Below are 57671 nucleotides of genomic sequence, written 5' to 3'. Positions count from 1 at the left end.
CATTATTTTTTCAGTTGTAAAGTCTAAAATTAAAAAAACTTCTTCAACGATTAATAATCAAACTGAGAATAGGTTGGTAAAACACCTGCTGTATCAGCAATTAATATCTAAAATGATTTCTCAAAAAAGGTGATTCTAATTTTATGAGATAACCAATCCAACTGTTCTAGAAATAAATATGTTTTATATTACAAAAGATAATATACATTTTATTATATATTTAATATAATGTGTTACATATTTTAGTAAGTAGGCGTATACTACATTTAGTTGTTATGCTAGATAAAATGAAGTTAAATGTGCAAGGTAGTTCTGGGTCCTTGCAAACACGTTTCCCGTTCAAGGGCATAAAAAGTTTTGTCTGCAATAACACATGGGATAAGTTTTGAAGTTCAATCCTTTCTAGTAAAAAGACGATGCCTTACTGGGTTTAGACATCGTCTTTTTTGATGCTTTCGATCGGCGAGTAGAATAGCAGATCGATCAATTTTACCATGTCGTTCTCATCCAGAGAATTTTTCGAGAACAGCCAGACACCAGTCAAATGCTCCAAGCCTCGAAAGTAAAATGTTATCAGCCAAGGGGCGATCGAAGTAGCTTTTTCAGGTGAATAGTGGATCGATTCGATCAAGTAATTTTCGAATGCTTTGGCTCTGCGTTTGATGGCCAAGTCAACATAGGGACTGTCGTTGGTCTTCAGCACCGAGATCAATTCACGATTTTCTTTAGCAAAATCCAAAAAATCAATGATGGCTTGGTGACTTTTTTTGTTGTTGCAATTCAGTGGGGGAACGAAAACTTCCTCGAACCTAGATACGACGTTGTTTCGTAGGCAAGAGACCAAGTCGTTGACGTCGGAATAACGATCGTAAAAGGTCTTTCGACTGATCTGAGCAGTCTTAGCCAAGGCCGTTACGGTGATTTTTTCAAGCGGCATCGACTGCGCTAAAAAGACCAAGGCATCTTGGATCGCATCATTTGTTTTGGCTACACGTTTATCCAGTCCCATAACTTATCCCCCCTAATCAAATATAATTTTAGCATAAAAAGCAAAAAAATCACTGGAAAAATGATAATTTTTCTCAGTGATTTTTCTTTTTATTCAGTAACTTGTTTAGCTTGTTTCAATGCATTATTAACGGCTTCTTTGATAGCTTTGCTGGATGCTGAAGCACCAGAAATAGTATCAACGTCAGTCGAATTCTTAGCCACGATCTCATCGGGCAATTCTTTGACTGCTTTGAGTCCGTAGTCGTCTGATTCGCTTTGTTTCAAGACTTCAATATCTTTGATATTTTGATCTTCATCAACGGTCACCCGGACGACGATCTCGTTTCCCATTCCGGCAGTCGAAGTTCCGATGAATTGATTAGGGCCAGTCTTGAAGTCTTCTTCGCCAACGTCGGAACCGATTCCTTGAGTATTTTGACTAGTATTTTCGTTGGATTTTACTTGTGGCTCTTGAACTTGAGCCTTGATCTTAGCAGCTTCTTGACCAGCAATTTGACCAAAGATCAAATTCTCAGCCAGATTGCTACCGCCATTGTACTTACGTCCCATCAAACTGCCTAGTTCACCGACAGCATAAAGATGAGGGATGACGTTGCCGTCAGGATCGAGCACTTCAGTCTTCTGGTTGTGGACCGGACCGCCTTGCGTATTCAACAATCCTTGAACCATTGCCAAAGCATAGTAAGGACCGTCTTCGTTGAAGGCCGTCAAAGTTTTGCCGTCACGATTGAAGGCAAAGTCGCGACCCTTTTTAGCGAAACGATTGAAGACCTTGATCGTATCTTTAAGGACTTTGACGTCAACGTCCATGATCTTGGCCAAATCTTTTACGGTGTCGGCTTTGACAACTTGCTTCATGATTTCAGGGTATGGAGCATCGGAGTCATTGACCAGTGCCTCATATTTCTTTTGATCGAAAATAACGTAAGGGTGGAGCTGTGCGTTAGGAATTCTCCATTCGCCGTGGTTTTGGATATGTCCGTGACGATGCATCTCGTTTTCGTCGAAGTAACGAGTTCCGTCATCGCCGACGACCATCAAGCTTCCTTGATGGAAAGCAGGCCAATCGAAGGGTAGAAATTGCGAACGCTCGCCTTCAGCAGGTTTAGGTGTTAAACCATGGAAGATACCATATGATTCGTAATTAGCCATGTTGTACAATTTTGCGCCAACATCTTCAGCCATTTTGACTCCGGCACCTTTATTGTAGAGAGAACCGATTGGATTCAGACTCGTTTCGCCGAGATAGTTTTCGACCATCTCAGGGTTGTTTTCAAAGCCTCCAGTTGCCATGACGACACCATTGTTGGCTTTGACGTCGAGCAGCTTGCCATCGCGCTTGATCTGCACGCCGATAACTGACTTGATGTATGGATCTTGATAGATATGCTCTGCGGGAGTTTCGTACAAGACGTCGATCTTATCGGAGCGGTCGAGAACTTGTTGACGCAAGTTCTTCCAAAGGGCAGAATCGGCTACTCCTTCGTGAACGGCTACCAAATCGTGCGTTTCTTGACCGCGCAATTCAGGGTATTCGTGGCGCATGAAGAAGAGCGCTTTTGAAACTGGTGAATCGGGATGATCAGCCATGATGAATGGCTTTTCTACGCCGAGATATTTCTTTAAAAAGTTAGGCATGTCGTACAAGCCTTGAACGTAAGTTTCCATAAGATCTTTATCGTAATTCAAGGGCTTGGCCAAATCGTCGTAGTAGTCCCGCAAGTCGTTAAGGCTTGAACCTGTGGAAATAACTTGGCCGGCATAGCGAGTGTTTCCGCCTTCGTGGCCTTCAGGAGCTGAGTCGACGACTAGTACCTTGGCACCATTGTCGGCCGCAAAACGGGCAGCCGTGGCACCGGCACCGCCGAAACCTAGGACGACAACGTCATAAGTTGCGTCCCAATTTGATGTAGTAGATTTAAACATAATTTTCTCTCCTTTTTAACCTCAATGATTAATATAACTCACAAAAAGATGGCTGTGAATGATTATGTGTGAATGTTTGAACAAAAAATTACCTGAAAACTGCTCGTGAATATGTTACCTTATCTATGAAATATATAAAAAAGTATATAGGATGAAAGCCATGGGAATGATAAATAAAAAGTATTACGCACTCGGCACTTTGATCAATCTGTCGGTCGCTGAACCGGCCACGGTCGACGACCTTGATGGAGCCTATGATCTGATCAAGCATTATGAAGACAAGTTGACCGTCAATCGACCAGAATCAGAGATCATGGCGGTCAATCATAACGCTGGTATCAAGCCAGTAGCGGTCCCCAAAGACGACTACGATTTGATCAAAACGGCTGTCGAAGTCAGCCAACGTGATCTCGGCTTCAACGTTGCTATTGGACCTTTGGTCAAGCTGTGGAAGATTGGCTTTAAGGGAGCTAACAAACCGACAGATAGCCAGATTCAGCAACGCTTAGAGCAGATCGATGCTAATAGCATTGAACTAGAGGACGATAAACGAACGGTCTTCTTGAAAAAGTCAGGCATGGAGATCGATCTTGGCGGTATCGCTAAGGGCTGGATCGCTGATCGGATCAAAGAGTTTTGGGAGAAGACTGGTGTCGAGTCGGGCATCATCGACCTCGGGGGAAATATTTTGTTGGTCGGCCGCAGCCTTCGTCCAGACAGTCTTTGGCGCATCGGCATCCAAAACCCAATCAAATCGCGTAACGTTCCCATTGGCATCTTAAAAACACCGGAGAAATCGATCGGTACCTCTGGCATCTATGAGAGGAAGCTGGTAGTCGACGGTCACGAGTATCACCACATGTTCGATTCAAAGACCGGCTATCCGATCGCTAATAATTTGGCCAGCGTAACGATAGTTTCTGACCGTTCTGTTGACGGCGAGATCTGGTCAACGATTGGGTTTTACCAAGGTATCGATCAGGGGATGAAGCTGATCGAACGAGAACCGGGTATCGAAGCAATTTTTATCACCAGAGATTTAGAGATCAGCGTTACGAGTGGTCTAAAAGATGCATTTAATAAAAAATAATTTTTAAATTATGTAAGCGTTAAACATTTTTGGAAACTTTGATTGATTTTTCACATAAATATAACTAAAATATATATTATGGAATAACCCGAAAGGATGGATAGCTAATATGAAGAAGTTTGTCGCTATAGTTGGTTCCAACTCAAAAAGTTCAACAAATCGCAAATTATTACAATATATGCAGAATCATTTTAAAAAAGAAGCTCAAATCGAATTGATCGAGATCAAGGATCTGCCAATTTTTAAGAAGAGCAAGGAAAAGACCGTGCCCGAACGTGCTAAGGAAATGGCTAAAAAAGTCGAAAAGGCTGATGGCGTGATCATCGGAACTCCTGAATACGACCATTCAGTTCCAGCCGTCTTATTGAGCGCCTTAGCTTGGCTCTCATATGGACAGCATCCATTTGTCGACAAGCCAGTGATGATCACTGGTGCTTCATATGGATCATTAGGTTCAAGTCGTGCTCAAGCACAATTGCGTCAGGTCTTGGATTCACCCGAGATCAAGGCTCGTATCATGCCAAGTTCAGAGTTCTTGCTGGCTCACTCGTTGCAAGCCTTCGACGACAATGGCAATTTGAACGACAAAGAAGCGGCTAAACAGCTCGATGGCTTGTTCCAAGACTTCTTAAAGTTCGTTGAGATTTCAGGAAAACTAAATAATGCTACAGCCGCTAATAAGCAAAAAGCCGCTGATTTTAATTGGGAAGACAATAAATAAGGAGGAATAATTATGAAACTAGTTGGTATAGCAGGATCGATTGCTGATGAATCATACAATCGCAAGCTGCTCAAATTCATTGCTACACATTTCAGAAGTCAGGTCGATATCGAATTACTAGACATCAACGATATTCCGATGTTCAACGAAGACGACGACCAATCAGATGGTGACGCCATCCAATATATCGCTCAGAAGATCGAAGCAGCCGATGGTGTCATTATCGCCACGCCAGAGCACAATCATACCGTGCCAGCAGCTTTGAAGAGCTTGATCGAATGGCTGTCTTTCAGCATTCATCCATTAGATGGCAAGCCAGTGATGATCGTTGGAGCTTCATACTATTCACAAGGTTCAAGCCGGGCTCAATTGCACTTGCGTCAGATCCTTGAAGCACCTGGTGTCGGCGCTATTACCTTTCCCGGCAACGAAGTCCTTTTAGGTAATGTTAAAGAGGCCTTTGATGAAAAAGGTAATTTGAAGGATCAAGGTACGATCGACTTCATCCATACGACTTTGAACAAATTCATCAAATTCGTCAAAGTCATCAACCATGTTGACGAAGAAGCTGACGACGCTTTTGAAGCCGAAGACCTCGATGCTACGCATCCAGTCGACACGACCGTAACTAACGTTGAGATGAAAGCTAAAGACTGGGTCGAGCAAGCAGCCGTTAAGACTAACGCCGTTGAAGGCAGCGCCTATGTTAAATTGGATCGCGGGCTTTTGACCGTTGATCAACTTAACTACTTCTTTAACACGATGCCAATGGAATTGACCTTCGTTGACGACAACAACCAATTCATCTATTACAATAAGACCATGGAAGGCAAGGATATGCTCGCTTCACGGACGCCTGATCAAGTTGGTGACCGGATGACTGATGTCCATCCACCACGCGCCATTCCTAACGTAAAACGGGTCATCCACTCATTGAGAACTGGCAAGACGGATCTAGTTTCAATGGCCGTACCTGGCAACAATGAAACTAAGCACATCATGCACTACTACCATGCAATGCACGATGCCGACGGCAACTACCGCGGAGTCAATGAATGGGTCTTGGATCTATATCCAATCGTTGCTTCTTATCTCAAGCAGACCGGTAAAAAACTTGTCGACGACCCTAACAATCAAGTCGACGCAAACGCCGGAGCATCACAAGGTTCAGCCAGCTCAAAAGACGATGCCGACAAGAAGCCAGATGTCGATGCCAATTCAGGAGCATCCGAACACTAATAGATTACGAAAAAAGCCGAGGAATTTTCCTCGACTTTTTGTTTACCGTAAAATATTTTGGATCTGTAGCAAGTCGTCGACTTCATAAGTTGGCTTTTGACTACCTTTGTTGACCGATTTGCTGGGATTGTACCAAACGCTGTCGATCCCCGCACGATTGGCGCCTTGAATGTCGGCAGACAAAGAATCGCCCACGACTAGCATATCTGAGAAATCATTATCGCCGATGACTTGCGACATCGACTGGAAAAATTTAGGATCCGGTTTCTTGTAGCCTAGGTATTCCGATAAAATAACTTTTCTAAAGTAAGAGCCGATGTTAGCGCCTTTTATCTGTTGCTGCTGCTTGAACTTGGTCCCATTAGAGATGACGTACAATTGATGGTCAGACAAGGAATCAAGCAGATCAACGGCATGGGGCATCAATTCATGCTCTTGGGCAAATAATTTTATGAATTGGTCCTGAAAGGGACTAGTGTCGACTTGGACGTCAAAATGCTGAAAGTAGCGCTTGAAACGTTGGTCGAACAATTGATCTTTGGTGATCTGATTGCTTTCGTATTGTTGCCATAAAGAATTGTTCAAGACATGCCAGTAGGCCAGTCGTTCGCTATTGAAAGAAAACTTCTGGGCGATCGGCATCTTTTGAAGAGCTTTTTCCGCATTTAAATTGGTATCCAATAGGGTGCTATCTAAATCGAATAAAATTAATGGATATTTCATAATAAAACCTCATTTGCTTTTGCTATCAAAGAATAGCTCTATGTTATCAAAAAAACGCTCCCACCATTTAAATAATTTTTCAAATGTCATATAATGAATGAAAATAATCATGCAAAATGTATATAAATTTTCATAAAGTAGTGAGGGAGCAACAAATGCAATACAAGAAATTGATCACCGGGGTATTTTTAGTCGCAGTCTTATTCTTAGTGGGTTTCACGGCCAACAATCAAGCCGTTAAGAGCAATGATCCAGATACGTCATTAGTCGCAAAAAACGGCCACCATTCCGTTAATCTAAAGAATGCCCAGCAAGCTAGAAGCTTTCTCGGCGACAGATACGGCAACGCCGGCTGGATGTCGACACGCAGCAGCCAGGACAAAAACAACCATCCATACTGGACTTTCGTCGCCAGTCACAATAGTGACAACGGCCTAGTCAAAGCTGGACAAACATTATATATCCACCAAGACGGTACAGTTGTTTTATAATTGAAAATAATGAAAGAAGACTGAGTTTTCAGTCTTCTTTTTTTGTGGGAAATTATAAATAAAATTAGAGTTTAGTTATTAAAAAACAACTGTAAGATTTTCTAGCTACCAGACTACCAATCGGGTATATTTGAAGTCTATTGAAAGTTTAAACTGGGAGAAAATATGTGAAGAAACTTGTCTTAATAGTAACGCTATTCGTAATAATAGTCGGTTCGATCACCTGGCTGACGGCACACCATCGCAGTAATAATTCAGCTGCCATCAGGCAGTCAAAGACACACAAGCAGCCACCGTTCAAGAAGGGTCTGCCAAAAATCATTCGGGGAACTTACTATCGAGAAGAATTATCGCATGAGCCCCTAGAAGACGATCTCTTTTATCGACTAGTCTTGACCGCCAAGGGGATGTCCCAAGTAGAATTCGCCGAAAAAGACCACTTCATGGACTACACCGAGTACTCCTACCAACAATTGCCCAATAACGCCTTTATCATCGAACAAAACGACACCTGGCTAGATTTCAAACGCTATTACAAGGTCGTTCATTTGAGAAATGGGGATCTCAAACTATCCAAAGATTTTTCCAGCGTCAAGCAAGCCAGTCGTGCTAAAAATTTCCAAAAGTTTTTCCACCATCAACCAGATCCAGGATTTGGTTTATCAGAAATCGACCTGACTGATTCAGATTTTCAATCAACTCAAGACTTCACTAGGTATTATCACTTCCGGTATCAAAAACAGGAAGACGGAGCATCCAGCTATGATCTCCACAAAATAGAAAGCGATGGATATTTAGTCGAACTCAAACACAGCTATAAAGCCATCGCTAAAAAAGACAAATATCTGATTATCGATGGACGCAAACCAAAAGAGTACGTCACCTTATTGAAAATAGATCAAGACACACTAAAAAACGAGCAAACAGGAGAAACGTTTACTCGTTATAAAGACAAGACATTACCAATTTTAAAACAAATCAGAAGAGAGCAAGGCTTTCCCGATGACTACACACCACCGAGCCATATGATAAGTTCACCAATGCCAGCAACGTCAACGAAACTCAAGCCAAAGTACAAGGATAAGTATCACGATCCAAGTTATGACCCAGATAGCGATGATGACTACTTGGATGACTATAATCAGGCAGAGTTTGAGGATGAATTTTAAAATTAATTGTATTCAATCATTTTAATTATCGAACAAATTAAGAATACTTCATGTATTAGATAATATTGTGATAAATACCAATCTAACAGTATTTATTTAACATTGTAACTAAATAATTGTATATCAAAAATATATACAAATAGAAAAACTACTATGGTTTAATCGTTTTATGGGAAACGTTAAATATGAATCAATTCAATCAGATTTGAAAAATAGTGGGATCAATTTTTATTTAGTATCACAAAATAAGACTTGGGAAATTGAGAGAGACAAAAAAATATTATGGTCTCCAAAATTAGCAAAAAACGGAACGAAGAATATTGGATATGAATCCATGAAAAAGGTAAGGCAAGGTGACCTTATTTTTAATGTACATCATCAAACAATTTATTCAGTAAGCCAAGCAGTTTCAAGAGCAAAATCTTGTAAAAAAATTGATAGTGATGGATTTGATGATAAAAATAATTGGAATTCTGATGGATGGGAAATTGCGCTCAATATGGTTGAAGTATCTTTTCCTTTAAAACCACATCTTGGTTTTTTTAAAAATCATTATAGTAAGGCTTTTAATAAAAATGGGAGATTAAATCAACGGTATTTATCACCTTTAGATAATCAAGAAGTTCAATATTTAATAAATCAAAGTACAGAAATTTTTGAAACCGTTCGATCATTCATAAGTAGATCGCAAAGAGTTACGGTTAATTATGATGGAAATCCTAAAGAATTTATTATTGATAAAAAGAATTTTAGCCAATTTAAAACTGAATTCGAAGAAGGGAAATCTTCTGCTGCCAATATTGCGTCACATAAAGACTATTATAAGATTTTTGAGAACAATCAAATTGTTGGTGAAATGGGAGAATTGATAATTTTTGAATATTTACATAATGAATATCCAGATGCCAAAATTATTGGAAGATCACAAAATCTTGATAAAGAAGACGGCAATGATAATTTAGGATATGACATCGAGATAATTTTTTCGAATGGTAAAAAGACATTGATAGATGTAAAGACTTCAACAGTTAAAACGGGAGATTTTTTTGTATCATCAAAGGAAAAAGAGGTAGCAAGACAAGTAGATAATGATCCTAATATATCTTATTTATTTTATTACTTGTCAGAACTTAAAACAGACTATGGCAAAGTATATTTATCAAAAATTAGTTTGACTGATTTAAAATTAGAACCCGCATCATATCGTGCAAGTCCAGTAACAAATATGAATAAAAAAATTATAAATAAATAAAGGATTATTGATTATGAAAGCTGATAGCACTTCACTGTTGGATTTAATTAGCATACCTAATACCATTTTTGACATTCCGGTATATCAAAGAAAATATGAATGGTCTCAAACCCAATGTGAACAATTATTTTCGGATCTTGAAAGTTTGATTGAAAAACAAAATAATACACACTTTTTGGGAACAATTGTATATATAGCAGAACAAAATATTGATGGCAGTTATACAAAACAAGTTATTGATGGTCAACAGAGATTAACAAGTTGTATTTTGCTTTTAAAAGCAATATCCAGTTTGAGTGATGATTTGAATTTGAAAAATAAAATTGAAGATCAATATTTAATGAATAAGTACGTTAGTGAAAATAATCATTATAAATTACATTCAGTAGAAAGTGACTATGATAATTATTTAAAGATAATGAATGGATCATTGAGTGAAGAGGAATTTCCCTCTAAAATGAATTTAAATTATCGATATTTTTTAACACGAATAGAAAATTCAAATATATCGACAAATGAATATTTGGATGCCTTATCAAGAATGAGCATGATTTTTATTGAACTTGAAAATAAGAATTCAGGTGAAAATCCTCAAGTTATTTTTGAAAGTATTAATTCCACGGGAATTTCATTGTTACCAGCAGATTTGATTAGAAATTTTTTACTAATGGGTGTTGATTCTTCGGAACAAATTGAATTGTATGAAGAATATTGGTCGAAAATTCAAACTAAATTTACAAATGATGTTATTACCGAGTTTATTCGACATTATTTGATTTGTAAAACTGGTAAATTAACTAATAAAAAGGATGTTTATGAAACTTATAAGTACTTTTTTAAATCGCAAAAATATAATTCTAGATTTGCTCTTAAAGAACTATACGAATTTTCTATTTTTTATAAGGACTTAAGAGATGTGAATTTTGAAAATAAAGTAGTTAGAAAATCAATTCATAATATAAATGCCATGGAAAGGAGGGCCATTTATCCATACTTGTTAAAATTACTTAAACTTAGAAATCAAGGTAAAATAGACGAATCGCAATTTGGGAGTATTTGTAATGTTCTTGATAGTTATCTATACAGAACACTTATATGTCGTGCAGGTAGCCCAATAAATGGAGTGGTAACAACTTTAATTAAGTCGGATTCAGACGAACAAGAATTGGCTACTGTTGAAAGAATACTTCTTAATAAAAACTTTCCTAAGAATACTGATTTTATAGATTCATTACAAAAGATAGATATTCATAAGAAAAGGAATAATTTGGCAAAAATAACTCTAAGTATGCTAGAAGGAAATTTGACGGGAAAGGAGATAGACATCGAAGAAATTCAGATAGAAAAAATATTGCCTGAAAGGCCAAATAATGAATGGAATATTTCTATCAAGGATGTAGACTTGGTTAACGAAAAGCTTGGAAATACACTTGGAAATCTGACTTTAACAATGGACAATATTGAACTGGAAGAATGTGACTATAAGAAGAAAAAAGCTGAATATTTAAAATCTGATTTCTTAATAACACGGATGATCTCTCATGGGTTTAGTGAATGGGATCGTGTGAGTATTGAAAAGCGTTCTAGAAATTTAAGCGAAGAAGCTGTAAAAGTATGGCGAATTCCTGATGCTAATAATTATGTTGTGAAACAAGATGTTAGTGGGGAGCATTATTTAGATGAAGAATTGATTGTTCGAGGACAGAAACCTACTAAATTAATTATTAATGAAAAAAGTTATAACGTTAGTTCGTGGAAAGCGTTACTTATTAAAATGCTTGATTACATTTGGGATTATAACAGTGAAGATTTTGAATTATTGAAGATGGATAATTCGATGAATGAGATGCTTTTTAAATCAGAAGATGCTATTAGGTCACCAGCAACGTTAAGTAATGGAGAAGTGATAGAAACTAATTTTAGCGCTCATACTATTCTAGCTTTGATAAGAAAGATTTCTGAAATTTTTGATTTGACTGATGCAATAAGTTACAAGTTACAATAAAAAAGAGTATCTAATTACCGTTCAAGACGGACATTAGATACTCTTATTTAGTTGGTGCATCATCAGTTAAACAAATGATATCAACAAGGAATTTTCTACGAGCTTCAATTAATTTTTCTAGTTGATCGATATCATCTAAAGTTGCTGATGCTTTGATAAATTTTTCAGCATCAACTAATTTTTCATTTTTTTGTTTTTCGGTCATTTTTAATAGTTCTCCAGTTTGTGTAATTTTGAGAGAGTACTTACATTATAGTATTAATGATTTCTAAGGGTTAATAAAATGCTTGAAAGTTATTTTTGATTAACATTGACACATTAAATTATAAATGCTTTAATAAACTCAATTACATAACGAAAGGAAATACATTATGACTATTTATTCGCCAGCTAAAACTCAAGCCTTTTTCGGCTTTGCAAACTTTAGGTAGCGTCCGCGTTGATCTTTGATGCGGACGTCTTACACGTTCGTGTCTAAGGTTAGCGAAGTCATTTTGTCTTGGCCGGCTAGACACGTGAAGTCTAGTTGGCGGAGTCCTTTGATTGCTGAACAAATCAAATAAGCCAGCTAGATTTCTAATCTAGCTGGCTTTTTGTTTTCCTTAATTTGATTGAGAGGCAGAGATTATGAAAATTCATACATTAGGACCAAATGCGACCGACAGCTATGCTGCCGCCGTTCAGTATAACCAGGAGGAATGCCTTGGCAAAGCTAAGATCATCGGACATTCCTCCTTCGAAAATATTTTGACCAACTTGAACGCCTATTCCAGAGACTATCTGCTGATCCCCGCAGCCTTCAAATCGCCAAAGCTGCAAGAAAGCTGGGGCGACATTCATTATGAGAAATTGGATCAGATGAAACTTCAAAATTGCTTCATGACCAACTTGGATCCGCTGGTAGTAGTTAAACGGTTAGACGTCTTTGACCACATTGGCTATACGCACGCGGCGACAAAGCAATTGCTCGAACAGTCAGTAATAGACGATATCAATGTGACGACCGCACCAAGCAAATACGATGCCTATCAGCGTTATTTAGCTAACGATGCCGAGTACGTTTTGACTAACGAAAAGAATATTACCCTCCATAAAAATGAACAAATCATTAAAAGACTGACGCCATCAATGGTCTGGTGCCTTTATCATATTTATTAATATTTATTATGACTATATATTTATATAGATACTCAATTTATTGTAATGAATGAATACTGTATCAAGTAAATAAATGCTGTGATAATCTGAATATATCTTTAATAAGAAAAATAAAAAATAGTGTTTAATTAGGTGGATTTTATGGAAAAGAGTATTAATATTGCTGAAATTGCACCAGGGTTATATTCAATAATAAAATCTGGCTCCACTGCTAAAAATAGGAAAGTAATTCGTGACAAAGGACAAAGCCTTTTAGAATTTCCAAGTGATTATACACTTATAGATATTGAAACAACTGGTCTTGATCCAAGGTATGACAGAATAATTGAAATGAGCGCATTGAAGGTACGACAAAATGAAGTTGTTGGCAAGTTTAATTACTTAGTTAAATATCCTGATGATAATTCAGTTCCTTTTGAGATAACCAACATTACAGGAATTTCTGAAGATATGATATTAAATGACGGTGTCATAATGGATGATATTCTAAAAAAATATGTTGATTTTATTGATAAAGATTTGATTGTGGGCTTTAATGTGAATTTTGACATCAACTTTATATACGATCTTTCAATTGAAAAAATAAATCATAAATTCAAAAATGACTTTGTCGATGTAATGAGAATTGCAAGAAAGTATTATCCTCAAGAAAGACATAATAGATTACGTGATTGCATTGAAAGAATTGGTATAAAAAGAGAACAAGCTCATCGTGGATTACGAGATTGTATAGATACAAAGGAAGTCTTGGATTATTTTAATGAAAATAGTTCATTAGATATATTTGAAAAATCTAAAGCAATTCAAAAACAGCATTCGATAAATTTATCCAAATTAAAGCCGGAATATGCACTTGTTGATTCCAGTAATCCATTTTTTCAAACATATGTATGTTTCACTGGTAAATTAGATTCGCTTGTCAGGCGGGAAGCAGCACAACTAGTGACAAATTTAGGGGCAATTGCTCAGAATGGAGTAACTAAAAAAACCAATTTTCTAATTCTAGGTGACACAGCATATAGTTTACATGGAAAAGGTACAACAACGACAAAATTGATTAAAGCAAAAAAAATTATTGCTGCAGGAGAGAATCTTCAGATTATAAGTGAGACAGTTTTTATCGATATGCTAAAAGATTGCATGAAAGAGAGAGATGTAGGGTGATTGAAACAATTCAAACAACAAATGGTAATACATTTGTCATAAATGATGCAGTAATAAATCAATCTATTGGAGCTATTATAGGGGATTTTGTAACGCTAAAAGCAATAAAAGTTATTCGTAAAAGTGATAGTAAAGGCCACTTAATTTCTTATGAATATCCTACGGAGTTTTTTTCTGGAAAAAAGGTTTGTAAAATTTCAAATATTCAATCAAGACGGAAGCCAATGGATTTTGAACGTGAGATATTCCTACGTATTTCAAAAAAAAGATTATTGACTCGTGATTTGAAATCAAAATTACGAGATAACTTTTTAATAGTAAATAAAATCGAATAATAGATAATATACATTCAAATGTATGTTGAAAAAGGAGTTCAATACTGCTAGTATTAAACTCCTTTTTTGAGCTTATTGCTTAAAAGAAAAGACCGCTATCGTAGTATTCCAAGAAACGTTTATTTCGTTCTTCTTCTTCAGCTTCGCGTTTGAGACGTTCCATTTCTTCGTCGTCATCGTCTTCTTCTGCAAACAATTCATCAAGCGCATATTCGTCAGCTTCAAATGAATCATCTAAATCTTCATCAATGTCATCTTCTAGCTCATCGTCTGAGTCCGAATCAAGCTCATCCAGTTCTTCATCGAATTCGTCATCTAATCCAGCATAGTTATCGTCTTCGATAAATTCGTATTTGGCTAATTGATCCAACGCGGATTGAAAGGCGAGATTGAGACTGGTGGTCAGTTCTTCTGGCGTTTGCTTAGATTTATCAGCTTTTTCGTGTTTGGTAGCCTGATATTTTTCTACCGCAGCATTTACTTCGTCTTCGACGTGGATCAAATAATTCAGATGCTCTAAGAAATCTTGTTGGTCGTCGTCTTTTGGGTAAGGCCAAGAACTCTGATTCAAAAAGTAGTCGGGGAGCTTTTGTCCCTGAGGCATTATTTGAACCACGGTTCTATCAAGACCCATGCAGATACCGAGTCGATAGTTCATTTTTTCATCCAGATGAGTAACGTCAGCTATCACGACTGTTGCCAGACTGATCTGATCTTGAGCGTCGAAGGTCTGGTTACCTTCATCGAATACTTCGATATTTACGTCTGGTACCGTCTGCAGGTATTCAATGATTTTTTGCTGGATATCAGTGAGGTGACTGGGATCGTTAGTTAACAGCAAGACAAATTTTTTCATAATTTACCCGTTTTTTGCTTTCATTTTACCAACTGGAATCTAAGATTCATAATTTACTTTTTTATAGAAATTATTTACTTGCTAATCATTTTGACCGTGCTGCGACCGTCGCCGAGTTTCTTGATATAGACTTGCTGGCCGATGTCGTTGGTAATCGATTCGATATGGCTGATGACGCCGACCATCCGGTTTTCGCCGATAGTTTCAAGAGCCGTCATCGCCTTGTTGAGCGTCTCGTGATCGAGCGAACCAAAGCCTTCGTCGACAAACAGGGCATCGATTTGGACGCCATTCGAGCTGGACTGAACGACTTCGCTCAGCGATAGAGCAATCGACAGGGCAGCAATGAACGTTTCGCCACCAGATAGAGTGTCGGACGAACGCGAATCGCCAGTCTCGTTGTCGAAAACGTTGATATCGAGCCCGTGGTCAGTCCGTCGGTCGCTAGCCTCGCTGGAAAGCTCGAAAGTATAGCGATTGTTGGACAATAAATTGATAAAATGTTCGTTCGCATAATTCAGCACGCGCTGGAGATAATTTTGAACGACGTAAGTTTCCAATTTAAGCTTGTTGTCGTTGCCATCTTTACCGGTAACGATATTATACAAGCTGGTGACCTCGCCGAGCTTTTTAGCAAATTGTCCCTGATTCTTGAGGATACTTTCAACTTGTTGCAAGCTTTCCTGAGCGTCATCCAGGACTTTTTTAGCGTAAGTCGTTTGACTGATGATAGTTTCTTTTTGCTGATCGAGTTGATCGAGCTTAGTTTGCAAAACTGATAATTCTGGCTTTTGAGCATCCTTTAGTTCAGTCTCCAGTTGTTCGATCTCTTTTTTCAAGCGAGCTTGTTCATGCTGGTAATTAGCAATGGCAACTTGAAGCTTGGACAATTTGTCGGTATTGATCTCACTGATCCAATTTTTCAGGACATCCATATCGTTAGTTTTAGCTTCTGAAGCTTGCAATGCTTGGCTTAGCTGTTCCTTTAAACTGTCGAGTTGAGTCTTTTGAGTTTGCAGACGCTGCTTGATATCGGTCAGTTTCGTTTGATTATTGGAGTAAGCCAGATTGCTGTCCTGCAAAGCTTTTTGAGCTGACTGGACAGTATTTTGATATTGCTCGACTTGTTGCTCTAAGTCGGTTCGTTCGCTAGACAAATCGTTGGAAGATTTTGTTAGATCGACGTCTTTAGATTTTTGGTCTAATTCCGTCTTATTGCTAGTAATGGCTGATTTTTGCGAAGTCAGTTGGAGATTGATCTGATTGACTTCGTTATTAGCTGTCTGCTGTTTAGTCTCTAAGTCCTTGATCTGGTTATTGACCAAATTAGCTTGTTCCAATTCATTATCGACTGAACTGATCTTTTGGTCGAAGACGGATTTCACTTCTGAGAGAGAAAAGTCAGTAGAGAAGGCTAACTTAGAATCGTTAGTTAGAGTCTGATATTTGTTAGTTAATGTTTGTTGAATGTCAGCTTGCTGACTTTGTTTGTTAGTCCATTCAGCTGTAGCAGTTTTTAGATCTTTTTGGATCGTTTCCACGCTGTTTTTGACTGAGGCTAGGTTGTTTTGCGATTTGTCGACTTGCTCCATGGCTTCTTTTAATTCAGATTCATCAGCTTCGATCGTATGCACCATGTTAGAGTGGTCGGTCGAACCGCAGACCACGCAAGGTTCGCCGTCGACTAGTTCTTTTTGCAATTGAGCGATCATTAAATCTTGACGACGGGATTTTTGATGGTCATATTCGGCTTGAGCATCCTTTAGTTGAGTTTCAGCCATCGTTAATTTGCTTTTCAAGTCGGAAACCTGGGTTTCTGATTGTTTGACTTCCTTATTGGCAGTAGTTAATTGATTGTCCAAAGGAGTTAAGCTATCGACGAAAGTTTCTTTCTGTTTGGTCAAGTCGTTGCGCTGTTGTTGTAAGTCGTCGACTGAAACTAGGTCCTTTTTCAAGGACTCGATTTGTTCAGCCAAAGATTTAACGGTTTGGTTCTTTTCATTATAGCTATCCTGCAAAGTCTGCAATTTTGGTTCAGAGTCAGCGATTTTCCGTTGCAATTCTTCAATTGCAGCTACTTGCGGGATCAAGCTGTTCAAAACCTTGATACGCTGGCTCTTGCTGTCGAAGTCGTCTTTTTTTGCAGTTAATTGAGCAACTTTTTCTTGATCAGCTTGGTACTTGGCTTTAGAGTCAGTCACGTTTTTAGTCAGCGTTGTTTGATTAGCTAAGTTTTGGTCGTACTCAACTTGCTTGTTCTGCTGGTCGCGGACGGGATCTTGCAAGGGTTTGGCCCATTGCAATTCAGCCAAATGCAATTTCTGTTGTGCAAATTCATCCGCTTGGTCGACGATCTCTTGTTGATAAGCAGTTTTGAATTTGTTCAAATCGGAGAACTTATTGTTTAGTTTTTGAGCAGCCTGGAAGTCTTGATTAGCAGCTTTGACTGCTTGATTTATCTTATTCTGCTCAGCTGTCGACTCAGCCAATTTAGTCTGACGTTGTTCGACGAATTGTTTCAGCAAGACTACTTTTCGTTCATCGACTTGTTCGCTTAGAGCTTGTTTTTCTTCGTCAGACCAGACCGATGATTCCAATTGCATGGATAGCTTAGTTTCGAAGTTTTCGCTGTGTTTTTTGGCTTCATCGTATTTTGTTTTCAGCTCAGAAGTAAAATCTGAGAACAATTGGGTGCCAAAAATTTTCTTGAGGATAGCTTCTTTTTGGTCGGTTTTCGACTTCAAGAATTCCGAGAAATCATTTTGTGGCAAGAGGATGATCTTTTTGAATTGGTCGGCCGACAGATTGAGGATCTCGTTGATCTCGTTACCGACGTCGAGCGGTTTGGAAGCAATGCTAGAAATTTCCATGCCGCCGACTTGGTCAACGATAGCCAGTTTAGCTTGGGCCAATTTACGTGCTAAACCTGTGCCGCGTTTTTTGGTCAAATACTGTTCAGGAGTCCTAACGATCCGGTAAAGTTGACTACCTTGTTCGAAGTAAAAGATTACTTCCGTTTTCTCATCGGCTGGTGCGAACTGGCTGCGCAATTCTTTAGGACTGCGGTCGCCGGTGGTGCTGCCGAAGAGGGCGAAGGTCATCGCATCGAAGATGGTCGACTTTCCGGCTCCAGTGTCGCCGCCGATCAGGAAAATCGGAGCTTCTTCAAGCTGACGGAAGTCGATGATGGAATCCTCGTGGGGACCGAAATATTTCATTTCTAAATAAACTGGTTTCAAAATTAATCCTCTTTTCCTAGGTCGACAAAGATGTTATCGACGAGTTCTTTTTGATCGTGTGACAAGTCTTTGCCGGTGATCGACTTGAAGAATTGGTCGACGATATTGTCTGGACTCAGTTCGCTCAAGTTGGCCGCGTTAGCTGGTGCATTGGCGACTTGGACCAAGTTTTCATAATCGAGCTCGACCACTGTCCCGTAGATTTCCTGCAATTTTGCCCGGACGTTGATGTGCTTGCTGCGGTCGAAGTCCTTGACCGTGATGGCGAACCAGTCCGAATGGGTCGGTTGGGTTTGATAAAAATTCGGGTCAGTCAAAGTTGCCCAGTCTTCCTCCAAAACAATCAGGTCAGTCTTAGGAGTTATCTCCTTGAATTCCGTCGTGATCTCATCGCCAGAAAAATCGACGATATCGACACCCTTGCCCTGATTTTTTAGACGGGCTTCCTTGACGTTGAATTTGACCGGGCTACCTGAGTAGCGAACATGTTCATTCGGCGAAGCAAAACGAGTGTGGATGTGGCCTAACATAACGTAGTCAAACTGACTGAATTGGTCGGCGGTTAAAGTTTGCAATCCACCAACTTTCGAAGTCGTCTCTGAGGTCAATTCAATTTCTTCGTCTGCACTAGGGGAAACCGCAAAATGACTGATCAGCAAGTGCTTCTTATTCGGGTCGAACAGTTGATAAATATCGTTTAGGACGAGCTCCATTGCTTGAGAAATGGTATGAATGTTTTTGACGTCGTCTTCATCCATGCCTTGTTGCTGATAGTAGACTCGGGCATCCATTGGATCGAAGAATGGCAGCATGAATATCTGCAGGTCTTCGGTCTCGATTGGCGTGAAGGCTTCTTGCAATAACGTGTTGAGATGAAAGTCGGTCTGTTTCATCCATTGGCGTCCAAAATTGAGGCGCTTGGCCCCGTCGTGATTTCCAGAGATGGCATAAATAGGTAATTTGTCGTCCAAATTTATTTCTTGGAGCATCTTGTCGAGAGTGGTAACGGCGTTGGTGCTAGGGATGGCGCGATCGTATATATCGCCAGCGATGACGATGCCATCGACCTGCTCGTCTTTAGCGATTTGCAATAATTGCTCAAAGGCTTGCTTTTGTTCGTCCAGTAAGGAATAGCCATTGAGAGTCCGACCGATATGCCAGTCGGCAGTGTGTAAGAGTTTCATGCGTGACCTCCGTCTCTTGATTTGAGTAGTTGAACCATGATTTAGAGTTTACACTCATCTGGGTTAAACGTTAAGAATGAAGCCATCAAAAAAGCTGAGGTCATTGAGATCTCAGCTCTTTTGATGCGATAGGATTTATTTATTGTCAGTGCTAGCTGTCTTCCATAGCCAATTGCCATTTTCGGCAATCTCGGCTTCAGCATAGTAGGTTGTTTTTGTGTCTGTTGTGATCATAATCATACCTCCCATTTCATTGAATATGATAACGGTCTAGCCAAGGGAATGAATCCCAGTTTCCGATAAGTTATCTGTTGAGAAGTGGTTTTTAAAGGATTTGCTAGCAAAAGACGAATAATCATGGCAGTAAATACAATTAAAATTTGTGAAGTTTATCTAAAGAAAGTTGCAAACAACATATATGAAGAGAAAAGACACGCCGGAATTATTGCAAATTAAAATAATCATAGCAGGCGGAATAATTGACTAAGTAAAATTTTATATCAGCTGTGTTGCCCAATCCGATAGGATTGGGCTTTTTTAATAAATTTCACTTAAATCAGCTATTAACCAGCGTTACGTAACGCAATGTTTTAATTTAAATGATTGGTCTATATCATTTATTTGGGGGCTGATTAAGTTAATAAAATAGCTATTTTCACTTATAAACAACTATATCAAACCCGAATGGACAGCGGCTGGGGTGAGCGGTTATTATTAGCAAATCATGTGAAACTCTAAACATTAGGGGCATGCAAAATATTATCTTATGTCGGAGGGATGACGTGAATCCGGAACAAACCATTAGTATGGTTCAAATCTTTTCCATACTACGTAAATATATCAAGGTGATTTTGGGGACGGCACTAGTTGTTGGTGCCTTAGCAACCGCGGTGACTTTTCTCTTTATGACTCCTAAATACAGTTCGACCACTGAAATTTTGGTTAATCGTAAACTGCCTTCACAGATGCAGGGAGCTCAGTTCCAACAGTCCCAAGCAGACGTGCAGATGATTAATACCTATAAAGATATCATCACTAGTCCAACTGTTTTGCGAGATGTTAATCGAGAGATTAAGCATTACCCTGCTTATCATGGATCGATGAAGAGTTTGAAAAAATCTATTTCTATTAATAGTTCGCAAAATTCTCAGGTCTTCTCGGTCTCTGCTAAGGCAGGCGACCCGAAAACGGCGGCAGCCACGGCTAATTTGACGGCTAAAGTTTTTAAAAAGAAAATTGGCAAGATCATTAGCATCAATAACGTCTCGATTGTGTCAAAAGCGACCGCTGAACCCGATCCAATCAGCCCACGCAAAAAGCTGAATATACTGGCAGGAGTCATTTTAGGCCTAATGCTAGGTGTAGCGATTGCCTTTATTCTCGAATTGACTGATCGGACCATTCGCGACGAACGTTTCATTACTGATGAGTTGAAACTGACTAGTCTTGGGATAATCAATAAAATCGATCAAAAAGTAATCGATAAAATGGCTATGCGAAAAAAAGAACTTGTCAAAAATAATAGATTATCCAGCGGAAAAGTCAGGAGGGTCTAATGATGCTGAAACTTTTTTCAAAGAAAAATAAGAAGAAACAAAAAGAAAGCTATTCGATGAATTATGGGGTCAGTTTATTAGCTCATGACGACCCGACAAATGTCATATCTGAACAGTTCAATACTATTAGGACCAACATTCAGTTTTCATCAGTCGATACCAAACTGCACTCGATCCTTTTCACTTCGGCAGCACCTTCAGAAGGTAAATCGACGGTCAGTGCAAATTTGGCCGTCAGCTGGGCCAAGCAAGACGAAAAAGTCATTTTGATCGATGCCGACCTGCGAAAGCCGACCATTCACAAGACTTTCAATCAGAGTAATCAATCAGGTTTATCCAACTATCTGCTCGGTAGCGCGAATTTGGACGAGATCGTTAAAGAGACCAAAGTGCCAAATCTCTACGTCATCACCAGTGGCCCGATTCCGCCCAATCCTTCGGAAATCCTGGCTAGCAAAAGGATTGGCAACTTGATGGAAGAATTACAAAATCGCTTTGACTTGCTGATGTTTGATGCTCCACCTGTAAATTCAGTCACGGATGCACAAGTTTTGGCTACTAAAATCGATGGAACTATTTTAGTTACTCCGCAAGGCGTTGCTGAAAAACATTCTGTGGCTCATGCCAAAAAGCTTTTAGATACGGTCCACGCTAATATTTTAGGCGCCATCGTCAATCAAGCAGAAATTGATAAGTCCTCGAATTACTATGGGGGCTACTACGGTATCGAGCAATGAATCTGATCGACTTGCACTGCCACATTTTGCCGGAAGTCGACGATGGCGCTAGCAGTTTAAAAGATGCTTTGCAATTAGGTCAGGCAGCGGTTGACCAAGATATCACGCACATCTTACTGACTCCGCATCATCTGGATAAATCATATGTGAACCACAAACAGGATATCGTCAATAAAACGCAGAAATTTCAAGAAAGCCTGCACGAAAAAGGCATACCACTGACTGTTTTTCCCGGCCAAGAGGTGCACCTAAATGGAGACTTGCTGCAGAAAATTGATGTAGACGATGTGATCTTTATGGATGAATCTCAGCGTTATTTATTGCTGGAACTGCCGCATAACGATTTTCCGGAATACACGGCGAAAGTGATTTTTGATTTGCAGTCGCGTGGCATCATGCCGGTGATTGCTCATCCTGAGCGCAATCGGGCGTTTCAAAAGGATCCGACCAAGCTATACAAGTTGGTCGAACAGGGTTGTTTGACGCAATTGACTGCTGGCAGCTATCTAGGAGTATTTGGGAAAGAAGTTGAGAAATTTACCGAGAAAATTATTGCCGCAAATTTAGGGACGATTTTTGCGTCCGACGCCCACAATTTTAAGGGGCGAAAATTTGCAATGAAAGAGGCCTTTGAAAAACTATCTGACAAAAATTCTGAGACGGCACAACGATTTAATCGAAATGCTAAAAATATTCTTAATGGAGATGAGGTTGAATTTGTGGAATATCATCCTTCACACGAATTTAAGACTAATAAGAAGAAGTTTTGGATATTTTAAATTAACAGAAAGTAGCCGTTGATATGGAAGTACATGAAGAACAGGTAACCTTTGTTCAAAGTAAGGTTTGTTATGAGAATAGTCGATATATGTACCGGGGAATGAAAAGGATTTTTGATATTGTATTCAGCTTGTTGGGATTAATTGCCTTGCTGCCAGTTTTTCTGGTCGTTGCTTCCGCAATTAAACTTGAATCTAAAGGGGGACCTATCTATTATTCTCAAATTAGATTGGGTAAGCGCCAGCAACCTTTTAAGATGCTAAAGTTTCGTTCGATGCAGATCGATGCTGATAAGAAACTAGCTAAATTGATGGATTCTAATGAAGTTTCAGGTGCGATGTTCAAAATGAAAAACGATCCTCGCGTTACTAAAGTGGGAGCTTTCATTCGGAAGCATAGTATTGATGAGCTGCCACAGTTAATTAATGTTTTTCTTGGTGATATGAGTTTAGTGGGTCCCAGACCACCTCTACCAAATGAAGTAGAACAATACAACGATTATGATCACCAAAGATTATTCGTTAAGCCAGGTTGTACAGGCTTATGGCAAATTAGTGGCCGAAATAGCGTTGGCTTTAAAGAAATGGTTGCGCTCGATCTTAAATATATCGAAAAATGCTCCCTCTGGTTTGATTGTTATCTGCTATATCGGACGATATTTGTTTTCATCAAGCCAAATGGAGCGTACTGATGATAGCAAGTGAATCGAAATATAATATGTATTTTTTTAAAAGAACGGGTAAAATAATTTCCCTATTTTGGGCAGTATTATTTTTTATTCAAAGCAATAGTATTTTATTTGTTTCATATGATACCAACATTAAAAGGTATATTTATTTGATATCTATCGTGTTAGCGTCGATATCATTAATAATGACAATGTCACTGTATTTTGTTAATCAACAGAATATTCTTCCAGAAATTGTCCTAATCTTTTTCTTGATTTGTTCTTGTGCTGCTATGTACATAGGAACTGTGCTAAATGGAGGCAAATTTGAATTTAATACTTTCTATACATACTTTGTATTATTGATTGTATTTATTCTCTGGAGTAAATATTTACAAAGTGTCGAAATGAATAATTATTTATTAGTCATTTTTAGAAAGCTTGTGACTGTTTACGCTGGAGTATCGCTGATTATGTGGTTAGTTTGTTCGGTGTTAAAGATCATTCAGCCAACTTCATCAATTTTTATAAGCTGGGGATCAATTCATCCAGTTCCAGTTTATTTACACTTATACGCTCAATCACAAGAGCCAATTACTTTTTTAGGATTTGAAGCTATTCGAAATACTGGGATGTTTGCAGAAGCGCCAATGTATTCGTTCGTTCTTTCCATCGCTTTGTTGGTACATTCATTTGTAGAAAAGAAGATGAATTGTTTTACGATTTTGTTGATGATAACCATTATAACAACTGCATCGACAACTGGAACTTTGGTTGTTTTACTAGTTCTCTTTATAAGATTAAGTGAATTAATGATTAGATCTAAATATCGAAATATGCTAGTGCCCATTACAGTGACTTTATTAGTATCAGGATTTATATTACTAGTTACAGTTGTAATTTTAAAAATATTGCAAAGCGATGGTTCAGTCTCCGTTAGAATGGATGACTTTAATGCAGGCTATATTACGTGGATGCAACATCCTTTGTTTGGTATTGGTCTGTTTAACGATGGACCATTGATATCCAATATGAATCCTGCAAGATGGCCTTATTTAGGCCATGTTGGGAATGTTGGTTTCAGTTCGGGATTTATGAAAATTTTGGCAGGTGGGGGTTTAATTTTCACAATTATATTTTTGATTTGTCCTGTTATGATAAATTTTCTTATATCTATTCGTAGAAAGAATATGTTCTGGGGTGTATCAGTCGGGTTGGTAATGATAATTTCCATATCGCTAGTTCAAAACTTGTATTTATTTATATTTTTAATTGGTTGGATGTGGAGTAATTTTATTAATCCAAAAAATGGGGGAAATTAATATGAAAAAGATTTTAATTATTAATACCAATATTTTCAATAGAAACGGAATGTCTACAGTAGTAATGAACTATTACCAATGCATGGATAGATCTAATAAGAAATTTGACTTTATATCTAATGAGTACATGGAGCCGGATTTTAAAAAATATATTGAAGATCATGAGGACAAAGTTTTTATGTTTAGTAATCGGAAAAAATTTCCGATAAAATATTTTTCTTCGATTCGAAAAATTATAAAAAAGAACCATTATGATGTAATTCATATTCACACCAATAGCAGCACTGTATCTATAGAATTGCTTGCTATTCAATTAAGTAGATCAAATGCAAAAGTAATTCTCCATGCTCATGGCGTCACAACTAATCATCCATATATTCATAAATTTTTTAAAAACTATGTTAATAGAAATATTGATATAGCCCTTGCATCAAGTGATAAAGCAGGTAAATTTCTTTTCACAGATCAAAAAAAATTTAAAGTGATTAAAAATGGAATTAATACAAAAAAATTTGAGTTCAACGAAGCTGATAGGAAATTAATTCGTAAGAAATTAAATATTTCCGATGATACAAAACTTTTAGTTCACGTTGCGGCGTTCAGTAAGAACAAAAATCATGATTTTCTTATTGAATTATGTAATGAAATGAAGACTAAATTACTCGATTTTAAGTTGATTTTGATTGGGACTGGCGAACTAGAAAAAGAAATACAGCAACTGGTAAATGATTATTCATTAATGGATAAGGTGATTTTTTTAGGATCGATCCAAGACATAGAAAAATATTATTCTGCATCTGATATATTCTTGCTGCCTTCTATTCATGAATCGTTTGGAATAGTTGCAATAGAAGCACAAGCTAACGGATTACCATGCTTGGTATCAACAGCGTTGCCTAGAACAGTGAAATTGACAGATAACATAGAATTTTTATCTATAGAAAGAATAAATTTTGAAATTTGGATAGAGAAAATAAAAAAATTGAAACGAAATTCAATAGACAGCGTTAATAATTGGACTACTAAAGAATATGAAATAACTTCGATAGTCGGAGAAATCAGTGAGTTATATGAAAAATAAAGTGTTAATTGTTGCCCCTAATTTAACAGGTAAAGGTGGTACAGAGACGGTTATCTCTCATATTTTAGATAGTAGTATGATTGGGGACAAATTTAAATTCGATCTTCTTTTGACAGGCAAAGTATCGAGTTCTGTATGGATTAAAAATAAAGATAATTTGAATGATGTTGAGTTGATTTGTGATGATTCATCGATTGTAAAATTAATTAAATCTATCAAATTTTATCGTCAAACTAAAGTAGAAAAAATTCTTTCAACTGGACCTGGTCAGACATTGATTGCATCAATAGTTAAAAAGATTTTTCGAAAAAAATATCAAGTTATTTCATGGATTCATTTTTCAATTTTTGAATCTAAAAATATTAAAAGTAATTATTTGAAATTTGCAGATATACACTTAGCAATAAATCAAGAAATGAAAAAGCAACTTATTTCACTAGGTGTAAATAAAGAACGTATTAAAGTAATTGGAAATCCAGTTACTAGGAGTAATAAATACAGTGGTAGATCGAGATCAACGGTAAAAAAATTTGTGTATGTTGGGCGTATTGAATTGGATAGCCACAAAAATTTACGTGAAATGTTAGATGCTCTTAGTAAATTAGAAATTAAATGGCATCTAGATATTTATGGACAAGGAGAAGTAAATGAGTTGATAGATTATGCGGAAAAATTAGGCATTAATGATTCAATTTTGCTGAAAGGCTGGGTTGAAGATCCATGGGCAAAAATGAATCAAGTTGACGCATTATTATTAACCTCAACAAGCGAGGGCTTTGGAATGGTACTGGCTGAGGCTATAGCCATGGTATCCCATGTTTATCTTCTGATTGTCCTAGTGGACCTAGTACGATTATTAAAAATGGACTGAATGGATATTTATATAAGAGCAATGACCAATGTGATTTGCTAGAAAAATTATCACTGATATCCAGTAATAGAGAATTTGTTAATCCAATAAGGATAAGCGCTACTCTTGAAGATTTTTATGATGAAAAATATGACCGTAAATTTAAAACTGCTATTTCAAAATAGTCAGTTAAGGAGTAAATAACATCGAAAATAAAATTGATTTTGTGATCCCCTGGGTGAATGGAAATGACAGCAAGTGGATAACGAAAAAAAATAAGTATGAAGATAACAAAACTACATTGTCAAATTATATAAGTGGTGAATCTAGATATAGAGATTATGGCACCTTAAATTATTTACTTTTATCAATCGAAAAATACGCTTCATGGGTGAATCGAATATTTATCATAACTGATAATCAAGTACCGGAAGGGATATCTGATAATCCCAAAATAGAATTAATCGATCATAGTGACTTTATCGATGATAAGTTTTTACCAACCTTTAATTCAAATGCAATTGAGCTAAATATCCACCACATAGAAAAATTGAGTGAACATTTTGTGTTGTTCAATGACGACATGATTTTAAATAATAAAGTTGAACCAGACGACTTTTTTAAATGTGGATTACCGGTTGATGCAGCAGTATTTAGTCCTATTTTTCCTGAATCGGAATTTGATCGGATTCGAATTAATAACGTGGCAGAAATCAATAAGCATTTTGATAAGCGAACGGTTCAAAAGAAGATATTCACAAAAATTTTTAATTTTAAGTATCACAAATTATTAATTAATAATATATTAGTTTCGCCTTATTCAAGATTTACAGGATTTCACGATTTTCATTTACCAATTTCCTATACTAAAGCAGAATTCAAAGAAGTTTGGAATTATGAATCGGAATTATTGAACGAAACAATTTCTCACAAATTTAGAAAAGATTCAGAAATTAGTCATTGGTTTATTCGTTATTGGAGATTAATGAAGGGTCAATTTGCGACACAGAAATTGCCATTTGGTAGATTTTTCTATTTATTTGAAGATGCTAGTTGGGAAGAAGAAATTATTAATGGGAAATCTAAAGTTATTTGTATTAATGATTGTGACGATCTTTCAAATATTGATAAATATATTCAAAAATTAACTAATGCCTTGGATACCAAATTAGCTCATTAGAAAAGAATAGTAGAGAATAAAAATGAAAAAATATGTATTAGAAGTTTTAGAAGGGCAATCCAATTCAGCTGGTAGTAAAGCTAAGGGAGATGTCAGTTATTTTCTAAATCAAGACGGGTTTCAATCCATTGCAATTAAAATCCCTAAAAATAAAATCAAGCGAATTGTTTTTGGAAAACTTTTAGTTTTCAAAGCATTAAAAAATATTAAAAATGGAATTTTTGTTTTTCAATATCCGATGTATAGTCGAGTTTTTTCGAATTATGTAATAGATTTTCTGAGAAAGCGAAAGAACATCAAATCTATTTTAGTTGTACATGACGTTGAGTCACTAAGATTGAATAAAGATGAGAAGAATGCAGTAAACAAAGAAATATCTTTTTTTAATAAATTCGATAAATTAGTTTCTCATAATAGAAATATGACTGACTGGTTAGTTGAGAATGGCCTTAAAATTCGAGTTGAAAACCTTGAAATTTTCGATTACCAAAATCCGATTGAACTATCTAAAGAATGCTTTGAAAGAAGTTTAACTTTTGCGGGTAATTTGGATAAATCAAAATTTTTGAAACAAATTAAAATCCAATCGGATATTTATTTGATGGGTCCAGTGACTGATAGGGAATTTCCAGAGAATGTTCATTATAAAGGTGTCTATACTCCGGAAGAAGTTCCCACTCAATTGAAAAAAGGTTTTGGATTAGTCTGGGATGGAAATTCTCTTGCAAATTGTGATGGTATCTATGGAGAATATATGCGTTTCAATAATCCTCATAAGGTGTCTTTGTATTTGAGCTCAGGTTTGCCAGTAATAATCTGGAATCAATCGGCTATGGCAGATTTTATTATTAAAAATAAATTAGGTTTAGCTATTGATTCATTGAATGATTTAGATGAGGCACTAGAACAAATAACAAAAGAAAAATATTCAGAATTCAAACGTAATGTTGATCAAATAGCAATCGGATTAAGAAGTGGTAAATATATTAAGAAAGCTGTTTCAAATTAACATAAAGGGAAAATATTATGAACAAAATAACAGCCATTTCACCTGTATATAATGTTGAAAAATATTTGAGAAAAGCTGTTGAAAGCTTAATTGAACAAACCGTTGAAAATTTAGAAATAATTTTAGTAGATGATGGTTCAACAGACAATTCAGGTGAAATTTGCGATGCTTTATCCTTGGAGTTTGCTGATATTCAGGTTATTCATCAACCTAATTCAGGGGCTGCAATTGCTCGAAACACAGGTATTAAAGCCTCAAACGGTAAATATCTTTATTTTATGGATCCTGATGATTGGATGGAGCCAACAATGTTAGAAAATATGTTCATTGAGGCAGAAATTAATTCAGCCGAACTGGTAATCACTGGGTTCACCAATGAATACTTTATCAATGATGAGCATTTTGAGATTAAAAATCTTTCTAAAAATTCCAAATATCTAAATCAAAACGAGTTTAGAGAAAATGCTTATAAATATTTCAATAACACTTATATGGCTGTTCCATGGAATAAATTGTATTTAAGTAAATATATTAAAGAACATAATTTAGAATTTCCAAATGTTGGATGGGATGATCTTCATTTTAATATGGAAGTAATTAAAGATATTTCCAGAGTTTGTATTACTGATGATACTGGTTATCATTTTTTAAGATCCAGGCCGGGATCTGAGACGACAAAAGTGTTTGATAATTCCTTGTTTCATAAAAGAAGGGAACAATTCATACATATACTAGGTATTTATAATTACTGGGGGAATGCTTGATTCAGAGTGTATGGGTCACTTGCATTATTACTATGCTAGTCGTTTAGTTCAAGTAGCTGAAAATATTAGCAATAGTAATTACAGTTATCGTCAAAAAATAAAACTCATTGATAAATTAGTTAATGATGGACTAAGTAAAACTTCTGTTTATAATGCAAAGCCGTTATCAAAAATAATAGGAACTTTGCTGACGCCTTTTAAAGTAAATTCCTCTCTAGGGGTTTATTACAGTACAAAAGTAATTTCTAAATTTCAAAAAAAATATGAAAAAACGTTTTTTCAATTAAAACGTAATATTACTAAAGTCTAAGGATTTTGGAGGACATAATCATTAATTATTTAATCGTAGGATCTGGTTTATTCGGTGCTGTTTTTGCCCATGAAGCTGCTAAGAGAGGGCATTCCGTCAAGGTACTTGAAAAGAAGGACCATATTGGCGGCAATATATATACCAAAGAAGTTGAAGGTATTCAGGTTCATCAGTATGGAGCTCATATTTTCCATACTAAGATGGACGACATTTGGGAATATGTTAATCAATTTGCTGAATTCAATAATTATGTCAATTGCCCGGTGGCCAACTATAATGGCGAAATCTACAGTTTGCCATTCAATATGAATACTTTCAACAAACTCTGGGGTGTTATCACTCCTGAGGAAGCTAAAGCTAAGATTGAGGAGCAGAAAAAAGCTCTCGACCTTGAAGGAAATCCCAAAAATCTTGAGGAACAAGCAATTTCCTTGATTGGTCCGGATGTCTATCAAAAATTAGTTAAGGGTTATACCGAGAAACAATGGGGAAAGTCAGCTAAGGACTTACCTTCTTTCATTATTCGTCGTTTGCCAGTCAGATTTACTTATGACAATAATTATTTTAACGACCCTTATCAAGGAATCCCGGTGGGCGGATATACACAAATCATTGAGAAATTGTTGGACCACGAGTTGATCGACGTTGAAGTAAACTGCGATTTCTTTGATAACCAAGCGCAATATTTACAGTCAGATGCCAAAATAATTTTTACAGGGATGATCGATCAATTTTTCAATTACGAATTGGGCGAATTAGAATATCGAAGTTTGCGGTTTGAAAATGAAGTCCTCGATCATGACAATTATCAAGGCAATGCTGTGGTCAATTATACTGATGCCGAGACACCATTTACACGGATAATTGAGCATAAACATTTTGAAATGGGTAAGGGCAATAAAAATAAGACTGTCATCACTCGTGAATATCCAAAGACCTTCAAACGTGGGGATGATCCTTACTATCCAATCAATGATACTCGTAACAAAAAGCTCTATTCAGATTACGTGAAACTAGCTCGCTCAAACTATCCCAATGTCATATTTGGCGGTCGTCTAGGACAATATCGTTATTACAATATGGACCAAACAATTATGGCAGCATTGCAAACAGTTAAGAAGGAATTCAGCGAGTAATAGACGATGAAAGTTATTAAAAATTATCTCTATAATGCTTTTTTTCAAGTTTTTATTCTGATAATTCCCTTGATAACAATACCTTATCTGGCACGAGTCCTAGGACCAGCTGGGGTAGGCATTAATTCATATACGAATTCAATCGTGCAGTATTTCGTACTATTCGGCAGTATTGGTGTAAATCTGTATGGTAATCGCCAAATTGCCTTTGTGCGCGACGATCCTGAGGAGCTTACTAAGACATTCTACGAAATATTTTTGATGCGGATGATGACGGTGATACTAGCCTGCACAGCGTATGGAATATTCTTAGCCTTCACCAATAAATATCAAATTTACTTTCTGGCCCAATTTTTAACTATTGTCGCCGTCGGATTTGATATTTCCTGGTTCTTTATGGGAATGGAGAATTTTGCCGTAACAGTTTTTCGTGGGTTGCTCGTAAAAGTAATGACCTTGATTTGCATCTTTGCTTTTGTCAGATCTTATCAAGATTTAACAACCTACATCTTGATCTTATCGCTGTCTATTTTGTTAGGTAACTTAGCTTTGTTCCCCAGTTTGAGAAAATATTTGCGGAAACCTAACTTTTCAAAATTGCGGCCATTAGGTCATTTGTGGCCATCGTTACTGCTGTTCTTTCCCCAAATTGCTACGCAAATTTATCTAGTTTTAAATAAGTCGATGCTGGGTGCCATTATTTCGGTAGAATCTGCTGGTTTCTTTGATCAGTCAGACAAGATGGTAAAGATGGTCTTAGCTATTGTAACGGCGACGGGAACAGTTATGTTACCTCGAGTGGCACACGCATTTGCTAAAGGGAATCATAATCGAACCAAAGATTATTTATATGGTAGTTTCAGTTTTGTAACAGCTTTAGCTGTTCCGATGGCTTTTGGTTTGGCAGCAATAACACCGAAATTTGTTCCGTTATTTTTTACCGACAAATTTACCAGTGTCATCCCAGTAATGATGATTGAAGCAATCGTTATTGTCTTAATTGCGTGGACGAACGTGATTGGAACACAGTATTTATTGCCTACTAAGCAGATTAGTTCTTTTACGACATCAGTGGTGTTGGGTGCAATTGTTAATTTGATTGCTAATGTTCCATTGATTATTAAATTTGGTGCTAAAGGCGCAGCCGTGGCGACTGTACTATCTGAACTAGCAGTTACCATTTATCAATTGATAATTGTTCATAAGCAAATCAATTATCGAAGATTGTTCGAGGGCTGCATGAAATATTTATTAGCAGGGGCTTTGATGTTTGGACTGGTCTTTTATCTTGATAAATTGATGGCAAATAATTGGCTTGCTATCATCATAGAAATAACAACTGGAGTTTTGTTCTATGCTCTCTTGCTGATTGTGACAAAAGCTAAAATAATTTCCCAAGTGATACTGCTTTGGAAACGGTAAAGGATATATTTAGAGGAAAAATATGCATAAGAAAAAGAAAAAACATACTTTACGTAACTCGTTTATAATTTTATTTCTGCTCGTTCTGTTCAGTGGTGCAGCTTATGGGATGACGAGTTATCGAGGTGTAAAGAATTCGGTCAATAGTTCTTTTGAACCGTCAGGTTTAGCTAAAGAACGTGACGTTACGAGTGAAGTCCAGAAAAAAAGGCCGATTTCGATTTTGTTGATGGGGACTGATACTGGTGCGCTGGGTCGCGATTATAAAGGTCGGACCGACAGTATGATGATCATCACGTTAAATCCGAAGGACAAAAAGACGACAGTGACAAGTATCCCCCGTGATACTGCTGTTCACGTACCTGGATTTGGAACTAAAAAGCCATCTAAGATCAATGCTGCTTATTCGTTAGGGCAAACCAAGACAGCAATTACGACCGTACAAAAAATGCTCAATGTGCCAATTGATTTTTATGCAATGATCAATATGGGCGGAATGTCAAAAGTTATTGACCAAGCCGGAGGCGTTGATATTAAGCCAAGCTTGAGTTTTGAATATGGCAAATATAATTTTATTGCTGGTAAAAAGACTCATATGGACGGCGAAAAGGCTTTGGCTTACTCACGGATGCGTTACGATGATCCGCAAGGTTATTACGGACGTCAAACCCGTCAACGGGCAATTTTGATGGCCTTGATTGGTAAGAGTGCTTCAATCAAAACTTTATTGAATCAGGATTTCATCAAGTCATTGACCGAGCAAATTCAGACCGATTTGATCTTTGATGACCTGACTGCCATTGCCAAAGACTACAATTCAGTCCATAAAGATACCGACGAAACTCATTTACAAGGTCAAGGAGCAAATATAAATGGCGAGAGTATGGAAATCGTTGATAAAAAGGAACTGCAGCGCGTGACGGACTACATTCGAGACAACCTTGACTTGCCGAGTGCTAAGACAGGTAATATTGAATATTCAGTTGATAAAAAAGCACATGCTTCAAAGCTCAGTAATAATTTGATCGATGAAGTAGAATAAAAAAATCTCCCAAACGGGAGATTTTTTCGTTTATTAATTTTCAAAGCCTTGGTTCAAGTTAGCGATAACCTGTTTAACAGTTGTTATTTCATGTATCATGCTCAATCCTAGTCCAAAGGAAGCGTAACCTTCTTTTAAATCACCTAATAGCATACCGCTTCTCATGCCACTATAACTATTGGCAGCATTCCAAACTTCTTGATTGGTTCTTCCAGCATCGCTTAATTCGACTAAATGTTTTGGTAATTCCCCTGGAATCGAACGGTAGAATTTTGGTAGTGCCTTGAATAATAATTCATCGTAGGCATCGTATTTGATTAATAAATCTTTGATGTTGTCAGCCATAGGAGATTCTTTAGTGGCCAATAAAGCGGTACCTACGAAGAGGCCATCAGCTCCTAAAGCCTTAGCTGCTTTGGCAGTTCTTTTGTCAACGATACCTCCAGCAGCAAATAAAGGGACTCGTTTATCAACGATATCAGCGATATAAGGGATGGCTGAAAATGTTCCTATAGTTTGATCAGGAACAGTACCACCTTCATCAAAGCCAGTTGCTACTAAAATATCGATTCCTTGTTGAATAGCATCTTCAACAGCTTCTTTGGTGGAAGTTGAAGGTCTATAAACAATCTTAATGTCGTTCTCTTTCAATAAATCAAACCACTTGGGGATATATTTACTGCTGTTGATAACTGCCACTGGGACTTGGTCCTTGATCATCAGGTTGATCATTAATTCAGCAAATTTATCCTTATCGGGATCATCGTTCAAAACCAAATTCAATCCAAAAGGCTTGTTAGTTAGTCCATGTGCCTTTTGAATTTGTTGATGCATCTGATCAATCGTTTTGTCAATCGATTTTGTTGGCTCATATTGTCCAGCGTTGATCCCTAAAACACCCAAGCCACCGCTATTTGAGACGGCGGCCACAAATTCAGCGTTAGTCAGCCAAAACATTGGTCCTTGAATAATCGGTTTCTCGATGTTTAAAATTTGTTTGATGCGCTTATCCATAATGTCCTCCATGATAACTAAATCGTTATATTGATTTGCAAATATTGGTTACGAAGTATATTGTAATAGCTAATTAGAAGTAAGTGAAATAGTAAAAAACTCGGTTATTATAACTAAATAGTTATGGAGAGCAATGTGAATGATGTAGATAAATTAATAAATATTTTGGACAATGTAAAATCATCTGACAGTTTGACTGAAGTGGCTGGAAAGCTCTATTTCAGTCAGCCTTATGTCAGTAAGTTGATCAATGAAATGGAAAAACAGTATGGTATTCAATTAGTTAATCGCAAAGAGAACCCTATATCTTTAACTAATGCAGGCGAAGTCGTCACGCAAAATCTAAAAATAATCCAAGATGCTCAGGTAAAACTGAATATTAGTTTAGTTGATTTAAAAAGAACTGAGCAGGGCGTTTTATCGATTGCCATATGTTCGTTAGTAGATGGTCCTTCGATTAGCTACATAGCCCAGAAAGTTCATGAAAAATTTCCATATTTGAGATTCAATTTTATTAATCTATCTGGGGATCTGACCGATCACGATTTGATCAATGGTAAAATCGATATTGCTATTGGTCGAAAATGGAATAATTTGGATTTGCACGTTATTCCTTTACCAGTCAGTGAGTTGGCCTTACTAATCCCTGAAACTTGTCCGTTGTATGATGAGAAGGCTGATTATATTGAGTTTTCTCAAGATAATTTATCAACCTTGAACGATTGTGAATACATTGGCGTCAATGACAGCTCGTTTTTACAACGTAAGGTAGACATTCTACTCAAAGATAACGGAATTCATGTTAACAAAATCATGGAATTACCAGATTCAGGACAAGCGACTTTAATGGCACTCAATTTGCACGCAACAACGATAACTACGGAAAACATCGCCCGCAATTCGCTTGCTGAGTCTGACAAATATAATTTAATGATGATCCCTAAAGAAAATACCAGTCTAGATATGGGCATCACGTACCGAAAACAATCATCCGAAGATATCAAGAAAGTCGCTCATACTATTAATGAACTGATTACTGATAAATAAAAAAAATCTCCCAAACGGGAGATTTTTTCGTTTAATCATTTAAATTATATCTAAGCTTCATGTGTTCGGAACCGAATGTTACCATGTCGCCGAGCAATTTAGTTTGTCGTTTGAGTGAATCGTTGGCCAATTTGTTATTAGCTTCTTCAAGATACTTTTGAACGCCGGCGCTGCTTTGTTTCTTGATGTCAGCGTCTGTGTCGTGTTGGATCTTGCGATATGAGCTCATGGCTTCGAGTTCGAAGGTGTTTCTAAAGTCGACGTACAAGTCATAGTTGGTGTCACCAAGCAGGGCAGTGGTGCAGCTCAACCAGTACATATCGTTCAAGTTGAAGGTCCCATCGGCGTTCTTGTAGCTAGCAGGCGTGTCGTTAACGTTGCTGTAGAAAGGAACGACCGTATTGAAAGTATTAGCGCCGAAAGCTAACCAGTGGATACCGGCGATTTCTGCGGGGACATTATTTCTGATCTGCAAAATATGAACGTCGTGGTTGCGGTTGATACCAATTGGGCGGAATTTTGTCTTATCTGACTCGGCTCCGTCACCATAAACATCATATTTAGTGTTTTCGTAATGAGAACTCAAAACGAATTTAACGTCTTCGATTGAGATCTTGCGATCAGCATGGCAAATGAATGGTAAGTCTTGTTCCATTGGATCATGTTCGGTCTCAGGATTGAAGTACTTTTGACCGAACCAAACACGAGGGTTGTTGTAGACAGTATCTTTGATCGATGCTGAACCGAAGATATGACGCAAGTTTGTACCTTCGAAGTCAGGGTTCAAACCATTGTCTTCGATCATTTCCTGCAAATCTTTAGAACATAATGTATCGTCAGAATCGAAATCGAATTGGTCGATACTCATTCGGTTTGATGCTACTACGTAAGCATCGTCAGGGATGCGAACTGCTGCCCAGTGATGACCACCGATAGTTTCTAACCACCAAACGCTGTCGTTATCAGCAAAAGCAATTCCGTTTGGTTCGTAGGTACCGTAGTCTTTGAGCAATTCTCCTAGACGAAGGACACCTTCTTTGGCGCTATGGATGTAAGGCAAGACCAAAGTTACCAAGTCTTCTTCGCCTAATCCATTGTCAACGTAAGGGTCCAAGCCCAACACGCGAGGATTAGTCGTGATAGTCTCTGTGGCTGACATAGCAACGTTGTCGCTATTGATACCAGCAGCTGCCCAAACACCATTAGTTAAGATCGAATTAGGGATCGAAGTATACCTCATTGGATTGTCAGGCAAGTCAACTTGAACTTGACTGAGAACTGATTGATAATGTTTTGGTTGGTCTTCAGGATTGACCACTACAAAACGTTCTGGGTCTAAAGCTTCATGGCCGTCGTCGTTACGAGAAATAATAGTTGAGCCATCGATTGAGGCCTTTTTACCAACTAAAATAGTCGTACATGAGCCTTTAATTCTTTTTGTCATAAATTAGAATCGCTCCTTTGTAAATATTCAGATATTATTATAACCTTAATAATGATTCGGTTAAAAATCAATGGCTCAGCAATTGATATTTATAAAAACTGACAAGTAATAATATAGGAATCTTCGCAATTGGTTCAACAGAGAAATTTTAATTTTTAAAAAATATTCGTTACCAAAAATGGCTTTTTGTATGCTAAATTTTAAGTAGATAAATCAGAGTAAGAATTTTTAAATCGCTTACAAAAATAAAGGGGAACACGAATGAGCTTTTTTGCAACAATTTTTGGCCACGACACGCTCGCACACGAGCAGACCGATGGCCAGCAGAAATATACTGTCCAACGGATCCACGTTGGCTCGCACCATTTCGACATTTCAACCGAGATCCTAGATCTACTTTGGTTTGGCGATGGTCGTCGCAAGAATACAATGGATTTTGAGGACAGTTCGATCAGTGAACCTTCCGAGATCATGACCCGTGACCAAGTGTACCAAGAGAATCCCGTACCAGTCGGGAATTATCCTAGTTTCAATAACTTGACGCCTGGTCAGAAATATCCATTCCTAACTTGGCTGCAAGACATCGAACAAGATAATGATGTCGGGTATGCTTATTTATTGTTATATGCGCTTGAACGAAGACTCTATATGGGCAGCATGGTCGAACCAGCCGTCAATCTAATCCGCAAATTGCATCGAATCATCAACAATCCCGATTTCGTTCGCCATTCATCTGATACTTTAGTTTGGGCAGCTTATAAATATAAACGGGTCGAGTTTTTAAATTGCCTCAGGATCGATGAAATGCCAGAAGAGACCCAAATACTAGTTAAACTGTATACACGTGGACATTTAGATGGACATGATATCATGCTAGTTTCTGAAAAAATGGGCATGGACAATCAACGATATGTGACCGGGAAGCCGCGGCTATTCGAAAAAATATTAAATGATAAATTAGCCAATAAATATGACGAGGGCTTCTTCTCCATCAGTAATATCGATCATGCTGGTGAAGCCAGTGTCAGCATCTGGCTTTCCAATTTTTCGATACCTAAAAAAGCTCGACGGGTCAAAGTACCAAATCTTTTGGAACATCGCAGTATAAGAAAACCGTTGTTAAAGATCCTTGAGCAAACTAGCGAAGATGTTCGCATCGAACTATTAGGACATTACAAATAAAATATGAAAATTGACACCAAATCAAATATGATTGGTGTCTTTTTTTTAAATTACGCAAAAAACACAAAAAGAGAGCTGGCGGATTATTAATCCGTTAGCTCTCTTTTTGTTTATTTTCGAGAAGGTAATTTCCCGTCAGCGATAACTTTTGAACTGTCGTCAAATTTGAAATTAATGTTTTTTGATCCTGGTTGGAAGTTGCTGACGTCAAAGTGGCTTTTTAGGATGCGGACTTGTGGATTTTCACTAGCGAATACCAAATCTTGGCCATTCATTTGTGAGCCGCTTTTTACTGCTAGATCGTCTTTATTATCAGTCATCGAAGAGTCGACTTTGATATTTTTGAAGAATAAACGAGAATGGCGTCTTAATTCCAGTTTGTGGGTAACTAAAGAGTCCTTGAGATAAACTAACGAGTTTTTCTGGAACAGCAACTGAAAGTATGTATTGTCAGCGAACATCTGGCTATTCTCCAAGGAAATGCCGATAGCTTTGGTTTTTGAACCTGTCATGATCGATGAGTCTTTGAATGAAAAGAAAGAGTTCTGACCATAGATCGTGTCCCAGTAATCACTAGTGTTTCGGTCTATTTTAACGTTGTCGCAATAAATCTCAGCTCCGTCAAAAGCTGAAAGGGTGTTGTCTTCATCAGCAGGGTAATTGACGATCAAATTTCGAAAAATCATCAAGGTATCGGCACCAACGGTAAAACTGCAATATAATGTGACATCATTTTGATTCTCACTTTGACCAACGATTGTAATATTTCTTTCAATATTACAAATGAAGGGATTGTCTTTTGAAAAATAGGTTCCCGGCAATAGTTCTATCACGTCGCCGTCTTGGGCATTGACGAGAAACCTGGTCAATAGCTCGTCTCGCTCATCCTTGTTTGACTGGTTACCAACTATAAATCTCATAAAATCCCTCCTTAAAAGATAGGTTTGTTTAATTAGGTTTCATATATTACCACTTTAATACTAAAAAAAAAACCATGTCCATTTTTGACATGATTCTTATTAAAAAAATCAGCCGAAGGGTGGCTGATTTTTTTGTTATTATCTGAAAATCATTACTGATATATCGGCATATTTAGCCATGTAAGCTGCTTGAGAACCAAAGTGTCTCTTTACACCTTTACGTGCTTCCGAACCGATAACGAGCAGATCTGGGTGAACTGCAGGGATTATTTTCTTGATGATTGTTTCACCAGGTGCTCCCTCGTCAACTACGGCAGTCACATTAGGGACGCCGGCATCTTCTGCAAGTTTTTTATATTCTAAGACGTGCTTTTCAAGATCTTTACGTTCACCGTGAACGTAGTCTTTACTTAAGGCTTCGAAAACGTTCATATCGTCATCTTCTAGGATTGAGGCGATGATTAATTCGGAACCGTCTTCTTTGGCAGTATGGATGGCATATTTCAAAGCTAAAAGTGAATCTTCAGAGTCATCGACACCTACTAATATTCGTTTAAAAACATTATCACTCATAATCTTCTCCTTCAATTGTCTTATGCTTCAGTTTGAGGTTCAGAATCCTCATCGTTTTCTTCTTTGCGAACTTTTTCCAAGTGTTTTTCGAAACGTCTATTACCCTTGTAAAGTTCAACGATTGTCCAAACTAGCAAGGCTAGGACTGCGGCAATCAAGACATAAGCAATGTTATCAGCAAGTTGCAATTGAGATGCTGTAGCGTTGTCTCCGAAGAAGGCTTCGATTGAGTCTGGCAAACCTTTCATATTCAAGAATGTCAAAGCGACAACTGAGAACCAGCCGAGGATCTTGACCCAAAGACTGTTTTTGAATCTTTGACCCATTTCGACTTTACTGTCAGTCATCAATAGCAATGGCAACATGGAGAATGGCAATGCGAAGGCTAGGAAGACCTGTGAATTATTCATTAGGTTATTCAAAGCGATATGCTCAGCCACGGCTGATTCACCACTTGTCAACATAACACAGATCAAAACAGGGATAACTGAGATCAAACGTGTAACTAAACGACGTAGCCATAATGGCATTCTCATGTGAACGAAACCTTCCATGATAACTTGACCAGTTAAAGTACCTGTAATAGTTGAATTTTGACCAGATGCCAAGAGGGCAACGGCAAATAATGTAGCTAGGACACCTGATTTGGCAACGCTGATAAGAATTGGGTTACTCAAAGTTGATGTGTCCTTTAAAGCGTCATAAAGACCAAAGAATGATGGATCTGATACGGCACCGTTCTTAAATACGGCAACACCCATGATCAATAGTAGGGCGTTAACGAAGAAGGCAGCTGTTAATTGGATATTTGAATCCCAAGCTGAGAAACGAACAGCTGTAGCAACATCTTCTTCATCGTTGTGGTCGATAGCTCTTGTTTGTGAGATAGCTGAGTGCAAGTACAAGTTATGAGGCATAACAGTCGCACCAATGATACCAAGGGCACCACTAAGTGGAGTCATACCAGCAATTTTATGACCTTCTGAGAATGTATCCCCAGTTGGTACAAGACCCTTAACAACAGCTCCCCAGTTAGGATCTGATAGAGCGACTTCATATGCGAAGACGAAAATAATAACTAAGATCAAAGCAACAACGATAGCTTCAATTTTTCTAAAACCAATTTTTGTTAATAATAACAGTAATAGAACATCAAATACGGTGATGAAAACAGCGATTACCAACGGTATATCGAACAACAAATATAAGGCAATCGCAGCACCGATAACTTCGGCAATATCTGTCGCCATAATGGCTAACTCGGTTAGGATCCACAGAACAATCCCTAATGACTTACTAGTTCTAGCACGGATGGCTTGCGCTAGATCCATTTGGGTCACAATACCTAGTTTAGCTGCCATATATTGTAATAGCATGGCGACCAAACTAGAGATCAGGATTATAGACATCAATAGATACTGGAAGTTTTGTCCACCAGTGATTGATGTTGACCAGTTACCTGGATCCATGTAACCAACGGCTACGAGGGCGCCGGGACCTGAGTATGCTAGTAGAGTTTTCCAGAATCCCTTACCTTTTGGTACTTTGACAGTACCATTGATTTCTTCCAAAGAAGGACCATTAGCATATTGGATCAGCTTTTTCCCCTTTGGACTCTTATTTTCTGACATGAATATAATTCCCCTTTCTCTTGTCGTTTAGATTTTAACGCAATGATTAGAATAAGGGAACAACAAATTTAGGTCGGACTAACTAAAAAATTATCGAGGGCAAAATGATTGTAAACGTTTAACCAATCAATATAGAAGTGTTTCTTATTGGTGTACTTTTAATTATTTTTAGAATAGAATAATAAAATAAATTAAAAATTGATTGTTTTGGATAGAAAATCAAGTATATTTTGTCAAAAAATTAAAATAAAAGAAGGTAAAATCGAGTGAAAGCTATCATTGCGATGGACCTAGCCGACGTTCCCATCGTCAGCCAAGATGTGACGGTCTATACATTATTAACCAAAGAGAATAAAAAATGGGCTGATCAACACAAAGGGGTAGGCATCCAATTCGTCAAAACGCCGATATACGTTCGAGCAGCTGACAAAGGCATCAATATGTTTGTCAAAGGTATCCTGAAAATCGCCGACGTGCCAGAATATAACGATATGTTGCATTTCGTGTACTTTTCTCATATGGTCGCTTACTATCTTTCACAACGAGATTATCGTCAGATTGCTTTTGAAGATCAGATCCTCTGCGAAAAAGTTTTATTGCAGTTTGGCAACGACGGGAAATATATTGATAAAGTCGAGATACTTTAAGGAGAATATCGTGAAACCAGAACTAGTTTTTAAAACTATCTTCCTATTATTTACCGATGAAGAAGTACCCAGCATGACTTTTTTACAGGAACTGGATATCAGCCATAAAACTTTGGACCAGATCATGGAATTGATCAGGAGTTCAGGAATAAAGGTCCGTGACAACCCACGTGTTGATGCCAGCTATAAAATAGAAACTAGGCAAGTCATGTTTCGGCCGTTTTTGCGGATCGAAGATTTTTTGCGTGTGAATTCAGTCGTTACAGACGAACCAATCATAACCACCAAACGAGATCTTTTGAAATTTTTTGCCAGCTTGAATCTTTGGCATCAGGAACTCCACTTGAGTTTTGGCATCGATGGCGATGATCTCAGTTATGTGCATCACAATTTAACAGAGGTTATTGGGCTAAGTTAAAAAGCCGTCCGATTTCGATTGAATATAGCAATGAAAAATTAGAATGGACCGACCGGATCGTGGAACCCCTGGATATCTTTTATCGTGACGGCAAGTGGTATTTGTGGGCATATTGCCGTAAACGCGGAGCTTTGCGCTTGTTTTTGAACACGCATATTTTTAAAACACAACTATTAAACGATCAGACTTATCTACGGAGACCGTTCGTTTTAGAAGATGGCACCGACGACCCACGAGACTTTCGACAACGCTATTGGGTCGATTTCAGTTTTAAAGAAAAATATTTTGAGACTATCTCTGATCAATTTGAAAATGATAAGGTCGTTCATCTGACTGATCGTGTCTTGATCCTTGAAAAAGACCTTTACAATCCTAATTTTGCCAGCAAATATCTCCAGCAATATGGCAAACATGTAAAAATCGAAACATTGCCAAAACTAAAAGCTCAACTCAGTCGCAACTAATGGTAAGTTGCGGCTTTTTTAGTATACTAGGGGGGAATGATAACAAGAGGAAACGAGGTAATCGTTATTTTAACCAAAAAAGTTGTCACTAAAGACCTACCAGAATTCCAAAAAATCAAAGAGCTTTATTTTCAGGCTTTTCCAGCTGAAGAAAGAGTCCCTTGGAGCTGGTTATATCATCAATCAAAAAAGCAGTTCATCGAATTTATTGCCTTCTATGATCAAGATGAATTCGTTGGAATAGCTTATAACGTCACCCAAAAGGACCTGACATACATCTTCTATTTAGCCGTCGATCCACAGATCCGTGGCAGTGGTTATGGAGGAAAGATCCTCGCTGACTTAGCGAAAATGTATCAAGGACAGCGCTTCTGCTTAAGTGCCGAAGCCCCCGATTCAGAAGCTGACAACAACGAAACCAGATTGCGCCGAATCGCTTTTTACCAACGCAATGGCTTTGAACTGTCACATAAGACTGCTTTAGAAAAAGGGGTCAAGTATACGATGATGCATCGGAATGGAAACTTCGAGAATGCGGAGTATCAAAAGATTATTGCCTATTTTGCAGGATTCTTCAAATTCATCTTTAAAGTTGAATTTATCGATGAGAATAAATAATAAAAAAACTATCAAAAGTCTATGAAAATTCTTATTTATAGACTAGAATTTAGTTTTATGAATGTTGCAAAGTTGAGGTATTTACATTGAAACGCTTTTCTATCCAACAAATCAGACATAAATGGATCTTAGTGATCTCGTTAGCAGTTTTTTTTGTGACTTATTTGATTGATCTAATGAGTCCACGCGAGAAACCTGTTACCTTATTTATCGTTGGGGCAATCGTTGCGACCTTGATTGCAGCCGTGTGGGCAATCGTCAATTACGTCACTCACTTGCAAGTAAATCCGTTTTATCACGATGATACCGGGAAGAAGCAGCCCATTTTTCAACCTAAGACGCATCAATATTTATTTTTTTGGGGTTCGATTGCAGTTTTGATCGGGGTGATTTTGTTCATTTTGATATTTTTGAATCAAAATCTAGCCTTGCCTTGGGTAGTTGACCTGAGCGTGACCTTAGTCTGTTATGGAGCAGGATTTTATTTGTCGTTTTTCTTGTACATGCTGCTGGACAATCTATTGTCGAAAAAATGACCAAAAAATTAGGGGATGATTCGTTTTCGAATCTATCTTCTGTTTTTTTGCCTAAATTATAAATAAAATGCTTATTAATAGAATGTTTCCGATACTTCCAGTATTATTTAAGTTGACAATTATCAGAAATGAGGACTTTCAATGACATATCCACAACTAGATTTAGACAATGCAACTGGAACAAAAGTTACAATCGTAACTAATCATGGCGAAATCAAGATTCAATTGTTTGATGACTTAGTGCCAAAGGCAGTTGAAAACTTTTTAGGGTTAGCTAAAAAGGATTACTATAACGGCGTTATTTTTCACCGTGTGATCCCAGACTTCATGATCCAAGGGGGCGACCCGACAGGAACTGGTGCTGGTGGTGAAAGTATTTATGGCGGTCAATTCGAAGACGAATTTACTGACCAATTGTTCAATTTCAACGGGGCACTTTCCATGGCCAATGCTGGGCCAAATACTAACGGCAGCCAATTCTTCATCGTTTCTAACGAAAACATGCAAAAGCGTATCTTGTCGCAAATGTCTGCCGCCGGCTATCCAGAAGAAGTCATCGCTGAATACAAAAACGGTGGAACACCCTGGCTAGACCATCGCCACACAGTCTTTGGCCAAGTCATCTCAGGCATGGACGTCGTTCAAAATATCAGCAAGGTCAAGCGTGATGCTGCCGATAAGCCCAAAGAAGACGTCGTGATTGAAAAAATCGATATCTCAGAAAACTAATAGTTAGTGTCAATCTCAAGCAAAGTAAAACTACCAGCCAATCAAAATTGGCTGGTAGTTTTTTAGTGGCGAAGGATATTTTCCATCTTTTTTCCTTTAGCAACTTCATCGACTAATTTATCCAGATAACGGATCTTCTGCATTAAGGGATCACTGATCTCTTCGACCCGAATGCCGCAAATGACGCCAGTGATCAAAGGAGCATTAGGATTCATCATAGGGACCTGCTGGTAAAACTCTTCCATCGTGATAGGGGTATTTAAACATTGTTGAAGCGATTCTTGATCATGACCGGTAAACCACAGGATGACTTGGTCCAATTCTTGTTTTGAGTGACCCTTACGTTCTACTTTTTTCAAGTAGGCTGAATAAATCTCTCTGAATTCCATTTGAAATATCTTCTGATTAGCCATTTCTTTCACTCCTGATCGAAATTTGTGAACGATTACATATTTATCATGAATATCAGCGCTTTTTGCTGATATAACTGTTATTATAATAACTGTAAAAATTTGATATGGAAATTATTTTGAGAAAAGAGTGATTATATGGGTATTCTTTTAGCACTTATTCCTGCCATTGGTTGGGGTATGCAACCGCTGATTGCCAGAAAAGTCGGTGGTAGCCCTGCTAATCAGATATTTGGTACTGGTTTGGGTGCCCTTATTATAGGTATTTTTATTTATTTCATTGACGGAGCAGTTTCCGGCAAGAATTTTTGGATCAGTTTTGCCGCTGGCCTTTTGTGGTCGATGGGTCAAGTTGGTCAGTACATCACATTCAACCAAATCGGGGTTACTAAGACCATGCCGATCTCAACTGGTTTGCAGATCATTGGTACATCTTTGATTGGTGTTTTGATCTTTGGCGAATGGGCCGGAGCAGCTTCGAAGTGGATCGGAGCTTTCGCCATCCTGCTAGTCATCATCGGTGTCAGCTGCACGTCGATAACTGATCAAAAGTCAGGAGAGTCGACTTCTGGTTCATTGACTAAAGGTCTAGCCGTTTTGATTCCAACGACTATTGGTTAATGGGCTTACAGTGCTTTGCCAAAAGCCGTCGATGCTTCAGGTTTGCACTTGTACTTCCCCGAAATGTTGGGGATCTTCATCGGTGCGGTATTGTTCAATATCTTCAATACCAAAGGTAAAGGCTTCCTTCAAAAAGCTGGCTGGTACAACATCTTAGTTGGTATCGTCTTTGGTATCGGTTCATTAGTTTATATTTATGCCGCCCAAATGGCTGGTGTCGCTTCAGCTTTCGTTATTACCCAATTGAACGTCGTTGTTTCGACCATAGGTGGAATGTTGCTTTTGCACGAATCCAAGACGCCGCGTGAGTTGAAATTCACCATAACCGGCTTAGTTTTAATTGTCGGAGGAAGTTTCATTACAGCCTTTTTATAAAATCAAATTTTTGGCAAGCAGTGTTCAGAGACACTGCTTTTTTTTGTGTCAAAAATTTGAATAGTCTTGATTTCTCAATCAGGTATCCACTTTCATAAAAATGTTATTATAGATACTATATGAGGAGGAGTATAGGTTATGGCTTTTTTATGGACGCATTTAATTACCTGGATCGTGATGACAATCATGGTTTTACTAGCCTTGTTCACTAATTCGTTGACCAAGGTTTATGAAATGATCACAAGATTGGGGTATATCGTGATCATTGTTACGGGGATCTTTTTGTTCCCACATGCTTGGCAGAGTGAACCAACACTTTTGATTATCAAAGTTATTTTAGCTATTTTGTTGATAGCCTTGATCGAAATTGCCTTTGCCAGAAAGAATAGCGGACGCTTGACCGTCCAAGCCGTTTGGGCAGTCATCGTCTTCATTATCGTCGTGGCAATCGTTGGCTTTGCATTAGCCGGCTGGTATCCATTTGTATAAAGAATAAAAAAATATCGACAATTCGTGATGGATTGTCGATATTTTTTAACTATAATTCCGGCAAGATATGCTCTAAAGCATAACCTACACCGTCTTCTTGATTGGATTTTGTTATGAATTTGGCATTTTCCAGCATATCAGGCAAGGCATTCTTCATCACGACTGGGTTGTCGACCATTTGCAGCATCGGCAAATCGTTGTGGCCGTCGCCAAAAGCCATCAAGTCGGATGGTTCCAATTTTTCTTGGTCGATGATGAATTGTATCCCACGTGATTTCAAAGCCTTGTCGCTGGTGATCTCTAAATAAGTGTCGCTCGATTGTTGAATGCTTACGCCCGAGAAAGGTTGGTCAAGCAAATATTGTTTAACTTCCTGCATGGCCGTTTGCTCGAATATAATCAGCATCAACTTATAGACTTCAATATTCGGCTGTGTGAAGAAATCATCTGACGTCACGACTTCAGGATTAAGGTTCGTGTAACTATTTTCCAAATCGATCCCGCGGTCGTGCTTTTCGGTATACCAGTTGTTCAAGCTATACCAGCTGAGACTGATTTGGGGAAATTTGTCTCGGACTTCTTGAATGATTTTTTGAGCAGTAGCTAATTCAATCGATTCAGAGTCGAGGACTTGAATTTCTTGATCGATCTTTTCAAAGATTAGTCCGCCATTGAACCCGATCTGAGGTGTGTTCAAAGCTAGTTTGTCCATTACTTCGGCCATCTCCATTGGTGCACGAGCGGAAACGAGCGTGAAAGGGATATTGGTTTGTTTGATGATTTGGACGTTGCGGTCGGTGATGTCGCCCTCGTCATTTAAGATCGTTCCGTCCATGTCTGAAAAGATGTGTTTAATCATTGTTGATCTCCTAACTGTTTAATTCGAGTATACCAATTATCTTGCTAAAAGAGATTGAGAAAGTTAAAGAACCAACAATTAGACTGATTCTAATGTAACTTTTGACCTTTGAAAAACGAATTTAACTACATATGTAAACGCAACCGTATTGATTTTTATAAAATATATTTACTGAAATAGTCTGAGGCTTAGAGCCATGGGCTATTTTCACGAGTAAAACAATCTAGATTTTGATTTGACCCTACCATCAAAATTAAAATGGTGTTAGACTTATTAAAAATTATTTAATAATAAGTGAATGAGGTGTGAATATGGATAAAGACTATCGAAAACAATTCCATGCCAATGGAAAGATATATTCTTATTACGATATTGCAGGCTATTTGGCTGAGCACCAGCAACAAATTTCTGCAATGCCTTATTCAATTCGAGTGCTGTTAGAATTGACCCTACGCCACAGTCAGAAAAAACCTGCCATGAAGGAGTTCTTGAAAGCCTTCATTGATTGGGACAATCAACACGATCAAGACGTCGCCTACAAACCAGAACGAGTTATCCTGCAGGATTTCACCGGCGTACCGGCACTAGTCGATCTAGCAGCCATGCGCGATGAAGTCAAAAAACGCGGTGGCGATCCAGAAATCATTAATCCGGACGTACCAGTTCATCTGGTGATCGACCATTCAGTTCAGGTGGATATGGCAGCTAATGATGAAGCGTTCGACTTCAATGTTAAGCAAGAATTTAAGCGGAATCACGAGCGTTACACTTTTTTGAAGTGGGCTCAAAATAGTTTTGACAACTTGACGATCATTCCCCCGGATACGGGGATCATTCATCAAGTCAATCTAGAATATTTATCGCAAGTTATCCGTCAAAAAGATATTGATGGAGAAAAAGTCGCTTTTCCTGACACCTTAGTCGGGACCGATTCGCATACGACCATGATCAATGGATTAGGCGTTTTAGGCTGGGGTGTTGGTGGTATCGAAGCCGAGGCTAGCATGCTGGGACAAGAATCGTATTTCCCAATGCCAAAAGTCGTCGGCGTGAAATTGACTGGTAAATTACCCGATACAGCCACGGCGACCGATTTAGCTTTGACTATCACTAATTTATTGAGAAAACACAACGTAGTTGGCAAATTCGTAGAATTTTATGGGCCGGGTTTGCGGACTTTGCCGTTAGCTAATCGAGCTACTATCGCCAATATGGCACCTGAATATGGTGCAACTTGTGGTTTCTTTCCGATCGATGAACAAACGTTAGATTACATGAAGCTGACCGACAGAAGTGCCGAACAGATCGAATTTGTTAGACAATATGCCAAATACAATCACTTTTTCTATGCTGAAGCTGAAGACAATCAACGGCAATACTCAGAAGATAAGATGCTGGATCTTTCCAGCGTCCAAAGCAGTTTGGCTGGGCCGAAACGTCCGCAAGATTTAATTTATTTGAAAGACATGCCGAGCCATTTTAGACAGTACGATCAATTGCCAGATTTTCCAGTCCAAATCGATCAAACGAAATTCCAATTGCGTCCTGGTGATCTAGGAATCGCTGCTATTACTAGCTGTACCAATACTTCTAATCCAGAAGTATTGATTGCTGCTGGTCTCTTAGCTAAAAAGGCCGTTGCCAAAGGCTTAAAGGTCCCAGAATACGTTAAGACCTCCTTTGCTCCTGGTTCTAGAGTAGTTACTAAATATTTGGAGATATCTGATCTACAACAATATCTCGATAAAATTGGCTTCAATATCGTCGGCTATGGTTGTACCACTTGTATCGGTAACTCAGGTAAGTTGAAGGAAGATTTACAGACCAAGTTGGCTGAACAAGATTATCCGATTGCAGCTATCGAAAGTGGTAACCGTAACTTTGAAGGACGGGTCAATCCGTTGACCAAAGATACCTTCCTAGCTTCACCACCGTTAGTCGTTGCCTATGCTTTAGCAGGAACGGTCGATATTGACATAACCAAAGATCCACTTGGACATGACCAAGATGACCAACCAGTTTACTTCAAGGATCTTTGGCCCAGTGTTAACGAGATAAGTGCGGTCATTCATAAGTATTTGAGCCCACAATTGTTCTCGACGAATTACGCTAACATTTTTGATCAGAATAAAACCTGGAATCAATTGACTTCATCTAAGTCAACGACTTATCCTTGGGATGAAAAATCGACTTATATTGCTAATCCGCCATTGTTTGAAAATACTGAGACCAGTGATTTCAAAAACATGCGCGTTCTAGCAAAATTAGGCGATTCAATCACCACCGACCATATCTCCCCCGCTGGTTTTATTGGCAAATCTTCGCCAGCAGGCAAATATTTATTAGCCCATGGGATTCAGCAACGAGACTTTAACTCTTACGGGTCAAGACGTGGCAATCATGAAGTCATGATGCGTGGGACTCTAGGCAACGTTCGCTTGCAGAATTTGTTGACGCCGGATAAACAAGGTGGCTTCACCAAGTCTTGGTTGACCGGTCAAGAAACGACTATCTATGATGCGGCCATGGACTATAAACAAAATCAGGTCGATACAGTTATTTTAGCTGGTAAAGATTACGGAATGGGTTCATCTCGTGATTGGGCGGCTAAGGGCGTTGAACTCTTAGGTGTTAAGGCAGTCATTGCCGAAAGTTTTGAACGGATCCATCGGTCGAATCTAGTTATGATGGGCGTTTTGCCTTTGCAATACTTGCCAGGAGATTCAGCAGATTCACTCGGATTAGTTGGTGACGAGAAGTTCTCCATCATAAGGGATGGAAAAGTTGCCCATGTGACAGCTTCGAACAATGCTCACACGACTAAATTCGACGTTAAGGTAAGGTTCGATGCGCCCATCGATCAAGAATATTTCGATGCACACGGGATTTTACCGATGGTGATTGACAATAAGTTAGGTGTTTAAAAAAATAGTAAGGAGGCATTGAAAATGGATCATCCAAAAGGTTTAGCGGGCATCGTGGTTGACGATACTCACATTAGCTCAACAAAGAACGAAAAATTGACATACGCGGGTTACTTGGTTCAAGAGATGGTGCAAAGACACGCTACATTTGAAGAAGTCGTCTTTTTGTTATGGAACCAGCGATTGCCGAACAAGCGTGAATTGAAGGCTTTTCGAAAAGATTTAGTCAGCAAAATGGTTCTGCCAGCTGAAACAGTCAGGCTTTTGCTGTACATTGCACGTGAGCCTCAGCATCCGATGAGTATTCTGCGGACGACGACGTCTCTGTTAGGTACCACGAATGATGTGGATCACGATGAGCCACCGAAGATTTTGGCGAAAATGTTGACGGCAATCGCAGCAATCATTCGTTTGCGTGATGATGAGCCTTTCTTGGAAGCCGACCCTAAATTGGGTGTGGCTGACAACTTCTTGTTCATGATGACCGGTAAGCGTCCGGATGCTGAATTGTCATATATTTTCAATACAGTCATGATCTTGCACGCTGACCATGAATTCAATGCCTCGACTTTTACGGCACGTGTTGTCGCTTCGACCATGTCCGATTATTATTCATGTATAACGGCTGCTGTCTGTGCTTTGAAGGGTCCGTTGCATGGTGGAGCCAACGAGCGGGTCTTCGATATGTTGACCGAGATCATCGATCACGATGAGGACCCAGTCGAGTTCGTCGAACAGCAAGTTGCTGTCGGCCGGAAGATCATGGGCTTTGGCCATCGGATCTATAAGCATGGCGATCCTCGAGCTGCTATTTTGAAAGGCTTTGCTGAAGAATTGTCTAAGAAAACTGGTAATGAAAAATATTACGATATTCAATTGAAATTGGCTGACTACATGTTGCAAAGGGATGGCCTGCATCCAAATGTCGATTACTACACAGCTTTGATCTATCACTGCTTGGGGCTGGAGAAAGAAACATTTACGCTGGTCTTTGCAGCTTGTCGAACAGCTGGCTGGTTAGCACATGTGATGGAACAACGCGGTGAGAAAACTTTGATCAGGCCTAATTCTGAATATGTGGGGCCAACTGACCGAAATTACGCCAGCGACACATGTATGAAGAAGGTGGTTCACTAGTAACTAGTCAAAAAATTATTATGGAAGACGGAAACCTGAAAACTCCAGATCATCCGACGATCCCTTTTATTGCGGGAGATGGCATTGGTCCAGAAATTTGGTCGGCAGCTAAAGGGGTCTTTGATGCGGCCGTCAATAAGGTTTATCAAGGTAAAAAATCGGTCGATTGGTTGCCACTATTAGCTGGTGAAACTGCTTATAAAAAGACCGGCCAATGGTTGCCAGACGAGACTTTGCAGGCCTTAAAAGATTATTTAGTAGCAATCAAGGGCCCATTAACGACGCCAATTGGCAAAGGCCATCGGTCCATTAATGTTACATTACGTCAAAAACTCGATCTTTACGCTTGTTTTCGACCAGTGAAATATTTTGCCGGCGTTCCGTCACCAGTCAAAAAACCAGAAAATGTCGATATTGCTGTCTTTCGTGAGAACACGGAAGATATTTATGCAGGGATCGATTTCGTCTCGAAAAGTGAAGGAGCCAACCAATTGCTGCAGTTGTTAAAACAAAACCAACAACTGGATAAAGTCCGTTTCCCGGATTCGAGTAACTTTGCCATCAAACCTGTTTCTGAAGCAGGCTCAAAAAGAATTGTCCGAGCGGCAATCGAATATGCCCTGGATCACAATTTGTCCAAAGTGACTTTGGTACACAAAAGCAATATTATGAAAAAGACTGAAGGTAGCTTCAAGACCTGGGGCTATGAGGTGGCTGAATCTTTTGGTGACCGTGTCTTTACGATGAATGAGTTCGAACAGATCAAGTCTAAAAAGGGCTTATCTGCGGCGGATGACGCCGGAACTTTATCGGAATATTCAGGACGTTTGTTTGTTGATGATGTCATTACTGACAACTTTTTCCAGCAATCGTTGTTGCACCCGGAAAACTTCGATGTAGTCGTGACGATGAATTTGAATGGGGACTATATTTCCGATGCTTTGGCTGCTCAAGTTGGTGGTATCGGGATCGCTCCAGGTGGAAATATCAATTATCAGACTGGTCAGGCGATTTTTGAAGCTACTCACGGGACAGCTCCGCAATTTGCTGGCCAGAATAAATTGAATCCGACTTCTTTGATTTTGTCGGGAGCGATGATGTTTGAATACCTCGGCTGGAAAGAAGTCAGTCAGGTGATCGAACGAGCCGTTGCCAGTGCCATCAAAGGCAAGCACGTTACGATGGATTTTGCCCGCCAGATTCATGGTGCTGAAGAACTTAGCACTAGCGAGTTTGGTAGTTTTGTTGAGAAAAACATTCGAAATGGGAAGTAAAATTGTTCAATAAAATAAGCATGTGACTCAAGATTTTTTACTTGAATCGCATGCTTTTTGATTTTTGGGAATATTGCAGTTAGCTTCTAGGATTAGGTTTGCTGGAGATGCTACGTTTTTTTATATTCTGAGGCGTATTGATCGAATATTGTATTAGTACACGCTTTCTATTTTGCGAATGCGACTTGCATTTTTTGTAGAGTCATCATTTTTTCGAGCAGGTTTTCAATGGCGTCGAACCATGGTAGTAGTAGGGCGGCTCCTGAGCCTTCTCCTACTGCTAGGTCTAGGTTGAAGTTGGCCTTTAGGCCTAATGATTTCAGGGCTACTTTGGTGCCGTTTTCGTGCGATGAGTGGGAGGCTATTACGTGCTCTCCGATATCAGGGATGAATTTTTGGGCTAGGATGCAGGCTGAATATGTTAAGAATCCATCTAGGACTAGTGGTACACCGGCGTTAGCGGCGGCGATGATGGCTCCACACATAGCGCCTATTTCGTAGCCACCGACTTGACTTAAAATATCGATCGGGTCACTTGAGTCGATAGTTTTGTTGTCGAGAGCTTCTTGAATCACAGCAAGTTTATGAGCCATCTTCTGGTCAGAAATATTCGAACCACGTCCAACGACCTCAGATGCAGGCAGATTTAAGGCTGCGGCGATGATGGCACTAGCTGAACTTGTATTACCAATACCAATTTCACCAATCAATAAAACGTTATTTCCTTCCTTGATGGCTTGGTTGGCTTGATCAAATCCGACTTGCAAAGCTTGTTTGGCTTGTGAACGAGTCATGGCTGATTGATGGAGGAAGTTGTTAGTTCCCGGAGCAATCTTAGCGTCAATGATCCGTGGGTCACTGAATTGGTGGTCAACGCCAACGTCGATCACTTTCAGATCACAATGAAAGAGGTCAGATAAGACTCCAATCGTTGTCGTATGGTCGAGTGAGTTGATCGATTGTTGAGCAGTCACGCGTTTAGGGGTCGCTGAAACATCTTCTTCAACGATTCCGTGGTCGCCAGCAAATTGAAGACAGCAACGTTGATCGAGTTTTAGATCAGTCGTTCCTTCTATGCCAGCTAGTTTGACTGCCAAAGCCTCTAAATGACCGAGGCCATCGACTGGTTTAGCTAAGTCGTTCAATCTTTGACGCATATCTTTTTGAGCAGTTTGAGAGATCAAATTTGGTGATATATTCACAGTAAGACACCTTTCCGAAAGCGTTTTTATGAAATAATTATAAGACTTTCAGAATTTCTCGAGTGAAATTATTAACAAGACAACAAAATATTGATGAAAAAAGATGATATTTGAAAAACATTATTAAATTGAGCATAAAAAAACTGTCACTCCGAAGAGCGACAGTTTGAATAGTTTTATTCGGATCTTAAAGCTGTAGCAGCATCTTTTTTAGCGGCCATTCGAGCAGGAACGTGTCCACCAATAACTGTCAGCACAGTACTGATAATTATCAAGATGATTGCGTGTATTGGATTAAGTTGAGCAACGTTGCTTAGGTCAGTCATACTCTTCAGGATCGCGTTGATCGGGAAGGTGGCCAGCCAAGCAATGATGACACCTAGTAAACCAGAGGAGACACCAAGGATAACAGTTTCAGCATCGAAGACGCGGGTGATATCTTTCTTACGAGCACCTAAAGCTTTCAAAATACCAATTTCCTTCGTCCGTTCAAGGACTGAAGTGAAGGTAATGATGGCGATCATGATCATACTTGTGACCAATGAAATACCAGCAAAGGCTACTAGGACGTAAGTGATAGCATCCATCAATCCACCAGTTAAGTTAGAAACTTGTCCAGCTAAGTCGGTGTAGATGACCTTATCGGAACTGCTCTTACCTTTGTTGTACTTGTCTAAGTACTTCAAGACCTTATCTTTATTCTTGAAGGTATTTGGATAAATCAAGATACTTGCAGGAGTTGTTGAACCACCAAGATAGCTAACTAAACTCTTCTTAGTAGTACCGTCGACGGATTGTCCTGTTAGGACATTTGAGTCGCTGCTCTTTTGAGCTTTGACGATATCGGAATTCTTGTTGTCTTGGATGATATCTTGAGTCAACTTATCACCATAGGCGATTCCTGAAGAAAGGATGTTTTCAGATGATTTTGACTTAACACGTAAGATACCAGAAATGCGGACTGTGCGGTTGTTGCTATTGTCGTACATTGATGACAAGTCTGAGTTTGGTGTATAAGTACCGCTACCTGTTGACTTGTAGTAATTATCATTAGAAACAATCTTCAATTGAGTACCAACTAATTTGTTGAAGTTCAATTTTTGACCGTCTTTAACGTTCATGCCGATGTTCTTCAAAGCATTGATGTTAGTCGAGTTGTCTCGGTTAACAATCAAGACGATGTCATTTTCATTTTTAGGCATTGAACCGGCTAAGACTGAATAATGCTTCTTCAAGAATCCAGCACCATTATCTGAAGATGAAGGGTAGACTGAGCCACCAACTCCAGAAGAGGACGACATAGCACTCGTCATTTGGCTAGTGGAATCATTTGAAGAAGAATTCGAATTCGAAAATTGGGCTGTCTTGACTTTCCCATTTTGCTTACTCAAAAGATTCATTCCTGTTGAGTAAGTATAAGTAACATTTTTACTCAATTGTGGGTCGAGTTTTTTGATGTAGCTCAAATAATCACTGTCAATTTTGTTAGTGTGAGTAGCTTTCTCAGCTTGACTCAATTTGGCTGTGATCTTGTTCGACTTAGACGTTTTCATTTTCTCGTACGTTTGGGCAGTCGTCTTAGTTGCCGTTTGCGAAATAGTGACCGGGAATTGCGCTAACGTATTGCCTTGAGTCTTGTCGATCTGCTTTTGGAAACCAGATGACAAGGCTAAAACAATTGCGATACTGATAATACCAATACTGGAAGCAAACGCCGTCAAGAAAGTCCGCGCTTTTTTCGTCTTCAAGTTAGTGAAAGACAATTTCAAGGCTGTCCAGAAAGTCATCTTCGTCTTTTTCAATTCGAAGTTGTCTTCAGCTTCATTTTCTTGATAAGGATTGGAATCGTTTAAGATCTTTCCGTCAGCGAAGTTGATGATCCGATCAGCGTATTCATCAGCTAAAGTCGGATTATGGGTAACCATCACAACTAGACGCTCAGCTGAAAGCTCTTTGATCAATTGCATGATCTCTTCACTGGTCTCAGTATCTAGGGCACCAGTTGGCTCATCACACAAGAGGATCTCAGGATCGTTGGCGATAGCTCTAGCAATTGCTACACGTTGCAATTGACCACCAGAAAGTTGGTTAGGCTTCTTGTTCATGTGTGGGCCTAGACCAACACGTTCCAATGCTTCAGTAGCTTTTTCTTTTTTCTCTTGATTAGGCACACCACTCAAGGTCATACCCATTTCAACGTTATCAAGGATACTTAGATGACCGATGATATTGTAGCTTTGGAAGATGAATCCGACTGAATTGTTCCGGTAAGCGTCCCAATCAGCTTCGGAAAAGTCTTTGGTCGACTTACCGTTGATGATCAAGTCACCGGAATCATAAATGTCCAGTCGACCGATACCGTTAAGCAAGGTAGTTTTACCAGATCCACTCGGACCTAAGATAGCAACAAACTCTTGTTGACGGAAGGAAACTGAAACATCGTCTAAAGCTTTAGTGACTGAATCACCGACGTAATAGTACTTTTTAATATGTTTTAATTCCAGCATTGTTTAATTCCTTTTTTTAGATTTTAGTATGGTGAAAAATAATACATCTGTTAAACTGTCATTAATGCAACACCATGTATATATAATAAGAATTTTATATCACATGTGCAACCCACAATTATCAACAATCTGTTGTTAATTCAACAGATTAACGATAAGTGTTGTAAAAGGAGCAATTATGGTTGGAATAAAGAATAATCGTCGTGCTAAGTATACCCAAAGCGTTATCAAAGATACAGTTTTATCTTTATTAGAAGATAAACCTGTCAGTAATATCTCCGTAACGGAAGTATGCAAAATTGCAGATATCAATCGAACCACTTTTTATCGTTATTATGATGATATTTATCAATGCATCGATAGCATAGCAAATGAGTTTCTCAGTTCGCTTAAGGTGCCCGAAACGTTGTCTCCCATTGATTCTATGGAACAATTAATTGAAGTTTTCTATCACAATCGAAAATTGAGCAATTTGGTTTTTGTTGAAGGAAAAACTAAGATATTGAATGAATTCTATAATAAAGTTGATAGTAGCAATGATTATCAAAAAATCTATATTTCACTAGGGATGCAAGGTATTTTGAAGAAATGGGTCAAAGACGGTATGCCTGAAACACCACATCAATTAGCAGCCATCATTGAAAAAATTTTCTACGCTGATGATCTACAAAAATTTCATCCTTAATCGGAAATTCCAGAAGGGTTTTTAATATCTTAATAGAAAAATATTTTTAGCAAAAATTGTTTTTTGATATGAGAACATTTTCGTTGCTATACACTGTTGGAGCTAGTGCTATCCTTGACCTAACAACAGCCGGGGAGGGCAGCTATGAGGAACTTTGGCAATATCTTAACTTTGTTTTTAACAATTTTTGCGCCTGTTATTGTTATCCTAGCAATATTGAACCTACCAGTGATCATCCAAATTGCTTTATCGTTGTTATACCTATATTGTTTATGGAATATTTGTCGAAACTATATCCTGACCAAGATCATGACCTTCAATGGATATTACTACTGGTATTTAAAAGAAATCTTAAAACAGCCAGATTTTTTCGAAATTATTTATAGTTTGAATTATCATGATCATCTGCGTTTGAAACATAGTTTGTCGGCAATGGAGTATGCCAAGGTTCTCCACTTACTGCCAGCTAGTCAGCGTCAAGCAATCATCCAAGAACAGAAAAAAGATTTCCAGAAGGTCTTGTTCAAAAGGGTCTAAACTTTCTGG

At 38.4% G+C, this 57671-nt stretch carries 54 protein-coding genes and 1 pseudogene; 39 read left to right on the top strand and 16 right to left on the bottom strand.

The window, feature by feature from the left end; translation table 11 throughout:
• Positions 1 to 430 precede the first annotated feature (430 nt).
• Complete coding sequence (locus FC27_RS07760) at positions 431 to 1009, bottom strand: TetR/AcrR family transcriptional regulator (RefSeq protein ID WP_010624530.1); 579 nt, start codon at positions 1007 to 1009, stop codon at positions 431 to 433.
• A gap of 89 nt (positions 1010 to 1098) precedes the next feature.
• Entirely contained in the window at positions 1099 to 2937 is a 1839-nt protein-coding gene (locus FC27_RS07755) for an FAD-binding protein (protein WP_010624529.1), read from the bottom strand.
• Between the two features lie 160 nt (positions 2938 to 3097).
• On the opposite strand from FC27_RS07755, the gene FC27_RS07750 reads away from it, so the two are divergent.
• The 3 genes from FC27_RS07750 (at position 3098) to FC27_RS07740 (ending at position 5987) form a co-directional block, all read left to right on the top strand.
• Positions 3098 to 4027 (top strand): FAD:protein FMN transferase, encoded by a 930-nt coding sequence (locus FC27_RS07750; RefSeq protein ID WP_010624528.1) that lies wholly within the window; start codon positions 3098 to 3100, stop codon positions 4025 to 4027.
• 109 nt (positions 4028 to 4136) lie between these two features.
• Positions 4137 to 4748, top strand: coding sequence for an NADPH-dependent FMN reductase (locus tag FC27_RS07745; RefSeq protein WP_010624527.1), 612 nt, complete (start codon positions 4137 to 4139; stop codon positions 4746 to 4748).
• A 12-nt stretch (positions 4749 to 4760) separates the two neighbouring features.
• A complete protein-coding gene (locus FC27_RS07740; protein WP_010624526.1) occupies positions 4761 to 5987 on the top strand; it encodes an NADPH-dependent oxidoreductase in 1227 nt (408 codons plus the stop codon).
• 42 nt (positions 5988 to 6029) lie between these two features.
• Here FC27_RS07740 and FC27_RS07735 read toward each other — a convergent pair whose 3' ends face one another.
• On the bottom strand, positions 6030 to 6710 hold the full coding sequence (locus FC27_RS07735; protein WP_010624525.1) for a YjjG family noncanonical pyrimidine nucleotidase: 681 nt from the start codon (positions 6708 to 6710) through the stop codon (positions 6030 to 6032).
• 155 nt (positions 6711 to 6865) lie between these two features.
• Here FC27_RS07735 and FC27_RS07730 point away from each other — a divergent pair, with 155 nt between their 5' ends.
• The 4 genes from FC27_RS07730 (at position 6866) to FC27_RS07715 (ending at position 11627) form a co-directional block, all read left to right on the top strand.
• Positions 6866 to 7201, top strand: a complete 336-nt coding sequence (locus tag FC27_RS07730) for a hypothetical protein (RefSeq protein WP_010624524.1) — start codon at positions 6866 to 6868, stop codon at positions 7199 to 7201.
• A gap of 167 nt (positions 7202 to 7368) precedes the next feature.
• The gene (locus FC27_RS07725; RefSeq protein WP_010624523.1) at positions 7369 to 8370 is read left to right on the top strand and encodes a hypothetical protein; all 1002 of its coding nucleotides are present in this window, start codon (positions 7369 to 7371) and stop codon (positions 8368 to 8370) included.
• A 169-nt stretch (positions 8371 to 8539) separates the two neighbouring features.
• Positions 8540 to 9622: a protein NO VEIN domain-containing protein gene (locus FC27_RS07720; RefSeq protein ID WP_010624522.1), complete on the top strand. Its 1083-nt coding sequence runs from the start codon at positions 8540 to 8542 to the stop codon at positions 9620 to 9622.
• Between the two features lie 13 nt (positions 9623 to 9635).
• Positions 9636 to 11627: a DUF262 domain-containing protein gene (locus FC27_RS07715; protein ID WP_010624521.1), complete on the top strand. Its 1992-nt coding sequence runs from the start codon at positions 9636 to 9638 to the stop codon at positions 11625 to 11627.
• Positions 11628 to 11670: 43 nt separating this feature from the next.
• Here FC27_RS07715 and FC27_RS11810 read toward each other — a convergent pair whose 3' ends face one another.
• Positions 11671 to 11832: a hypothetical protein gene (locus FC27_RS11810; protein WP_155802124.1), complete on the bottom strand. Its 162-nt coding sequence runs from the start codon at positions 11830 to 11832 to the stop codon at positions 11671 to 11673.
• 422 nt (positions 11833 to 12254) lie between these two features.
• On the opposite strand from FC27_RS11810, the gene FC27_RS07710 reads away from it, so the two are divergent.
• The 3 genes from FC27_RS07710 to FC27_RS07700 all read left to right on the top strand — a co-directional run bounded on the left by FC27_RS07710 (position 12255) and on the right by FC27_RS07700 (position 14284).
• A complete protein-coding gene (locus tag FC27_RS07710; RefSeq protein WP_010624520.1) occupies positions 12255 to 12785 on the top strand; it encodes a hypothetical protein in 531 nt (176 codons plus the stop codon).
• Between the two features lie 141 nt (positions 12786 to 12926).
• The gene (locus FC27_RS07705) at positions 12927 to 13949 is read left to right on the top strand and encodes an exonuclease domain-containing protein (RefSeq protein WP_010624519.1); all 1023 of its coding nucleotides are present in this window, start codon (positions 12927 to 12929) and stop codon (positions 13947 to 13949) included.
• A complete protein-coding gene (locus FC27_RS07700) occupies positions 13946 to 14284 on the top strand; it encodes a hypothetical protein (protein WP_010624518.1) in 339 nt (112 codons plus the stop codon). Before FC27_RS07705 ends, FC27_RS07700 begins: the two co-directional genes overlap by 4 nt.
• Before the next feature lie 79 nt (positions 14285 to 14363).
• Here FC27_RS07700 and FC27_RS07695 read toward each other — a convergent pair whose 3' ends face one another.
• The 3 genes from FC27_RS07695 to FC27_RS07685 form a co-directional block, all read right to left on the bottom strand.
• On the bottom strand, positions 14364 to 15140 hold the full coding sequence (locus FC27_RS07695) for a hypothetical protein (RefSeq protein ID WP_010624517.1): 777 nt from the start codon (positions 15138 to 15140) through the stop codon (positions 14364 to 14366).
• A 74-nt stretch (positions 15141 to 15214) separates the two neighbouring features.
• Complete coding sequence (locus tag FC27_RS07690) at positions 15215 to 18379, bottom strand: SbcC/MukB-like Walker B domain-containing protein (RefSeq protein WP_010624516.1); 3165 nt, start codon at positions 18377 to 18379, stop codon at positions 15215 to 15217.
• Between the two features lie 2 nt (positions 18380 to 18381).
• Positions 18382 to 19563, bottom strand: coding sequence for an exonuclease SbcCD subunit D (locus FC27_RS07685; protein WP_010624515.1), 1182 nt, complete (start codon positions 19561 to 19563; stop codon positions 18382 to 18384).
• 782 nt (positions 19564 to 20345) lie between these two features.
• Between FC27_RS07685 and FC27_RS07680 the strand changes: the two genes are divergently transcribed.
• From FC27_RS07680 to FC27_RS07615, 14 genes are all read left to right on the top strand, one after another.
• Positions 20346 to 21119 carry a YveK family protein gene (locus FC27_RS07680; protein ID WP_010624514.1) on the top strand — a complete coding sequence of 258 codons (774 nt, stop codon included), beginning with the start codon at positions 20346 to 20348 and terminating at the stop codon, positions 21117 to 21119.
• Positions 21120 to 21121: 2 nt separating this feature from the next.
• Positions 21122 to 21856, top strand: a complete 735-nt coding sequence (locus tag FC27_RS07675) for a CpsD/CapB family tyrosine-protein kinase (protein ID WP_010624513.1) — start codon at positions 21122 to 21124, stop codon at positions 21854 to 21856.
• Positions 21853 to 22635: a tyrosine-protein phosphatase gene (locus tag FC27_RS11875; RefSeq protein WP_010624512.1), complete on the top strand. Its 783-nt coding sequence runs from the start codon at positions 21853 to 21855 to the stop codon at positions 22633 to 22635. The genes FC27_RS07675 and FC27_RS11875 overlap by 4 nt, the downstream gene beginning before the upstream one ends.
• A gap of 23 nt (positions 22636 to 22658) precedes the next feature.
• A complete protein-coding gene (locus FC27_RS07665; protein WP_010624511.1) occupies positions 22659 to 23327 on the top strand; it encodes a sugar transferase in 669 nt (222 codons plus the stop codon).
• Positions 23327 to 24625 (top strand): O-antigen ligase family protein, encoded by a 1299-nt coding sequence (locus tag FC27_RS07660; protein ID WP_056938094.1) that lies wholly within the window; start codon positions 23327 to 23329, stop codon positions 24623 to 24625. Before FC27_RS07665 ends, FC27_RS07660 begins: the two co-directional genes overlap by 1 nt.
• A 1-nt stretch (position 24626) precedes the next feature.
• Complete coding sequence (locus FC27_RS07655) at positions 24627 to 25706, top strand: glycosyltransferase (RefSeq protein WP_010624509.1); 1080 nt, start codon at positions 24627 to 24629, stop codon at positions 25704 to 25706.
• Positions 25696 to 26577, top strand: a complete 882-nt coding sequence (locus FC27_RS07650) for a glycosyltransferase (protein ID WP_010624508.1) — start codon at positions 25696 to 25698, stop codon at positions 26575 to 26577. The genes FC27_RS07655 and FC27_RS07650 overlap by 11 nt, the downstream gene beginning before the upstream one ends.
• A gap of 205 nt (positions 26578 to 26782) precedes the next feature.
• Positions 26783 to 27736, top strand: coding sequence for a Stealth CR1 domain-containing protein (locus FC27_RS07645; RefSeq protein WP_268869691.1), 954 nt, complete (start codon positions 26783 to 26785; stop codon positions 27734 to 27736).
• Between the two features lie 22 nt (positions 27737 to 27758).
• Positions 27759 to 28745 (top strand): glycosyltransferase, encoded by a 987-nt coding sequence (locus FC27_RS07640; RefSeq protein ID WP_010624506.1) that lies wholly within the window; start codon positions 27759 to 27761, stop codon positions 28743 to 28745.
• Positions 28746 to 28762: 17 nt separating this feature from the next.
• Positions 28763 to 29509, top strand: a complete 747-nt coding sequence (locus tag FC27_RS07635; protein WP_010624505.1) for a glycosyltransferase — start codon at positions 28763 to 28765, stop codon at positions 29507 to 29509.
• A complete protein-coding gene (locus FC27_RS07630) occupies positions 29502 to 29819 on the top strand; it encodes a hypothetical protein (protein WP_010624504.1) in 318 nt (105 codons plus the stop codon). The genes FC27_RS07635 and FC27_RS07630 overlap by 8 nt, the downstream gene beginning before the upstream one ends.
• Before the next feature lie 17 nt (positions 29820 to 29836).
• Positions 29837 to 30955, top strand: a complete 1119-nt coding sequence (gene glf / locus FC27_RS07625; protein ID WP_029508170.1) for a UDP-galactopyranose mutase — start codon at positions 29837 to 29839, stop codon at positions 30953 to 30955.
• A gap of 6 nt (positions 30956 to 30961) precedes the next feature.
• Complete coding sequence (locus FC27_RS07620) at positions 30962 to 32377, top strand: oligosaccharide flippase family protein (protein WP_010624502.1); 1416 nt, start codon at positions 30962 to 30964, stop codon at positions 32375 to 32377.
• A 22-nt stretch (positions 32378 to 32399) separates the two neighbouring features.
• Positions 32400 to 33419, top strand: coding sequence for an LCP family protein (locus FC27_RS07615; protein ID WP_010624501.1), 1020 nt, complete (start codon positions 32400 to 32402; stop codon positions 33417 to 33419).
• 33 nt (positions 33420 to 33452) lie between these two features.
• Here the strand turns inward: FC27_RS07615 and FC27_RS07610 are convergent, their stop codons facing one another.
• Positions 33453 to 34433 carry an NAD(P)H-dependent flavin oxidoreductase gene (locus tag FC27_RS07610; RefSeq protein WP_010624500.1) on the bottom strand — a complete coding sequence of 327 codons (981 nt, stop codon included), beginning with the start codon at positions 34431 to 34433 and terminating at the stop codon, positions 33453 to 33455.
• 135 nt (positions 34434 to 34568) lie between these two features.
• Between FC27_RS07610 and FC27_RS07605 the strand changes: the two genes are divergently transcribed.
• Positions 34569 to 35480: a LysR family transcriptional regulator gene (locus FC27_RS07605; RefSeq protein WP_010624499.1), complete on the top strand. Its 912-nt coding sequence runs from the start codon at positions 34569 to 34571 to the stop codon at positions 35478 to 35480.
• Positions 35481 to 35511: 31 nt separating this feature from the next.
• On the opposite strand, the gene FC27_RS07600 is transcribed toward FC27_RS07605, so the two are convergent.
• Positions 35512 to 36924: a C69 family dipeptidase gene (locus tag FC27_RS07600; protein WP_010624498.1), complete on the bottom strand. Its 1413-nt coding sequence runs from the start codon at positions 36922 to 36924 to the stop codon at positions 35512 to 35514.
• 261 nt (positions 36925 to 37185) lie between these two features.
• Here FC27_RS07600 and FC27_RS07595 point away from each other — a divergent pair, with 261 nt between their 5' ends.
• Positions 37186 to 38106, top strand: coding sequence for a TerB N-terminal domain-containing protein (locus FC27_RS07595; RefSeq protein WP_010624497.1), 921 nt, complete (start codon positions 37186 to 37188; stop codon positions 38104 to 38106).
• Between the two features lie 110 nt (positions 38107 to 38216).
• Here the strand turns inward: FC27_RS07595 and FC27_RS07590 are convergent, their stop codons facing one another.
• The 3 genes from FC27_RS07590 to FC27_RS07580 form a co-directional block, all read right to left on the bottom strand.
• Positions 38217 to 39026: a hypothetical protein gene (locus FC27_RS07590; RefSeq protein WP_010624496.1), complete on the bottom strand. Its 810-nt coding sequence runs from the start codon at positions 39024 to 39026 to the stop codon at positions 38217 to 38219.
• A gap of 138 nt (positions 39027 to 39164) precedes the next feature.
• Entirely contained in the window at positions 39165 to 39599 is a 435-nt protein-coding gene (locus FC27_RS07585) for a universal stress protein (RefSeq protein ID WP_010624495.1), read from the bottom strand.
• 20 nt (positions 39600 to 39619) lie between these two features.
• A complete protein-coding gene (locus FC27_RS07580) occupies positions 39620 to 41230 on the bottom strand; it encodes an Nramp family divalent metal transporter (protein ID WP_010624494.1) in 1611 nt (536 codons plus the stop codon).
• Between the two features lie 266 nt (positions 41231 to 41496).
• Here FC27_RS07580 and FC27_RS07575 point away from each other — a divergent pair, with 266 nt between their 5' ends.
• From FC27_RS07575 to FC27_RS07550, 6 genes are all read left to right on the top strand, one after another.
• Positions 41497 to 41877 (top strand): hypothetical protein, encoded by a 381-nt coding sequence (locus tag FC27_RS07575; protein WP_010624493.1) that lies wholly within the window; start codon positions 41497 to 41499, stop codon positions 41875 to 41877.
• A gap of 10 nt (positions 41878 to 41887) precedes the next feature.
• The gene (locus tag FC27_RS07570; RefSeq protein ID WP_029508169.1) at positions 41888 to 42295 is read left to right on the top strand and encodes a hypothetical protein; all 408 of its coding nucleotides are present in this window, start codon (positions 41888 to 41890) and stop codon (positions 42293 to 42295) included.
• An 11-nt stretch (positions 42296 to 42306) separates the two neighbouring features.
• A complete protein-coding gene (locus FC27_RS07565) occupies positions 42307 to 42759 on the top strand; it encodes a helix-turn-helix transcriptional regulator (protein ID WP_081483536.1) in 453 nt (150 codons plus the stop codon).
• 36 nt (positions 42760 to 42795) lie between these two features.
• Entirely contained in the window at positions 42796 to 43377 is a 582-nt protein-coding gene (locus FC27_RS07560) for a GNAT family N-acetyltransferase (protein ID WP_010624491.1), read from the top strand.
• Between the two features lie 86 nt (positions 43378 to 43463).
• Positions 43464 to 43913 carry a hypothetical protein gene (locus tag FC27_RS07555; protein WP_010624490.1) on the top strand — a complete coding sequence of 150 codons (450 nt, stop codon included), beginning with the start codon at positions 43464 to 43466 and terminating at the stop codon, positions 43911 to 43913.
• A 141-nt stretch (positions 43914 to 44054) separates the two neighbouring features.
• Positions 44055 to 44642: a peptidylprolyl isomerase gene (locus tag FC27_RS07550; protein ID WP_010624489.1), complete on the top strand. Its 588-nt coding sequence runs from the start codon at positions 44055 to 44057 to the stop codon at positions 44640 to 44642.
• A 62-nt stretch (positions 44643 to 44704) separates the two neighbouring features.
• Here FC27_RS07550 and FC27_RS07545 read toward each other — a convergent pair whose 3' ends face one another.
• Positions 44705 to 45055: a DUF2200 domain-containing protein gene (locus FC27_RS07545; RefSeq protein WP_010624488.1), complete on the bottom strand. Its 351-nt coding sequence runs from the start codon at positions 45053 to 45055 to the stop codon at positions 44705 to 44707.
• A gap of 135 nt (positions 45056 to 45190) precedes the next feature.
• Here FC27_RS07545 and FC27_RS07540 point away from each other — a divergent pair.
• Together FC27_RS07540 and FC27_RS07535 are read left to right on the top strand one after the other, a co-directional pair.
• Positions 45191 to 46048, top strand: a pseudogene (locus tag FC27_RS07540) (GRP family sugar transporter).
• 138 nt (positions 46049 to 46186) lie between these two features.
• Positions 46187 to 46537, top strand: a complete 351-nt coding sequence (locus FC27_RS07535; protein WP_010624487.1) for a DUF1516 family protein — start codon at positions 46187 to 46189, stop codon at positions 46535 to 46537.
• 49 nt (positions 46538 to 46586) lie between these two features.
• Here FC27_RS07535 and FC27_RS07530 read toward each other — a convergent pair whose 3' ends face one another.
• Complete coding sequence (locus FC27_RS07530; RefSeq protein WP_010624486.1) at positions 46587 to 47396, bottom strand: Cof-type HAD-IIB family hydrolase; 810 nt, start codon at positions 47394 to 47396, stop codon at positions 46587 to 46589.
• A 311-nt stretch (positions 47397 to 47707) separates the two neighbouring features.
• Between FC27_RS07530 and acnA the strand changes: the two genes are divergently transcribed.
• Genes acnA through icd form a run of 3 tightly spaced genes read left to right on the top strand, consistent with a single transcriptional unit; the run spans position 47708 to position 52731 of the window.
• Positions 47708 to 50320 carry an aconitate hydratase AcnA gene (gene acnA, locus FC27_RS07525; protein WP_010624485.1) on the top strand — a complete coding sequence of 871 codons (2613 nt, stop codon included), beginning with the start codon at positions 47708 to 47710 and terminating at the stop codon, positions 50318 to 50320.
• Positions 50321 to 50344: 24 nt separating this feature from the next.
• Positions 50345 to 51457 (top strand): citrate/2-methylcitrate synthase, encoded by a 1113-nt coding sequence (locus tag FC27_RS07520; RefSeq protein ID WP_010624484.1) that lies wholly within the window; start codon positions 50345 to 50347, stop codon positions 51455 to 51457.
• Positions 51433 to 52731: an NADP-dependent isocitrate dehydrogenase gene (gene icd / locus FC27_RS07515; protein ID WP_010624483.1), complete on the top strand. Its 1299-nt coding sequence runs from the start codon at positions 51433 to 51435 to the stop codon at positions 52729 to 52731. The genes FC27_RS07520 and icd overlap by 25 nt, the downstream gene beginning before the upstream one ends.
• Before the next feature lie 167 nt (positions 52732 to 52898).
• On the opposite strand, the gene cobT is transcribed toward icd, so the two are convergent.
• Both cobT and FC27_RS07505 read right to left on the bottom strand, forming a co-directional pair.
• A complete protein-coding gene (gene cobT / locus FC27_RS07510) occupies positions 52899 to 53933 on the bottom strand; it encodes a nicotinate-nucleotide--dimethylbenzimidazole phosphoribosyltransferase (RefSeq protein WP_010624482.1) in 1035 nt (344 codons plus the stop codon).
• A 176-nt stretch (positions 53934 to 54109) separates the two neighbouring features.
• Positions 54110 to 56440, bottom strand: a complete 2331-nt coding sequence (locus FC27_RS07505) for an ABC transporter ATP-binding protein/permease (RefSeq protein WP_010624481.1) — start codon at positions 56438 to 56440, stop codon at positions 54110 to 54112.
• Between the two features lie 178 nt (positions 56441 to 56618).
• Here FC27_RS07505 and FC27_RS07500 point away from each other — a divergent pair, with 178 nt between their 5' ends.
• Positions 56619 to 57125, top strand: a complete 507-nt coding sequence (locus FC27_RS07500) for a TetR/AcrR family transcriptional regulator (protein ID WP_010624480.1) — start codon at positions 56619 to 56621, stop codon at positions 57123 to 57125.
• A gap of 144 nt (positions 57126 to 57269) precedes the next feature.
• Positions 57270 to 57662 carry a hypothetical protein gene (locus tag FC27_RS07495; RefSeq protein WP_056938092.1) on the top strand — a complete coding sequence of 131 codons (393 nt, stop codon included), beginning with the start codon at positions 57270 to 57272 and terminating at the stop codon, positions 57660 to 57662.
• The last annotated feature ends 9 nt before the right edge of the window (positions 57663 to 57671 follow it).

Source organism: Companilactobacillus versmoldensis DSM 14857 = KCTC 3814 (genome assembly GCF_001434295.1).
GTDB classification, from domain to species: Bacteria; Bacillota; Bacilli; order Lactobacillales; family Lactobacillaceae; genus Companilactobacillus; species Companilactobacillus versmoldensis.
Note: the sequence above shows the minus strand (reverse complement) of the source record. Positions and strands in the feature narration are given on the sequence as shown.

What these genes read in the sequence shown, in the direction of transcription:
- FC27_RS07760 (WP_010624530.1), bottom strand. Translation starts at nt 1,009, where the DNA reads ATGGGACTGGATAAACGTGTAGCCAAAACAAATGATGCGATCCAAGAT.
- FC27_RS07755 (WP_010624529.1), bottom strand. Translation starts at nt 2,937, where the DNA reads ATGTTTAAATCTACTACATCAAATTGGGACGCAACTTATGACGTTGTC.
- FC27_RS07750 (WP_010624528.1), top strand. Translation starts at nt 3,098, where the DNA reads ATGGGAATGATAAATAAAAAGTATTACGCACTCGGCACTTTGATCAAT.
- FC27_RS07745 (WP_010624527.1), top strand. Translation starts at nt 4,137, where the DNA reads ATGAAGAAGTTTGTCGCTATAGTTGGTTCCAACTCAAAAAGTTCAACA.
- FC27_RS07740 (WP_010624526.1), top strand. Translation starts at nt 4,761, where the DNA reads ATGAAACTAGTTGGTATAGCAGGATCGATTGCTGATGAATCATACAAT.
- FC27_RS07735 (WP_010624525.1), bottom strand. Translation starts at nt 6,710, where the DNA reads ATGAAATATCCATTAATTTTATTCGATTTAGATAGCACCCTATTGGAT.
- FC27_RS07730 (WP_010624524.1), top strand. Translation starts at nt 6,866, where the DNA reads ATGCAATACAAGAAATTGATCACCGGGGTATTTTTAGTCGCAGTCTTA.
- FC27_RS07720 (WP_010624522.1), top strand. Translation starts at nt 8,540, where the DNA reads ATGGGAAACGTTAAATATGAATCAATTCAATCAGATTTGAAAAATAGT.
- FC27_RS07715 (WP_010624521.1), top strand. Translation starts at nt 9,636, where the DNA reads ATGAAAGCTGATAGCACTTCACTGTTGGATTTAATTAGCATACCTAAT.
- FC27_RS11810 (WP_155802124.1), bottom strand. Translation starts at nt 11,832, where the DNA reads ATGACCGAAAAACAAAAAAATGAAAAATTAGTTGATGCTGAAAAATTT.
- FC27_RS07710 (WP_010624520.1), top strand. Translation starts at nt 12,255, where the DNA reads ATGAAAATTCATACATTAGGACCAAATGCGACCGACAGCTATGCTGCC.
- FC27_RS07705 (WP_010624519.1), top strand. Translation starts at nt 12,927, where the DNA reads ATGGAAAAGAGTATTAATATTGCTGAAATTGCACCAGGGTTATATTCA.
- FC27_RS07695 (WP_010624517.1), bottom strand. Translation starts at nt 15,140, where the DNA reads ATGAAAAAATTTGTCTTGCTGTTAACTAACGATCCCAGTCACCTCACT.
- FC27_RS07685 (WP_010624515.1), bottom strand. Translation starts at nt 19,563, where the DNA reads ATGAAACTCTTACACACTGCCGACTGGCATATCGGTCGGACTCTCAAT.
- FC27_RS07675 (WP_010624513.1), top strand. Translation starts at nt 21,122, where the DNA reads ATGCTGAAACTTTTTTCAAAGAAAAATAAGAAGAAACAAAAAGAAAGC.
- FC27_RS11875 (WP_010624512.1), top strand. Translation starts at nt 21,853, where the DNA reads ATGAATCTGATCGACTTGCACTGCCACATTTTGCCGGAAGTCGACGAT.
- FC27_RS07665 (WP_010624511.1), top strand. Translation starts at nt 22,659, where the DNA reads ATGGAAGTACATGAAGAACAGGTAACCTTTGTTCAAAGTAAGGTTTGT.
- FC27_RS07660 (WP_056938094.1), top strand. Translation starts at nt 23,327, where the DNA reads ATGATAGCAAGTGAATCGAAATATAATATGTATTTTTTTAAAAGAACG.
- FC27_RS07655 (WP_010624509.1), top strand. Translation starts at nt 24,627, where the DNA reads ATGAAAAAGATTTTAATTATTAATACCAATATTTTCAATAGAAACGGA.
- FC27_RS07650 (WP_010624508.1), top strand. Translation starts at nt 25,696, where the DNA reads ATGAAAAATAAAGTGTTAATTGTTGCCCCTAATTTAACAGGTAAAGGT.
- FC27_RS07640 (WP_010624506.1), top strand. Translation starts at nt 27,759, where the DNA reads ATGAAAAAATATGTATTAGAAGTTTTAGAAGGGCAATCCAATTCAGCT.
- FC27_RS07635 (WP_010624505.1), top strand. Translation starts at nt 28,763, where the DNA reads ATGAACAAAATAACAGCCATTTCACCTGTATATAATGTTGAAAAATAT.
- FC27_RS07630 (WP_010624504.1), top strand. Translation starts at nt 29,502, where the DNA reads ATGCTTGATTCAGAGTGTATGGGTCACTTGCATTATTACTATGCTAGT.
- FC27_RS07620 (WP_010624502.1), top strand. Translation starts at nt 30,962, where the DNA reads ATGAAAGTTATTAAAAATTATCTCTATAATGCTTTTTTTCAAGTTTTT.
- FC27_RS07615 (WP_010624501.1), top strand. Translation starts at nt 32,400, where the DNA reads ATGCATAAGAAAAAGAAAAAACATACTTTACGTAACTCGTTTATAATT.
- FC27_RS07610 (WP_010624500.1), bottom strand. Translation starts at nt 34,433, where the DNA reads ATGGATAAGCGCATCAAACAAATTTTAAACATCGAGAAACCGATTATT.
- FC27_RS07600 (WP_010624498.1), bottom strand. Translation starts at nt 36,924, where the DNA reads ATGACAAAAAGAATTAAAGGCTCATGTACGACTATTTTAGTTGGTAAA.
- FC27_RS07595 (WP_010624497.1), top strand. Translation starts at nt 37,186, where the DNA reads ATGAGCTTTTTTGCAACAATTTTTGGCCACGACACGCTCGCACACGAG.
- FC27_RS07590 (WP_010624496.1), bottom strand. Translation starts at nt 39,026, where the DNA reads ATGAGATTTATAGTTGGTAACCAGTCAAACAAGGATGAGCGAGACGAG.
- FC27_RS07585 (WP_010624495.1), bottom strand. Translation starts at nt 39,599, where the DNA reads ATGAGTGATAATGTTTTTAAACGAATATTAGTAGGTGTCGATGACTCT.
- FC27_RS07580 (WP_010624494.1), bottom strand. Translation starts at nt 41,230, where the DNA reads ATGTCAGAAAATAAGAGTCCAAAGGGGAAAAAGCTGATCCAATATGCT.
- FC27_RS07560 (WP_010624491.1), top strand. Translation starts at nt 42,796, where the DNA reads ATGATAACAAGAGGAAACGAGGTAATCGTTATTTTAACCAAAAAAGTT.
- FC27_RS07550 (WP_010624489.1), top strand. Translation starts at nt 44,055, where the DNA reads ATGACATATCCACAACTAGATTTAGACAATGCAACTGGAACAAAAGTT.
- FC27_RS07545 (WP_010624488.1), bottom strand. Translation starts at nt 45,055, where the DNA reads ATGGCTAATCAGAAGATATTTCAAATGGAATTCAGAGAGATTTATTCA.
- FC27_RS07535 (WP_010624487.1), top strand. Translation starts at nt 46,187, where the DNA reads ATGGCTTTTTTATGGACGCATTTAATTACCTGGATCGTGATGACAATC.
- FC27_RS07530 (WP_010624486.1), bottom strand. Translation starts at nt 47,396, where the DNA reads ATGATTAAACACATCTTTTCAGACATGGACGGAACGATCTTAAATGAC.
- acnA (WP_010624485.1), top strand. Translation starts at nt 47,708, where the DNA reads ATGGATAAAGACTATCGAAAACAATTCCATGCCAATGGAAAGATATAT.
- FC27_RS07520 (WP_010624484.1), top strand. Translation starts at nt 50,345, where the DNA reads ATGGATCATCCAAAAGGTTTAGCGGGCATCGTGGTTGACGATACTCAC.
- icd (WP_010624483.1), top strand. Translation starts at nt 51,433, where the DNA reads ATGTATGAAGAAGGTGGTTCACTAGTAACTAGTCAAAAAATTATTATG.
- FC27_RS07505 (WP_010624481.1), bottom strand. Translation starts at nt 56,440, where the DNA reads ATGCTGGAATTAAAACATATTAAAAAGTACTATTACGTCGGTGATTCA.
- FC27_RS07500 (WP_010624480.1), top strand. Translation starts at nt 56,619, where the DNA reads ATGGTTGGAATAAAGAATAATCGTCGTGCTAAGTATACCCAAAGCGTT.
- FC27_RS07495 (WP_056938092.1), top strand. Translation starts at nt 57,270, where the DNA reads ATGAGGAACTTTGGCAATATCTTAACTTTGTTTTTAACAATTTTTGCG.